Origin of the sequence: Escherichia sp. E.sYA108 (assembly GCF_011754335.1) — a bacterium.
GTDB classification, from domain to species: Bacteria; Pseudomonadota; Gammaproteobacteria; order Enterobacterales; family Enterobacteriaceae; genus Escherichia; species Escherichia coli.
Genome location: NZ_JAAQVZ010000001.1, coordinates 2,016,770 through 2,074,440 on the forward strand (window position 1 = coordinate 2,016,770; position 57,671 = coordinate 2,074,440).

27 protein-coding genes, 3 tRNA genes and 1 pseudogene (2 of these 31 running past the window's edge) are annotated in these 57,671 nt (G+C 53.9%); 14 read left to right on the plus strand and 17 right to left on the minus strand.

What is annotated here, in order from left to right; translation table 11 throughout:
• The 8 genes from clbK to clbS form a co-directional block, all read left to right on the plus strand.
• On the plus strand, positions 1–2,564 hold the final stretch of the coding sequence (gene clbK / locus HBM92_RS09375; protein WP_000222467.1) for a colibactin hybrid non-ribosomal peptide synthetase/type I polyketide synthase ClbK. It extends 3,901 nt beyond the left edge of the window; 2,564 of the gene's 6,465 nt are visible here — the last part of the coding sequence; its start codon lies beyond the left edge, outside the window; its stop codon occupies positions 2,562–2,564.
• Positions 2,557–4,020: a colibactin biosynthesis amidase ClbL gene (clbL, locus tag HBM92_RS09380; protein WP_001297937.1), complete on the plus strand. Its 1,464-nt coding sequence runs from the start codon at positions 2,557–2,559 to the stop codon at positions 4,018–4,020. The genes clbK and clbL overlap by 8 nt, the downstream gene beginning before the upstream one ends.
• Before the next feature lie 61 nt (positions 4,021–4,081).
• Entirely contained in the window at positions 4,082–5,521 is a 1,440-nt protein-coding gene (clbM, locus tag HBM92_RS09385) for a precolibactin export MATE transporter ClbM (RefSeq protein WP_000217768.1), read from the plus strand.
• Entirely contained in the window at positions 5,518–9,885 is a 4,368-nt protein-coding gene (gene clbN / locus HBM92_RS09390; protein ID WP_001327259.1) for a colibactin non-ribosomal peptide synthetase ClbN, read from the plus strand. The genes clbM and clbN overlap by 4 nt, the downstream gene beginning before the upstream one ends.
• A 30-nt stretch (positions 9,886–9,915) precedes the next feature.
• A complete protein-coding gene (gene clbO, locus HBM92_RS09395; RefSeq protein WP_001029878.1) occupies positions 9,916–12,375 on the plus strand; it encodes a colibactin polyketide synthase ClbO in 2,460 nt (819 codons plus the stop codon).
• 12 nt (positions 12,376–12,387) lie between these two features.
• Positions 12,388–13,902: a precolibactin peptidase ClbP gene (gene clbP, locus HBM92_RS09400; protein ID WP_002430641.1), complete on the plus strand. Its 1,515-nt coding sequence runs from the start codon at positions 12,388–12,390 to the stop codon at positions 13,900–13,902.
• A complete protein-coding gene (gene clbQ, locus HBM92_RS09405; RefSeq protein WP_000065646.1) occupies positions 13,895–14,617 on the plus strand; it encodes a colibactin biosynthesis thioesterase ClbQ in 723 nt (240 codons plus the stop codon). Before clbP ends, clbQ begins: the two co-directional genes overlap by 8 nt.
• A gap of 34 nt (positions 14,618–14,651) precedes the next feature.
• Positions 14,652–15,164 carry a colibactin self-protection protein ClbS gene (gene clbS / locus HBM92_RS09410; protein ID WP_000290498.1) on the plus strand — a complete coding sequence of 171 codons (513 nt, stop codon included), beginning with the start codon at positions 14,652–14,654 and terminating at the stop codon, positions 15,162–15,164.
• 279 nt (positions 15,165–15,443) lie between these two features.
• On the opposite strand, the gene HBM92_RS09415 is transcribed toward clbS, so the two are convergent.
• From HBM92_RS09415 to yeeO, 3 genes are all read right to left on the minus strand, one after another.
• Positions 15,444–16,715, minus strand: coding sequence for a tyrosine-type recombinase/integrase (locus HBM92_RS09415; protein WP_000055671.1), 1,272 nt, complete (start codon positions 16,713–16,715; stop codon positions 15,444–15,446).
• 161 nt (positions 16,716–16,876) lie between these two features.
• A tRNA-Asn gene (locus HBM92_RS09420) sits at positions 16,877–16,952 on the minus strand.
• A 100-nt stretch (positions 16,953–17,052) separates the two neighbouring features.
• On the minus strand, positions 17,053–18,540 hold the full coding sequence (yeeO, locus tag HBM92_RS09425) for a toxic metabolite efflux MATE transporter YeeO (RefSeq protein ID WP_017686620.1): 1,488 nt from the start codon (positions 18,538–18,540) through the stop codon (positions 17,053–17,055).
• Positions 18,541–18,700: 160 nt separating this feature from the next.
• Here yeeO and HBM92_RS09430 point away from each other — a divergent pair.
• Positions 18,701–18,776, plus strand: a tRNA-Asn gene (locus HBM92_RS09430).
• 37 nt (positions 18,777–18,813) lie between these two features.
• On the opposite strand, the gene cbl is transcribed toward HBM92_RS09430, so the two are convergent.
• Positions 18,814–19,764, minus strand: a complete 951-nt coding sequence (gene cbl, locus HBM92_RS09435) for an HTH-type transcriptional regulator Cbl (protein ID WP_001011024.1) — start codon at positions 19,762–19,764, stop codon at positions 18,814–18,816.
• Between the two features lie 101 nt (positions 19,765–19,865).
• Entirely contained in the window at positions 19,866–20,783 is a 918-nt protein-coding gene (nac, locus tag HBM92_RS09440; protein ID WP_001011492.1) for a nitrogen assimilation transcriptional regulator NAC, read from the minus strand.
• A gap of 326 nt (positions 20,784–21,109) precedes the next feature.
• On the opposite strand from nac, the gene HBM92_RS09445 reads away from it, so the two are divergent.
• Positions 21,110–21,185 (plus strand) — tRNA-Asn (locus HBM92_RS09445).
• Between the two features lie 453 nt (positions 21,186–21,638).
• Here HBM92_RS09445 and HBM92_RS09450 read toward each other — a convergent pair.
• The 3 genes from HBM92_RS09450 to shiA all read right to left on the minus strand — a co-directional run bounded on the left by HBM92_RS09450 (position 21,639) and on the right by shiA (position 25,570).
• Positions 21,639–22,355: a YebC/PmpR family DNA-binding transcriptional regulator gene (locus HBM92_RS09450; protein ID WP_000532923.1), complete on the minus strand. Its 717-nt coding sequence runs from the start codon at positions 22,353–22,355 to the stop codon at positions 21,639–21,641.
• 342 nt (positions 22,356–22,697) lie between these two features.
• Positions 22,698–24,152 carry an AMP nucleosidase gene (amn, locus tag HBM92_RS09455; protein ID WP_001060232.1) on the minus strand — a complete coding sequence of 485 codons (1,455 nt, stop codon included), beginning with the start codon at positions 24,150–24,152 and terminating at the stop codon, positions 22,698–22,700.
• A 101-nt stretch (positions 24,153–24,253) separates the two neighbouring features.
• Positions 24,254–25,570, minus strand: coding sequence for a shikimate transporter (gene shiA, locus HBM92_RS09460; RefSeq protein WP_000378562.1), 1,317 nt, complete (start codon positions 25,568–25,570; stop codon positions 24,254–24,256).
• Positions 25,571–25,884: 314 nt separating this feature from the next.
• Here shiA and HBM92_RS09465 point away from each other — a divergent pair, with 314 nt between their 5' ends.
• Positions 25,885–26,937, plus strand: coding sequence for a glycosyltransferase family 9 protein (locus HBM92_RS09465; protein ID WP_000480495.1), 1,053 nt, complete (start codon positions 25,885–25,887; stop codon positions 26,935–26,937).
• Between the two features lie 160 nt (positions 26,938–27,097).
• Here HBM92_RS09465 and HBM92_RS09475 read toward each other — a convergent pair.
• The 9 genes and pseudogenes from HBM92_RS09475 to ybtA form a co-directional block, all read right to left on the minus strand.
• Positions 27,098–29,229: pseudogene (locus HBM92_RS09475) on the minus strand (Ig-like domain-containing protein); the annotation flags it as partial.
• Positions 29,156–29,905, minus strand: a complete 750-nt coding sequence (locus HBM92_RS09480; protein WP_000039786.1) for an inverse autotransporter beta domain-containing protein — start codon at positions 29,903–29,905, stop codon at positions 29,156–29,158. The pseudogene HBM92_RS09475 and the gene HBM92_RS09480, both read right to left, overlap by 74 nt.
• A gap of 647 nt (positions 29,906–30,552) precedes the next feature.
• Positions 30,553–32,574 (minus strand): siderophore yersiniabactin receptor FyuA, encoded by a 2,022-nt coding sequence (gene fyuA, locus HBM92_RS09485; protein ID WP_000784548.1) that lies wholly within the window; start codon positions 32,572–32,574, stop codon positions 30,553–30,555.
• Positions 32,575–32,704: 130 nt separating this feature from the next.
• Entirely contained in the window at positions 32,705–34,282 is a 1,578-nt protein-coding gene (ybtE, locus tag HBM92_RS09490; RefSeq protein WP_001088826.1) for a yersiniabactin biosynthesis salycil-AMP ligase YbtE, read from the minus strand.
• 3 nt (positions 34,283–34,285) lie between these two features.
• On the minus strand, positions 34,286–35,089 hold the full coding sequence (ybtT, locus tag HBM92_RS09495) for a yersiniabactin biosynthesis thioesterase YbtT (RefSeq protein WP_000194283.1): 804 nt from the start codon (positions 35,087–35,089) through the stop codon (positions 34,286–34,288).
• Positions 35,086–36,186, minus strand: a complete 1,101-nt coding sequence (ybtU, locus tag HBM92_RS09500) for a yersiniabactin biosynthesis oxidoreductase YbtU (RefSeq protein ID WP_000982864.1) — start codon at positions 36,184–36,186, stop codon at positions 35,086–35,088. Before ybtU ends, ybtT begins: the two co-directional genes overlap by 4 nt.
• Positions 36,183–45,674, minus strand: a complete 9,492-nt coding sequence (gene irp1 / locus HBM92_RS09505) for a yersiniabactin polyketide synthase HMWP1 (RefSeq protein ID WP_000369530.1) — start codon at positions 45,672–45,674, stop codon at positions 36,183–36,185. Before irp1 ends, ybtU begins: the two co-directional genes overlap by 4 nt.
• 87 nt (positions 45,675–45,761) lie before the next feature.
• The gene (irp2, locus tag HBM92_RS09510; protein WP_000623030.1) at positions 45,762–51,869 is read right to left on the minus strand and encodes a yersiniabactin non-ribosomal peptide synthetase HMWP2; all 6,108 of its coding nucleotides are present in this window, start codon (positions 51,867–51,869) and stop codon (positions 45,762–45,764) included.
• 190 nt (positions 51,870–52,059) lie between these two features.
• A complete protein-coding gene (gene ybtA, locus HBM92_RS09515) occupies positions 52,060–53,019 on the minus strand; it encodes a yersiniabactin transcriptional regulator YbtA (protein ID WP_000970688.1) in 960 nt (319 codons plus the stop codon).
• Between the two features lie 256 nt (positions 53,020–53,275).
• Between ybtA and ybtP the strand changes: the two genes are divergently transcribed.
• The 3 genes in view from ybtP to ybtX are tightly spaced (each overlapping or abutting the next) and all read left to right on the plus strand, a layout consistent with a single transcriptional unit that may run on beyond the window.
• Entirely contained in the window at positions 53,276–54,988 is a 1,713-nt protein-coding gene (gene ybtP, locus HBM92_RS09520; RefSeq protein ID WP_001327262.1) for a yersiniabactin ABC transporter ATP-binding/permease protein YbtP, read from the plus strand.
• A complete protein-coding gene (ybtQ, locus tag HBM92_RS09525; RefSeq protein WP_001327263.1) occupies positions 54,975–56,777 on the plus strand; it encodes a yersiniabactin ABC transporter ATP-binding/permease protein YbtQ in 1,803 nt (600 codons plus the stop codon). Before ybtP ends, ybtQ begins: the two co-directional genes overlap by 14 nt.
• On the plus strand, positions 56,770–57,671 hold the 5' portion of the coding sequence (gene ybtX / locus HBM92_RS09530; RefSeq protein WP_001286281.1) for a yersiniabactin-associated zinc MFS transporter YbtX. 379 nt of this gene lie beyond the right edge of the window; the window shows 902 of its 1,281 coding nt (coding positions 1–902); the start codon lies at positions 56,770–56,772; its stop codon lies off the right edge, out of view. Before ybtQ ends, ybtX begins: the two co-directional genes overlap by 8 nt.

Consider the following 57,671-nt stretch of genomic DNA (forward strand, 5'->3'; position numbering starts at 1 on the left):
CCCGCGCCCTGTTAGCGCTGGGCGTGCAGCATGGCGACCGCGTGGCGGTGGTGATGGAAAAAGGCTGGCAGCAGATTGCCGCCGTACACGGCATTTTACGACTGGGTGCGGTCTATCTGCCAGTGGATCCGGTGCTACCGCCACAGCGTCGCCAGCTTTTGCTGACGGTGGGCGAGGTGCGGGTACAAGTAACGCAGCCGGGTCTCACGCAATTGGAGCCGTCGCTGCCCGTGCTGATCATCGACGACGGAATGCTGGACACGCCTGCTGCGCCGTTGCCTGAAGTGGCTGGGGATGTCACGGATCTGGCCTATATCATTTTCACTTCCGGCTCCACCGGTACCCCGAAAGGAGTGATGATCGACCACCGTGCGGCCATGAACACGCTGGAAGACATCAACGAACGCTTTGGCCTCAATGCGCAGGATAGGGTGTTCGGGCTGTCATCATTGAGCTTTGACCTGTCGGTTTACGATGCCTTTGCGCCTTTTATGGTGGGTGCAGCGCTGGTACTGCCGGAAGCAGGACGGGAAAAAGATCCGCGTCATTGGCAGACAGTTATGGCACACGGTCATGTAAGCGTCTGGAATGCAGTGCCCGCACTGATGCAGATGCTGTGCGAATACCACAGCGGCGATCGGATGAGTTATCCGACGTTGCGTCTGGCACTGTTGAGCGGCGACTGGATCCCGCTAACGTTACCGGAGCAGATGCGCGAGCGGCTCAATGAAACGATGGACATCATCAGTCTGGGTGGAGCGACCGAGTGCGCCATCTGGTCGGTCTACTACCCGATAGGTGAGGTGGAATCGACGTGGACCAGTATTCCCTACGGTCGGGGCCTGCGCAACCAGCCAGTATACGTGCTAAATGCGCAACTGGAGGAATGTCCGGTCGGGGTGGAAGGAGAGATTTGCATTGGCGGGATGGGGCTGGCACAAGGCTACCTGAACGACGCAGAGAAAACGGCGGCGAGCTTTGTCTGGCGCGAAGCGAGTGGTGAGCGAATTTACCGCACTGGGGATCGCGGGCGCTACTTTGCTGACGGGCAAGTCGCCTTTTTGGGGCGCAACGATACCCAAGTGAAGGTGAATGGTTACCGTATCGAACTGGGGGAAATCGAGCGCTGCATTGCGCGACATCCCGATGTGGAGCAGTCAGTGGTGGTGGCAGTGGGTAATTCTCAACATCGTCGGCTGGTCGCTTTTGCCAAACTGCACGATCGCCACCAGGCGCAGGCATTGCAAGCTAAGGAAGCGGAGGCGGCGGCACTGGCGCAGGGTATTATTGTGAATCCGGCACAGCGTCTAGCGTTCAAACTCAAGGAGCCACATATTCGCGCGCTGGATGGTCTGGGCATTGCACTGACGGCACCGGCGGATAGCACACGTTACATCAAACGCCGCAGCTATCGTCATTTCAGCGCGCAAAAAACCACGCTGGCACAGTTGGGGCAATTGCTGTCGGGCTTGGGGCAGATGCGTCTACCCGGTCTACCTTTTGCCAAGTATGCCTATGCGTCCGCCGGGGGGCTATACCCGGTGCAAACCTACGTGTACCTGCATCCAGACAAGATCGAAGAGGGAGTATCCGGTATTTACTACTTCGACCCGCGACAGAGCTGTCTTATGCCGGTAGCACCAGAAGTCGAGCTGAACAGTGGTTTTCATGCCGGACCTAATCAGTCTATTGCCGATCGGGCGGCATTCACGCTGTTTATGGTGGCTGATATGGCGGTGATCTCGCCATTCTATGGGCAAGAGGCAGCTTGGCACTTCTCGGTGATGGAAGCAGGTACTCTCTGCCATTTACTGGAAGAAGATGCGCCGCGCTACGGATTGGGGCTGTGCCAACTTGGGATGGCAGACTTTTCCGCTGTGGCATCGCATTTTCAATTGTCGCCACATCATCGCTATGTCCATTGCACCGTGGGGGGCGCGATAGGGCAAGAGGCGGCAAGTGCTGCAGCATTGCTGCGCGATTTCTCCACCTATGAGAAACCGAAGGAAACCGCTGCGCCGCTGGACATGCAGAGCTACAAAGATGCCATGCTGCGCGGCCTGCGTCAGCAACTGCCTGACTATATGGTGCCGAGTGATCTGATGTTAGCGACCGATTTTCCGTTAACCGCTAACGGCAAGCTAGATCGGCAAAAATTACAGCTGCAGGGCGAACAAATTGCCCACCAGCGTGACGGCGTGGGTCCAATCCAGGTGGACAGTGCGTTACAACAGCGGCTGGTGGCGCTCTGGCAGGAGGTACTCGGCGTGAGCCACGTGTCGGCCGAAGACGATTTCTTCTCGCTGGGGGGCAGTTCTATAGAATTGGTGCGTATTCAGCAGGCACTTGAGGCGATTATCGGGCAGGAGATTCCCATTGTCGATCTGTTCCGTCTGCCAACCATCGCGGATGTGGCGCGTTACCTTGATGAGCAACTGCACAATCTACCCGCCGCCCACGATATCGTATTAGCGCAGGCTGAGGTTTCGCAGGTCAGCGCTGCGCGCGAGAATCTGGCGTTGCGGCGTAAACGTGCCCAACAGGGAGAAAAGGGCGATGAGTGAGCAGAGCTATCGTAGCGCAGGGACACTGTTGGCACAGTTGGCGTCCGGAGAAACCACCTCAGTGGCGTTGGTGAATCACTATTTTTCACGTATGGCGCAGTTTAACAAGCCGTTGAATGCGGTGGTGCAGCAGCACTATGCGTTGGCGTTGGAGGCCGCCGCGCGCGCCGATCGTGAGCGACTGGAGGGGCGCGCAAGGGGCGTGTTGCACGGATTACCTTGTACTGTTAAGGAGTCGTTTGACGTGCAAGGGTGGTTAACCACGTCCGGTGCCCATTATCTGAAAGATAACCGGGCGACGCAGGATGCTCCTTCCATCGCACGCTTACGCGCTGCCGGGGCGATCCTGATGGGAAAAACCAATGTGCCGATGATGACTGCCGATTGGCAAACCTATAACGATCTGTATGGCACCACCCATAACCTGTGGGATAGGCAACGTTCACCCGGCGGATCGTCCGGAGGAGCGGCGGTGGCGGTGGCGGCGGATTTCACCCCCGTGGAATTTGGCAGCGATTTGTTTGGCTCACTGCGCATTCCCGCACACTACACAGGTGTCTATGCCCATCGTTGTAGCTTGGGGTTGATGTCGGTCAGAGGACATGTGCCCGGTGGTGGTCCGCAAGCGACTGATGAGCCGGATCTCTCGACGGCGGGCCCCATGGCGCGCAGCGCGGCGGATCTGCGTCTGATGATGCGCGCATTGAGCACATTCTGGGTGGAACCGCCGCGTATTCCCGATTTTAGCCGTTATCAGGCCAAAGCAAACTACCGCGTGTGCACGTGGTTTAGTGCGCCCCACCATGAGATAGATCAACAGATCGCACAGCGTTTTCAATCGTTTATCGACAAGTTACGCGCACAGCCTGGCGTGGAGGTTGATGATGCTATGCCCGCCGATATCGATCCCGACGCACTGTTTGATATAGCAGTCAAACTCAGTGGTCGGCTGGTAAGTACGGCGCTCAATGGACGCCAGCGTCTTACAGCCGGGCTGGCTGCGCTGGGCTTCAGGCTTGTGGGCAAGCTGGCGGATGTGCCTGAGGGGATAACGAGCTATTACCAGGGCATGCTGAAAGACAGTGGCGAACAGCGGAATACAGACAAACTCCGCCACGAATACAGCCGGGTGATAGAAACCCTTTTCGCGCGTTATGACGTGTTGTTGACACCTGTCAGCCCGGTGCTGGCGTTTGCGCACATGCAGCAGCCGGTGCGTAAGCGCAAGCTTATCGTCAATGGCGAACCGCAAGATTACAACGAACATTTGTTCTGGAACATGTTAGCAACGGTTTTTGGTTTGCCTGCCACCGTTTACCCATTGGCGAAAACGATGGATGAGCTTCCGTGCGGCATACAGATCATTTCCGGGCATTTTCACGATGATGTGACGATTAACTTTGCTGAGTTCTGCGAAAGCATCAGTGGCGGATTCACGGTACCGGAAGGGTACTAGAGGCGGATATCGGTGACAGCGCCAATAAAGGTGCGGCGCATTTAATGAATAAGGAGCAGGTATGACGGTGAATAAGCTTGAGCCAGACAACGGCACGCCGAACGATGAGCTGTTCACGGTGGCGGGTATGTTTGACGGCTCGCTGTATAAATTACTCCTGCGCATGGCGTTGCCGATGTTTGTCGGTATGTTAACGCAGGTGACCTATGCCATCGCCGATATTTTTTGGCTGAGCCACATTGATGTCACCAACAGCGGCATCATTGCCGGTGTGGGGCTGGTTTTCCCCGTTGGAATGGGGTTATTTGCCATCGCCAACGGCATTCAAATCGGTATGGGATCTTTGCTGTCCCGCGCCATCGGCATGCAGCGGTTGGATCGTGCACAGCGGATTTTGTCGGTCGGTATCATCATCGCGCTATTCTTTGCGATCGTGATCACCGTACTTGGCTATGTTTATGCCCAGCCGCTATTGCGCTCACTGGGGGCCACGAAGAGCATCATCGGCTACGCAACGGAGTTCTATTATTATTCGCTGCTGACCGTGTTCAGCATCATGTTGATTGGCGTCATGATGGGGCTGTTTCAAGGCGCGGGTAAGATCATGGTCATCATGAAGGCCTCATTGTTGGGGGCGTTGGTAAATATTATGCTCGATCCAATCATGATCTTTGTATTCGATTTTGGTGTGAAAGGGGTGGCATTGGCGTCGTTTCTGGCGCAACTGAGTATGGTCGCCTATTTCATCTACACATTGATGGGATTACATATCGGGTTGAGTATACGCATCGCGTTACGCCCATTCTCCTGGAAAATCTACCGAGAGTTTCTCTCCGTCGGCATGGCGCAGATGCTGATGCAACTGATCATTGCGGTCGGCATAGTGATTTATAATTTTTTTATCGTCAGGCTGGACGTAAACGCGATGGCAGCGTTTACGCTCACTGGTCGCATCGACTATTTCATCATCACGCCGATGCTGGCTATCGCGACCGCGTTGCTGACTGTGGTGGGGCAAAACTGGGGACACGGAAATGTCACCCGCACGCTGAATGCCTATTGGGCCGCCGTCGCGCTGGCCTTCTCTATTGTGCTGGTGTTAGCCGTTATGCATATTGTACTGGCACCCTGGATGTATCCCCTGTTTACTCGTGTTGTTGCCGTGAGTGACTATGCGGTACTGCAAACCCGTATCATGGCACTGGCACTACCCTTTGTCGCTATCAGCCTGTTAGCAAGTGAATATTATCAGGCCATTGGTAAGCCTTGGTATTCGGTGTTGTTGACGCTGATGCGTCACGTGTTTATATCTGTCCCTGTCGTATACCTGCTGGCGATTGTGTTAGAGATGCGTATTACCGGCGTCTATTTTGGGGCGATGAGCGGCACTTTTGTGGCTGCGTTGTTGGCGTGGCGTCTGCTGCGTCTTTCACCTCGTCTGCTGCGATGGAATCAGGAGGCGGTGCGCTCCCAACACTTGGATATGGAGGTGGCACCATGATGTCGGGCAATCCGTTGTCGTGGCCACAGGAACAGTGCCACATCATTGATCAACTGTATCCTTACAGTGCCGTAAACATCATTGGTGGTGTGGTCACCATTGAGGGAATTGTCGATCTGCCCCGACTACACGCGGCCATCCAGTCCGCCATTCGGCAATTTGATGCGTTGCGTATGTGGTTTGTGATGGGAGAGGAGAGTGAAGTGGTCAGCCAAGTGCAGCCTTATCACTGGCGCGATATCCGCCATTTGACTTTTTCCCCAGATTATGACAAGGAGAACCTACGCCCAGCGGCGATCGAAACATTTGTTGATGAGTGGTTCCGGCAGCCCTTTACCCTGCTGGCGCACGATTTGTTCGAGTTTGTCACCTTTACGTGCGGTGAACAATACAGCGGTTATTTATTTAAAGCCCATCACGGCATTGCTGATGGTTGGTCAATGGCGTTGTTGTCAAACCATGTCAAGCGAGCATACGAACAGCAGGACGTACCAGATGATGCGTCACCAGCCTATAGCGCATTTCTGGCGCAGCAGCAATCTTATCAGGCGTCAACGCGCTTTGCCGTTGATCGTGGCTGGTGGCGTGACTATATCGACGAATACCGCGACTGCTTTCCAGACAGTTCCCCCATCGTTACTACTGAGGGCATCAGTTGTTCCACTTGGCTTGAGCCAGCCATGATTAACCGTCTCTACAGGTTGTGTAATCGTTATGGCTGTACGCTTAATACGCTGTTTATTGCACTCTTCGCTCTCTATCGCGCCAGAGTATGGGGGGAGGAAAAAGGCGTAATAGGCGTGCCGTTAGCCAATCGGCATACTCGCGAGGCGCGGCGTTGCTTTGGCATGTTTACTAATCAATTGCCGCTGGCCTATCGACTGGTGCGCACGGAACGATTCTGTGAACGGGTGGCCTTTTTCCAGCGCGAACTGAAACGCGGTTTTAAACACAGCAAATATCCCATTACCTTATTCAACCAGGATTTGGCGGAACAGGGGGGAGGGAAGTTGCGGGCGTTCGATTATTGCGTTAATTATTATAACTTTACCTATGAACGCCACATTGCAGGTGCCGCGCAACGCGTGGAGAGTTACTACAGCGGCGAGCAGTCCTATAAGCTACAGATTGTTTTGCAAACTGTTAATAATCATAAAGAAAGCCTTAGGTTGAGTCTGGAGGCGCTGCGTAGCGCTTTCACTCCGCACCAACTGACAGCGATGAAAAATGGGCTGTTGGATTTAGTCACTGCATTGGATCGGCAACCTGACGCTCGTCTAGGCGATCTCGAAGTCTATCCTGCGCCGCACGTCGCATTGGCATGTGGCTCACTCAAACCCTCATTTACTTCCCGATTTGCAGCGCAAGTTGTGGAGCATGGTGATCGCACAGCACTAATTGATAATGAACAGTCTTTGACTTATCGGCAGTTGGATGACGCTGTTGAGCGGGTTGCGCGTTATCTGCGCCAACAGGGGATCGGACGCGGTCAAGTGGTTGGGATTATCGCTGAGCATAGCGCTCAAACGGTGATGGTTATTTATGGTATTTTGCGCTGCGGCGCGGCATTTCTGCCGCTAAATCCCGCGTTGCCAACGACCCGCCTTTACGCCATGTGTCGTAAAGCGCAGGTAGCGCATATCCTTTACGATCCGGCGATGCATGAATTGACGCAGGCGCTGGCGTTTCCCGCGTCCAGCTTGCTCCAGGCCTTAGCCACTTCGGCGCTTGCTAGAGAACCTTGGCCAGCTATTGAACCGCAGGATCTGGCATATGTGCTGTTTACCTCCGGATCGACCGGCGAGCCTAAGGGCGTGCAAGTCTCTCATGGCAATCTGGCTAACTATCTCCATTTCGCCGCCGAACGTTACTTTACAGCGCAGGACCGGGCTGCGCTCTACTCTTCGCTGTCCTTCGATTTGACCATCACTACGCTGTTCGCCCCCTTATGTGTGGGCGCTAGCATCAGCGTTTGTCGGCACGCCGAGAGCGAAACATTGCTGCGCATGGCCGTGGTTGATCAGCCCAACACAGTGATCAAACTGACGCCTGCACACCTGCGGTTGTTGTGTGCGGCTGGCATAAGCAGTGAGCAGATTCGTACCTTGGTGGTTGGCGGGGAGGATTTCAAGCGGGATCTGGCGCGTAAGGCGGCTGCTCTCTTTCCTCAGGCCGTGATCTATAACGAATATGGGCCGACAGAGGCCACCGTTGGTTGCATGATCTATCGCTACACCGGGCAAGAAACGCTGCCTTCATTGCCCATCGGTATGGCGATCGACGGTTGCCAGGTAGCAATTTGCTCCCCTTGGGGCTGTCCGGTACCGGAAGGCGAAACTGGTGAATTGGTGATTTATGGCGCGTCAGTGACGCAGGGCTATATCGATGCGCCGCAACAAACGGCCGCCGCCTACCTTAAAGATACCAATGGGGTGATGATTGGCTATCGCAGCGGTGATATTGGCTACGCCATCGCTCCTAATACGCTGGTTTATCAGGGACGTAAAGACGATCAGGTCAAAATTAATGGCTATCGTATTGAGCTGTGCGAAATCGAACAAGCGTTGTTGAGCGCACCTCAGGTAGAAAGTGCGGCGGTGGCGGTGATTGATGATGTGCAGGGGCAGCACAGCGGGTTGCTAGCCTGCGTGACACCGTCATCTGTTGATGTAGCTACCGTAATGCAACATCTGCGTCAGCAATTACCCACCTACATGCAACCCAAGCAGTGCTGTGCTATCGCCCAACTGCCGCTGTCGCACAATGGCAAGGTGGACGTGCGTCAGATGGTCGCAACGGTCCGAAACACCGCGCCTGCATCGGGTAGCGAGCGGCTGGGAGATGCGGCGATAAGGCATTCAGTTCGGGTATGTGTGGAAGGGGCGCTGGAGCAAACTGAGTTTGATGATAACGAAAATCTTTATGTCTTGGGGTTGGACTCCATCAAGAGTATCCAGATTGCAGCGCAGCTCAGGCACCACGGCTGGACGATGTCAGCGGTGCAGGTGATGGAGTGTGGAACAGTGAACGCCATCTGTGAGTTTCTCGCTAGTCATACAACGGTGTCACAGCTCGCGCAGTATGCTCATAACACCCGTATCGATCTACCCGCATTGCGTTGGTTTACGCAGTTGGCGTTGCCAGTGCCCAATGTTTATAACCATGTCATTGTGCTGAAAGTGTTGCCGGGCTGCCCGCTCGAGCAGTTACACAACAGGCTGCATACATTAATCCAGCAGCAGCCAGCTTTGCACAGTGCGCTGGACGCTGAGGGGCGGTTGCTAGTATGCGACCCTAATGTGTGTTATCCCAACGAGGTGCTCACGGAATATTCGACGGCGCAGTGGACGTTGGCAGAGGTGATCGCTCAGTGCAATAGCATGCTTGACGTGACAAATGGTCGAGTCTTTACGGCAGCTCTGTTACACGCCCCGCAGCCTGCGTCTAGCACGCTGGTACTCTGTGCCCATCACTTGTGCGTCGATATGCACTCTTGGTATTTAATCCTCAGCACGCTGGACGCCGTCAGCACTGTCAATGGCACCAGCAACAGCGGACTGCATCGCTGGAATGACTATCTGGCGAGCAAAACGGTAGATTCCGCCACACACGAAAGCTGGCGCACAGTATGTCAAACGCTACCGCTGCATTTCCCACCCGTGTCATTGCCAGATGACTCATTACCTCGTACGCGCGCTTGGCGTGAAGACTTTCGCCATCCTTGCGTCAGGAGGTTGTTTGAATCCAGTGGTAATACCGCGTACAGCGCCGAAACCTATGTGCTAACGGCATTGGCGCTGGTGCTGCGTTACTACAGCGAAGAGCCTTGGTGTCGCATCGAGATGGAAGGCATGGGACGCGGCTGCTGGCCCGATGAGCCTGACGTTGCGGATACGGTCGGGTGGTTTACTCTATTTTATCCTTGGGCGATCCCTCTGCATGGCGATATGGCGACACTGTTATCTGCGATCGCTTCCGATTTGGCAAAACGCACGCATGGTGGGGGAGATTACGGTCTGCTGCAAATGCGGCATGCACCGGAAGACTCTCTTGCGCAAGGGATCCGAATGAATTACATCGGTGTGCAGGCGCAACCTTCACTCCGCTATTTTCATATTGATCACTTTAATAGTGATATCTATACCGCGCCTGAAAACGCGCTCGGCTGCGTGCTGGAGTTTAATATTGCGCGCTCGGCAGCTGATGGTCTCTCCTTCCACTGCCGTTTCGATCCCACGCGCATTGCGCTGAATGATGTGCAACTCCTGCTGGCGCGCTACAAGAACAGCCTCACTGATCTGGATGCCTGGCTGTGCCAACACAGCGCCACGCTGACGGGCGCGCCGACTTTGTGGACACTATAAACACGATGCCAACCCTTAAGGAATACAACAATGGCAAAGGATGATTTTACCTGTGGCTCACTGGATATTGCCATTATTGGCATGAGCGGGCGTTTTTCCGGTGCGGAATCGGTGCCCGAGTGGTGGGATAAGTTGCTGGCGGGTGAGGAGTTCACTCAACCGACATGCACAGAAGACGATAATGGGAACCCTTGGATTAGGCTGCGCAATATAATCACCGCTCCCTATGACTTCGATGCTGCATTTTTCAATATTCCGCCTGGCGAAGCCCTGTTGATGGATCCGCAACAACGAATATTTCTTGAATGCTGCTACAACGCTCTTGAGCATGCGGGCTATATTCCCACGCAACTTAAGCGAGTCGGCGTCTATGGGGCGACCTACGCCAATAACTATTTTATCGATCGCGTCTATCCATACCTGAAGATGAGCGGCGATCACCATTATCTTCAGGCGCAGATTGGTAACGAAAAGGATTACTTGTGTGCTCAGGTTGCCTACAAGTTGGGGTTTACCGGACCCGCTGTGAGTGTACAGACCGCCTGTTCCAGTTCGTTGGTGGCAGCATATTTAGCATGCGAGGGGTTATTGACTTTTCAAGCCGATGTTGCGTTGGCAGGTGGGGTCACCTTGGGTTTTTTACAGGCGCACGGCTACAGTCCGCAAGGTGATAAGCTGGTATCGCAAGACGGACACTGCGCCCCGTTTAGCGCTGAGGCGACCGGCACGGTATACAGCAGCGGTGCGGGAGTTGTGGTGCTAAAACGTCTTGAGGATGCACTACGCGACCAAGACAGAGTGTATGCGGTGATTAAAGGAGGTGCGGTAAATAACGACGGCGGGCGTCGGCTGGGGTTTGTCGCCCCCAGCGTAGAAGGACAGGTAGAAGCGATCAATACGGCGCTTGCCGCCGCAGAAGTCGTACCGACTGATATCGCACTGATCGAAACGCACGGTACCGGTACCCCGTTGGGTGATGAGATTGAGCTTGAAGCTCTGCACCGGGTTTTCGCACCGGCATGTGCGCCGCACAGCATTCAATTGGGTGCGGTAAAAGCCAACTTGGGTCACCTGGGAGTCGCTTCCGGTATCGTCAGCTTAATGAAAACCGCACTGACGCTATATACTGGTTTAGTTCCCCCGCAGATCAACCTAGTAAATAAACATAAAAAACTGTTGCAGCCAGCCTCGCCATTTTATCTCAGTGATGTAGTGACTTCTGTCCCACAAACGAAAAGGATCCATGCCACCGTTAGTTCGTTTGGGCTGGGAGGGACCAATGCTCATTTGGTTCTGCAAAACTGGTGCGAGACGCCTGCGCAAGCGGTGCAAGAAAATGAGCGCCGCCTGTTTTTCTTCAGCGCCAAAACGCCATTAGCCCTTAGACAACAGTTGGATGCTCATTATCACGCTCTGGCGACCTATGCGGAAGCAGATAAAGATCGTATCGCCTATACTCTCGCGCAACGCCGGGCACATTTCCCGTATCGCTGTGCGCTGGCGGCAGACAGTGTGGTAGCGTTGCGTGCAAGTTTGGCGAAACTGCGGGATGCTGACATGTCTTTTACCCCTATCAATATGGAAACTACCTTGGTGTTCCTATATCCGGACCGGGACGATAAGCTGGAGAGTGCCCTGACGCATTTGCTGGCTTGTCAACCTAACTTGCGCCAGCGGCACCAGCGCCTGTCTCAGGATGTTGCACAAATCTGCGAACCAGCCGATTGGACGCCAGCATTGCGTCAGTTTATCCAGCAGGTGAGTCTTAGTGAATGGCTGATCGAACAAAGTATCTCGCCTGTGCAGCACATCGGTTACCTGACGGGGGCTGCAGCAGCGCAGTATGTTGCGCGCATCATCTCACTGGAAAACGCTGTTCAGCAGGTGATTGTGGCTGAAACGACACCGGAGCAGACGCTGGCCGGCAACAGTGAACTGAGCGAAATATTGGCTAATCTGGCGGTGACGGAGGGAACGCTGATGCTGGAAATCGGTCGCGCGGGGACGTTTTCCATATTGTATCACCAGCATGCGCAGTGGGTTGGGCAAACAGTATTTTCCCCCATGCTGAATACGGATACGCCTGAGGACATCCTGCCGCTGTTGGGCACTCTTTGGCAACGAGGAGTGACTATTTGTTTACCGGAAATGCCAGCCGTGCAGACTATAGGCTTACCCGGTTATTCGTTTGATCGCGTCCGGTATGAAATTCAGTCCAGTGATGCGAGAGAGAACGCTATGTTACCAGTGAGTTATTTGTCGGTCAGCGACTTTGTGGAGAAAACCTGGCGTTCATTGTTATGCATCGATCATTATGACGAACACGCGGTTATTTTCGAATACGGAGCGACCTCGATGCACGTTATCTCTTTCGTCGACAGCTGTAACCACATTTATAAAATCGGACTGACTGCCGCCGATATTTATGCCAGACCCGCTATCCGTGAGCACAGTGAATTTATCTCCGAATGTGTTGATGGTATTTTATGAGGTGTTCACAGGATGACAATAATGGAACACGTTAGCATTAAAACATTATATCATCTCCTGTGCTGTATGCTGCTCTTTATTTCCGCTATGTGCGCTTTGGCGCAAGAACATGAGCCTATCGGGGCGCAAGATGAGCGCCTGTCGACATTAATTCACCAACGGATGCAGGAGGCCAAGGTCCCAGCCCTTTCCGTAAGTGTGACCATTAAGGGGGTACGTCAGCGATTTGTCTACGGTGTTGCCGATGTGGCTAGTCAGAAAGCGAATACTCTAGACACAGTTTACGAGCTGGGATCGATGAGTAAGGCGTTTACCGGACTTGTGGTGCAAATACTGATTCAGGAAGGCAGACTCCGGCAAGGGGATGATATCATTACCTATCTGCCGGAAATGCGCTTGAATTATCAGGGAAAACCTGCTTCCCTGACCGTGGCTGATTTCCTTTATCATACATCAGGATTGCCTTTTTCAACACTGGCTCGGCTGGAAAACCCTATGCCTGGGAGCGCTGTGGCACAGCAACTGCGCAACGAGAATCTGCTGTTTGCGCCGGGTGCGAAGTTTAGCTATGCCTCCGCCAATTATGATGTGTTGGGCGCGGTGATTGAAAATGTGACGGGAAAAACCTTTACAGAGGTCATTGCGGAACGACTCACGCAGCCGCTGGGCATGTCGGCGACTGTGGCAGTTAAGGGGGATGAGATTATTGTCAACAAGGCAAGCGGCTATAAACTGGGATTCGGCAAACCCGTTCTGTTTCATGCGCCTCTGGCCCGGAACCATGTTCCTGCCGCCTATATCCATAGCACTCTGCCTGATATGGAAATATGGATAGACGCCTGGTTGCACAGAAAGGCTTTGCCGGCAACGCTGCGTGAGGCGATGAGTAACAGTTGGCGTGGTAATAGTGATGTTCCGCTTGCCGCAGACAATCGTATCCTCTATGCCAGCGGTTGGTTTATCGACCAGAATCAAGGCCCTTACATCAGTCACGGTGGGCAGAATCCAAACTTTTCTTCTTGCATTGCGTTGCGACCGGATCAGCAGATTGGCATTGTTGCGCTGGCAAATATGAATTCGAATCTGATACTACAGCTTTGCGCGGATATCGATAATTATCTGCGCATTGGCAAATATGCTGACGGCGCTGGTGATGCAATTACAGCCACCGATACCCTTTTCGTCTACCTCACGTTGTTGCTGTGTTTTTGGGGGGCGGTGGTTGTAGTGCGCGGTGCTTTCCGTGTTTATCGCGCAACGGCGCATGGCCCTGGAAAACAGCAGAGGTTACGTTTACGCGTACGTGACTATATCATCGCCTTGGCGGTTCCTGGGCTCGTGGCCGCCATGCTCTATGTCGCACCGGGTATACTATCTCCAGGACTTGACTGGCGTTTTATCTTGGTATGGGGTCCATCGAGCGTGTTGGCGATACCGTTCGGAATTATCCTGTTAGCTTTCGTTCTGACATTAAATCATCAAATTAAACGAATTCTATTACACAACAAGGAGTGGGACGATGAGTAATATCAGTTTGTATTGTTTGCCATATTCAGGTGGTTCTGCCGCCATGTATTATAAATGGCGTAGCGTGCTGTCGGACAATATTACTTTGCGGCCTTTAGAACCTGCGGGGAGGGGAACTAGAATACGCCAGCCGCTGTGTCTTACGATGGTGGATGCCGTCGCTGACCTTTATCAACAATTTGTGAAACACTACACAGGTGGAGACTACGCCATTTTTGGGCATAGTCTCGGAGGGATCATGGCCTTCGAACTGGTGCATTATATTCTCGATCATGGACATGACATGCCATGCGCGCTGTTTTTTTCCGGCTGTCGCCCACCCGATCGGGCCTCTCATGAAGTAATACTGCATACCTTGCCCGATCAGGCGTTTATGGAAGAGATCGTCAAGCTGGGCGGAACTCCGGTTGATGTCTTTCGTAATAAAGAGTTAATGACAATTTTCACCCCCATCATTAAAAACGATTATCGGCTCTATGAGCAGTATGTATTTCAGGCCAAGGCGCGCACATTAACCTGTCCGATCGTGCTATTTCATGGCGATGCTGACAATCTGGTAATGCAGGATGAATTACTTGCATGGGAAAAATTCACCACACGAAAGACGCGGACTATTATATTTCCTGCTGCCGATCATTTTTTTGTCGATAAGCATTTTGAACAGGTGGTAGGTTATGTGAACCAGACGATTGAATCACTCGAAATAGTAGGGTAGAAATAGTTGTGTAACTATACAAGGAGCAATAGATATGGCTGTTCCATCATCAAAAGAAGAGTTAATTAAAGCTATTAATAGTAATTTTTCTTTATTAAATAAGAAGCTAGAATCTATTACGCCCCAACTCGCCTTTGAACCTCTATTGGAAGGGCACGCGAAGGGGACTACGATTAGCGTAGCGAATCTGGTTTCCTATCTGATTGGCTGGGGAGAGCTGGTGTTACACTGGCATGACCAAGAGGCAAAAGGAAAAACTATTATTTTTCCTGAGGAAGGATTTAAATGGAATGAATTGGGGCGTTTAGCACAGAAATTCTACCGTGACTATGAGGATATTACAGAGTACGAAGTTTTATTGGCACGGTTAAAGGAAAATAAGCAGCAACTCGTGGCTTTGATTGAACGATTCAGTAACGATGAGCTTTACGGTAAACCTTGGTATAATAAATGGACCCGAGGTCGTATGATTCAATTTAATACCGCCTCGCCTTATAAAAATGCTTCGGGGAGGTTAAATAAACTGCAGAAATGTCTTGCAGAATAGCGGGGTGCTTACCGTTTGCCTCCCCACTGATGATTTTTCCGGGCAGCGATGAGTGTGGACTGGCGGCACTATCACCCGCTGCTCCGGAACATATTCTGGTTAATGATACGGATAAAATGTGTAAGACAATAAGTCTACTTAACATAAGCACATGCGAACGCATGTGTATTAAGAACCATGATGTCCTGGACGACTTAGAAGATGAAAAACGGCCTGTGGATGAAAAGCCGTATCAGCGTTTGCTGATACGGCCTGGTTCTTTACAAGATTATTCATAAGTCAGGTTACTGCGAGATTAATGTTTTGCTGACTCCAGATGTACGGGGGCACCCAGATTTCACTGCACATATCCAGATAATCCGACCACCACTGCATCATGTCCATGCGGGCTTCCATATGTTCGGCCTTATGAATGTAAGCCAGACGCACAGTGTTGCGCTCTTGGTGACTCATCTGACGCTCCACTGCATCTTGCGACCATAAACCGGATTCCATCAGCGCGCTACACGCCATTGCCCGGAAACCATGACCGCAGATATCTTGTTTCGTGTTGTATCCCATCTGGCGAAGTGCCTTATTGATAGTATTTTCACTCATCGGCTTGTAGGGGTCATGATAGCCGGGGAACACCAGTTCATACCCGACAGATATTTCCTTAATCCTTTTCAGAATAGAGATAACCTGCTCAGAAAGGGGCACAATATGCGGTGTACGCATTTTGGCACCTCGACTGGAATAACGTACGCCTGCAATCGCTTCGCGTGTGGCAGGTATCGTCCAGATCCGATTTCTGAAGTTAATCTCTGTCCAACGAGCATAGCGCAGTTCACTTGAGCGAATGAACACATGCAACGTCAGCAGGACTGCAAGCCTGGTGAGTTCCCGTCCTTGGTGATAACTGTCAATCCGTTCAAGCAGCTCAGGAAGGCGCTCCAGTGGCAGGGTGGGATAATGTCGTCTGGCGGGAGAAGCCGTCACGCCGTCAAGATTTGCAGCTGGGTTGATTTCGATTAACCCCTGATGAACAGCATAACGCATAATGTTGCTGAGGTGTTGCCGCGAGCGGGACGCAACTTCAAGCAAGCCCTTTTCCTCAATGCCTTTCAGTAATTCAATGAAATGACGTGATTTAAGCTCGGTAACTGGTAGATGCCCGATGGTCGGAAAGACATGTCTGTTCAGACGGGCAAGCACGCGATCTGCGGTATTCTGCGACCATTTTTTCTTGCTACTGTGCCACTCCAGTGCCACGGATTTAAACATTTTCTCCTGCATGCGCGAGCCGCGTTCAGCGGCACGTTGCTGCGCCGGGTTGATGTTCAGCGCCAGCATCTTACGGATGCCTTCGCGCTGCTGGCGGGCGTCAGACAGGGAGACGGCAGGGTAGGCACCCAGTGCAATACGGGATTCTTTGCCATTAATACGGTATTTAAGATACCAGAGACGGGAACCGCCTGGTTTGACCAGCAGATACAGACCGTGGGAATCGGAGACTTTAAAGGGTTTATCAGTGGGCTTGAGACTACGGATTTTTGCGTCGTTAAGGGACATATGGGGGTCACTCCATTATCGAACTAACCTGACCCCAGATTTGACCACCAATTTTTCCCGATGCAGAGGGTAAAATCAAAATGCACCGGGAAGAGTTTTCACGCTAACCTGTTGAATAAAAATAACATAAGGATTCGCAAGGATGCATGAAAGCAGGAAATTGGCTCCTCTGACTGGACTCGAACCAGTGACATACGGATTAACAGTCCGCCGTTCTACCGACTGAACTACAGAGGAATCGTGAGAACGAGGCGAATATTAGCGATGCCCACCCACAATGTCAAAGCCTGTTTTTTAAATTTGAAATCGTTTGCTGAAATAATCTGCATTTTGTCGTTTATTCCGATACAACTGGCTTTTTTTCACACTTTTGCGGCTCGGATCGAGGGTATTTCCATAGCCAACGTCCAGTAACCATTCGCCAGTAAAACAGCACGGCCCGCACAGCCCAGTCGGCAAACATTCCCATCCAGACGCCAACCACACCCCAGCCAAGCATGATTCCCAGCACATAACCGACTACAACCCGACAACTCCACATGCTCAACATCGAAACCCACATGGCGTAACGGGCATCACGAGCACCTTTAAATCCAGCGGGTAGCACCCATGAGGCGGACCAAATAGGCATAAATAAAGCATTTAGCCAAATCAGAATCACAACGACGTGTTTAACCTGTGGATCCTGGGTGTAAAACGATGCCATAACCCCGGCAAAGGGAGCCGTTAGCCAGGCGATGGCCGTTAATCCAAGAGTGGACAGCCAGAACACATGCCGCAACTGAATCTCTGCTTGCGCTATCTGCCCTACCCCCAACCTTCGGCCTGTAATGATCGTAGAAGCAGAACCGAGCGCACTTCCGGGTAAGTTGATAAGAGCCGCAATTGAGAACGCGATAAAATTTCCGGCAATAACGCTGGTCCCCATCCCGGCAACGAACATTTGGGTTAATAACCGACCACTGGTAAATAACACTGATTCGACACTCGCTGGAATACCAATCCCCATGACTTCCCAGATAATGCTAAAATTCAGCGGTTTAAAATAGCTCTTTAACGAAATCCTTAGCGCAGGATTAAAACCAATCGCCAGCACCCACAAAATTGCAACTGCGCCAATATAACGAGAAATGGTTAAACCCAACCCAGCCCCGACAAATCCCAGTCCCGGCCAGGAGAAAAGGCCGTAAATCAATATGCCGCTAATAATAATATTAAGAATATTCAGGCTACCGTTAATCAGTAGCGGTATTTTCGTATTCCCTGCACCACGAAGTGCCCCGCTACCAATAAGAGTGATGGCAGCTGCTGGATAACTGAGTACGGTCAGCTCCAGATAAGTCAACGCCAGTGCTTTAACGTCTGTCGTGGCATCACCCGCGACGAAATCAATAATTTGTTCGCCAAAATGATGAATTAGCGTTGCCAACAGTACGGCAAACAACGTCATGATCACCAATGACTGCCGCGTCGCCACCCTCGCTCGTCGTCGATCTCGCTTACCGAGACTAAATGCTACAACGACAGTAGTACCAAGATCGATAGCTGCAAAAAAAGCCATAATGACCATATTGAAGCTGTCCGCCAACCCCACGCCGGCCATCGCATCTTTTCCCAGCCAGCTGACCAGAAAAGTGCTCAGGACCCCCATCAACAGGACACAGGCGTTCTCCATGAAGATAGGAACAGCAAGCGGGGTTATCTCGCGCCAGAACAACACTTTGTAGCTCTTGCGTTTAGAGTGCCAGCGAGTGCCGTGAACAACCTGGCGTAAAGCAGAGGAGATATTCAAAGCCGACCTTAATTGCAGAAAGTGAAACCACATTTCAAATGATGAGGGAGAATCAGCAAAGCTGCAAAGATTTTCGCCAACAAATTGTCTGCAAATGCAACAAACTGTTGATAGAAACGGCAAACAGTTGGGAAATTTAAAAATCGGGTTTGACAAAATATTTTTCGCCGTTAAGATGTGCCTCAACAGCGATTCCTCTGTAGTTCAGTCGGTAGAACGGCGGACTGTTAATCCGTATGTCACTGGTTCGAGTCCAGTCAGAGGAGCCAAATTTCTGAAAAGCCCGCTTTTATAGCGGGCTTTTTGCTATATCTGATAATCAATTTCCTCTTCACTGTTTTCCATCACCTGGCGCTTGATATCCTCAACTGACAGTCCTGCATTACAAAGTTCCAGAAAGCGCCAGACATAGTTACGCTGAAGTTGCCCTCGCTTCAGTCCCAACCAGACAGTATTAGCATCGAAAAGATGCCGCGTATCCAGGCGGATTAAATTCTTTTCCTCTTGTTCGCCGCTGGATTGTTCGGCAACTAATCCGATCCCAAGCCCAAGAGCAACATAGGTTTTAATGACATCAGAATCCTGTGCACTTAATACAATATCTGCCGGCAAACCTTTGCGGGCAAATGCGTCATCAATGCGTGAGCGCCCCGTAATCCCCTGTCGGTAAGTAATTAACGGCCACTTCGCTATTGATTCCAGCGTCAACGGTGTAATTTGCGTCAAGGGATGATCGAGTGGAACAAGCAAACTATGGTGCCAACGAAACCACGGGAAGGCGACGAGCTGCGGGTCATTACTCAAACGCTCGCTGGCGATACCAATATCAGCTTCGCCATTTTGCAACAACGTCGCAATTTCCTGTGGTGTACCCTGGATTAGCTCCAGCCGAACCTCCGGGAAAAGTTCGCGAAAAGCTTTAATGACCTCAGGCAAGCTATAACGTGCCTGAGTATGCGTCGTTGCAATAGTGAGAACGCCAGACGTATCGTTGGTAAACAGGTCTGCGAGCCGACGAACATTACTGGCTTCATTCAGAATGCGTTCTGCAATGACCAGTAATGCTTTGCCCGGTTCAGTCATGCCCAGCAGTCGCTTACCTCGTCGAACAAATATTTCGATGCCAAGTTCATCCTCCAGTTCCCGAATATGACGGCTAACGCCTGACTGTGAGGTAAAAAGCATATTCGCAACCTCTGTCAGGTTGTAATCCTGACGTGCAGCCTCGCGGATTATCTTTAGTTGTTGGAAATTCACGGTAAACTCCGGGCAGTTCAGATATCCCGTTATTGTTAAAGTCTAATGCCCGGCATAACAAATAATAAAAACCCGCATCTTATTCCATCCCGATATAACGCTTAGCTCACCAATTGCCACTGCCTTTTTTCCATCACTGGAGAACTAATCACTGACATTAACAACTCTTTCACTGCCTGTGCCTGTGGTGACAAGTTTGCTCTGGCGGGTAAATTTAAGGACAAAGAGAGACTCATTGAAGGAGTGGTAATGCGTGACATCCACCCATTTACTGCGCCACATAACGAACGCGCAGCCGATTCAGGTAATATTGCAACGCCCATGCCGCTGGCAATCGCTGCGGTAAGCGTGGCAATAGACTCAATTTCACCAATGACTTTTGCCGTGAGCCGCCGTAGGGAAAAAGCCTCATCAACACGAAGTCTAACAGCGCTGTAATCACTGGGGAGAAAAAGGTTCATTTGCGCAATAGCATTAACATCAACGCTTTGCCCCGGGCAATCTTGAGTTCCTACCAGGAAAAGATCTTCTCTCAGCAAAGCCTGACTGGATACCCCAGCCACAGGGGAATGCTCATAAATCACCGCCATATCGAGTTGGTGATTTATCAGTTTTTCGTTAAGCACTGCACCACTATTTTCATGAAGATAGATAACGACCTCCGGGAATTCAGCGCGAACCGCCTGTAATAAGGGCATGGTGATGGATGACGCAGCGGTTCCTGGCGCAAAGCCAATCGAGACTTGCCCCGATAATGACTGACCAACGTTATGCACCGCCAGTTGGGCCTGCTCACACTGACGTAAAATGGCCCGTGCATGGGTATAGAGAATTTTTCCGGCGCCTGTTGGCGTAACGCCCCGTTTTGTGCGAATCAAAAGCTGTTGATTTAACTCACCTTCCAGTGTGGCAACCTGCTGGCTGAGCGCTGGTTGTGCAATATGCAATACTTCAGCAGCCTGGGTCAGGCTACCAATATCTACAATTTTTACGAAGTATTTCAGGCGTCTGAAGTTCATGTTGCCTCCGGTTTTTAAGAATCGGCCCAAGTGCCGCCATTACTTACAACCAGAATGCAAGATGCTTGCCAGTTCTATTTTAGCGTTGATGCGCAAGCTAACCAACTGTCAAATAAGAGATTATGATAGATTCGTCATTGGCCCTTTTTATCAGCAGTCGCATTCACCTGCCCTATAAAAGGGGGGTATGCACCACGATGGTTCATTACCCAATAAGATTGAAAGCTCACCACTTTGTTGAAATTGTCAGCAAACAAACAAAAAAATGCATTTCACCCTTTGACATCACCATGCACTGCCATTAATATGCGCCCCGTTCACACGATTCCTCTGTAGTTCAGTCGGTAGAACGGCGGACTGTTAATCCGTATGTCACTGGTTCGAGTCCAGTCAGAGGAGCCAAATTTTAGTTTTGAGACATCTCTATGAGTCTCAGGACAGTTAAAAAATAAAAATTATTTTTACCCGGTCACTTTGTAAAAAAGTGGTCGGGTTTTTGATTTCTGTGTTTCGTGCGCTTAATCGAGTCTCACGCTTCAGTGAGCAAATTGCCCCTCCCCAACAGACATCACGATTCACAAGGTCAAAAATTCTGTTCCATGAAGTACCGTACAAAGATAAAGAGAAAAATGCCTTATGCGGGATGTAGCTGTCGCGTCTTTATCGGGAAACTATACGTAATTGCCACTTTGTCTTCGGTAATCAGAAAAAGAAGACCTGCCATTTTAATAAATATTATTTCTCTGGGAACGGGGATTTTTTATAAGCAATATGACGAGTTAAACATTATATTTTTATAAGGATTATATGAGATTAAAGAAATCTGCCATAAAGACAGATTTCTTTAACATATAATTAGAGATTTGCGACGTTATGATAAACTTTTTGTACATCGTCGTCATCTTCAAGGGCATCAACAAGCCCTTCAAAGATTTCTAAATCTTCTGGGGAAAGCTCAACTTCAGATTGAGCAATCATTTCTAATTCTGTTGTTGAGAACTCAGTGATTCCAGCTGCTTTTAGCGCCGCGATTCCTTTATGAAGGTCAGTAGGTTCAGTATAAATAACAATATTACCTTCTTCTTCAGTTACATCACGAACATCAACTTCAGCTTCAAGCAAAATTTCAAAAATATGGTCAGGGTCTGTTCCTTTAAATACAATCACACCCGTATTGTCAAACATATAGCTGACAGAACCTGCCGCTCCGATATTGCCGCCTTTTTTATTGAAAATTGTGCGAACGTTAGCAATCGTACGGTTAACATTTGAAGTCAATGTCTCAGCAATAATCATTGAGCCATTAGGACCAAAGCCTTCATAACGTCCCTGTACGAACGTTTCATCTCCACCGCCTTTGGCTTTATCAATTGCTTTATCAATAACGTGCTTTGGAACTTGTGCCTGCTTTGCACGTTCAATAACGAATTTTAAAGATGTGTTTAATTCTGGATCGGGTTCACCTTGTTTGGCAGCAGCATAGATTTCTACACCGAATTTTGCATAAATTTTAGACGTTGCACCGTCTTTAGCCGTTTTTTTAGCAACAATATTGGCCCATTTACGTCCCACTGGAATGATCTCCTCGAAAATTTATTTACATTACTGGTAAATCGTTAACATGTGTTAATTCAGCATATTATATCATAACAGGAAAAATCTCGTCTATTAGAAATAAAAATATTCTAAAGCCATAATCTTATATTTAATTTTATAAAAACTAATGTTGTTGGCGGGATTTTTTATAATTGTGTTTTGAAAGCATACTTGCTTTTAATATGTGGAAATCATTAAGACGATAATAAAACTCGCATCTGCCCAAGGAAGCAAACAGCCCGCGTTTATTGCAGGCTATTTGCCAGATGTCTTACTTAATCCTTCACATCTATTTCTGATAAGAAGGTTCATAACTTATTATCGGAACGGCGGCTCATTAAAGGTTCGTAATTTACGTGAATGCAGTCGGTCGCCTTCTGCGCGCAGCAAATCGATCGCCCGAATGCCAATTTGCAGGTGTTCGGAAATAGCGCCTTCATAAAAACGGTTAGCCTGGCCGGGAAGCTTAATCTCACCATGTAACGGTTTATCTGAAACACACAGTAGTGTCCCGTATGGCACGCGGAAACGATATCCTTGCGCGGCAATGGTTGCACTTTCCATATCAATTGCTACGGCCCGGCTTAAGTTAAAACGAAGTGCAGAAGCTGAGTAACGTAACTCCCAGTTCCTGTCATCTGTGGTTACCACAGTACCTGTACGCAGCCGCTGTTTGACTTCCTCACCAGGCCTGCCGCTGACTAACTTGGTAGCGTCATAAAGCGCACGTTGCACTTCAGCAATGCTCGGAATAGGAATATCGGGCGGCAGAACCGCATCAAGAACGTGGTCATCGCGTAAATAAGCGTGTGCAAGGACATAATCTCCAATGGCCTGGCTTTCACGTAATCCGCCACAGTGACCAATCATCAACCAGACATCCGGGCGTAGCACTGCCAGATGATCGCAGATGGTTTTAGCATTGGACGGTCCCACGCCAATATTCACCAGAGTAATACCCCGACCATCAGCGGTAATTAAATGCCATGCTGGCATCTGGTGTTTTTTCCATGCAAGGTCGGAAATGGCTTCTTCTGGCGCTTCGGTTTCGGCAGTGATCCAGTTCCCGCCAGCACAAGAAAGGGCAATGTAGGGACTATCAGGATCGAGGATCTGGCTGCATCCCCAACGAACGAATTCATCCACATAACGTGTGTAGTTGGTAAACAAGACGAACGGTTGAAAATGTTCTACTGGCGTACCGGTATAATGGCGCAACCGTGCGAGGGAAAAATCAACCCGGCGAGCATCAAAATGCGATAACGGGGAGAATTCCGTTGGATGATAAATGCCGTCTGCAGTTTCATCGCCGATTTGCGCCAGTTCTGTTGTCGGGAAGTAGCGAGTTAAACCAGCGCTCATTGAGCGATCAAGTGTTAATTCAGAGCCATCGATGACATAAGGATAAGGGATTTCATGCTGCGAGGGTTGCACAGAGATATGCGCACCATAATCCTGATACAGCAACGTAAGTTGTTCATTGAGATACGAACGAAAGAGAGTAGGGCGAGTAATCGTGGTGGTGTAACTGCCTGCGTGAGTAAAACGACCAAATGCGCGCGTTTTGGGGGGATTAGTTGTGCTACCGTCCCAGGTTACGGTCAGTGATGGATAGACAAAAAGACCTTGTTTGCGGGCGTTTTCATCAGGTAATTCGCCACTTGTAATATATTTGCCAATGGCGTTGCGTAAAGCAACTACAGATTGCTCATACAGCGCGTCGAGTTTATCCAGTGCCTGAGCTGGGGTCAGACCGGAGCCCTTATTATTCATGTGTGTCTCCTGTTCCATACAATTACCGCACATCCGATAGTATGTCACAGGAATGTGAAACAAAAGTGTAAGGCGAAGATCGGATGATCTTCGCCAGGCTATTAAGCGCGTTGATTGTCTTTCATCAACAAAGCGGTCATTGCGGAAATCAGGCATCCAGCCAGCAAATAAATAGCGACGCTATGCCAGTTCCCGGCAAAGTAAGTGATGAGTGCAGCGGCAATAAAAGGCGTAAATCCACCGCCAACCACACTGGCAACCTGATAACCGACTCCAGCACCACTGTAGCGATAACTGGCACCAAACATTTCGGTAAACATCGGTTGTTGCACACACACCACCATGTCATGCGCAATGTTTGCCAGCATTATGGAGAAGAAAACTATCCAGAAAATAGATTGTGCTTCAAGCGCCATAAAGAAAGGAAATGCGCTCAACGTTCCGATCAACGCGCCTGTGATATAAACCCTGCGCCGACCAAAACGATCGGCAAGCCAGGCAAAACAGGGAATTGTCAGGCAGCTTAATCCACCGACCAGCAAACCAATATTAAGGAAAAGTTCGCGCGGTAACCCCATATTCTGGGTTGAATAATTAAGTGCAAAGGCAGTAACAATGTACATCGTCAGCAACTCGCACAGTCGTAGTGCAATAATCTTCAGAAAAGCACCGGGATGTCGTAACAGAGCTTCGATAACCGGGATGCGTTTTTTCGCGGCCGCTTGATTATGTTGCTGTTGTTCAAATTCCGCGGACTCCTCCATGCCATTGCGCACCCACAATGCTCCCAGTACCAGTACGATGCTAAACAGGAAAGGAATGCGCCAGCCCCAGCTTAAAAACTGTTCGTCAGTCGTCATCATACTGATCAATGAAACCAGTCCGGTTGAAAGCAGTAAACCTACTCCGTAGCCAACTTGTACACCGCTACTGTAAAAGGCTTTTTTATTTTTCGGCGCACTTTCAACGGAAAGCAACGCTGCGCCTCCCCATTCGCCGCCGACGGCAAATCCCTGAATGGCACGCAGTGTCACCAGCAAAATAGGTGCCCACCACCCAATGGTCGAGAATGAAGGAAGAATACCAATCAAGGCTGTCGCGATGCCCATCATCCAGACGGTCAGCATTAACATGCGCTTACGTCCCAGCCGGTCACCAAAGTGACCGAAAATGACACCGCCGAGCGGTCGGAAAAGGAAGCCGACACCAAAGGTGGCAAATGCGGCGAGCGTTCCCATCGCCGGGCTTACTTGCGGGAAAAACTCGCGATTAAACACCAGTGCGGCGGTAATGCCATAGAGTAAAAAATCATACCAGTCGACGACGGCACCAGCGAAACTGCCTAACGCAGCTCGTCGGGCGCGACTTAACGAAAGCGTCCCTTCATCGGGACGAGTGGAGATGAGCGTGGAGTCCATAATGATCCTGTTTGTACTGTCTTTTTATAATTAGTATGGAAAAGGTAACTCACATTGCCGTCGATCTATAAACGAACCTTATGAGACTACCTCGACAGAGCGCATCTGCAAATGATTTTATGGCTGATTAGCGGCAACATGAAAAATTCGATGGAAGATGAAAGCGCAGGAGTTGCTGGTGTTGTTTAAGGATTAAGCAGAGGGCCCACAGGTTCGAGATATGAAACATAAAAGTCCGCATATGCACAAAATTGCACCCTGATGATTCTGATAGACTGCATTGCATTATAACCAGTAGGGAGGCGAGGTTAGTTATGTTTTTAGTATCATTGTTGAGACGTATTGCATTTAGTTACTACGATTATAAAGCTTATAATTTTAATATTGAAAAAACAGACTTTGTTGTCATACATATTCCCGATCAGATTGGCGATGCTATGGCCATCTTTCCTGTTATTCGGGCGCTTGAATTGCATAAAATTAAGCATCTATTAATTGTTACGTCGACAATTAATTTAGAAGTCTTTAATGCGCTCAAACTTGAACAGACTAAATTAACATTAGTCACAATGACTATGCAGGATCACGCAACATTAAAAGAAATAAAAGATTTAGCGAAGAACATAACACTGCAATACGGTACGCCGGATCTTTGTATAGAGGCGATGCGTAAAAAGAACCTGAAAACGATGATATTTATCAGTCAGTTGAAAGCAAAAACGAATTTCCAGGTCGTCGGTTTAACCATGAAGTGCTATTCCCCTTTGTGTAAGAACGCGTCCCGGATGGATCAGAATCTCCGGACTCCTGTACCCATGACATGGGCATTTATGATGCGTGAGGCGGGTTTTCCGGCAGTCAGGTCAATATATGAATTGCCATTAAGCGATGATGTACTCGATGAGGTACGCGAGGAAATGCGATCGTTAGGATCTTACATTGCGCTCAATTTAGACGGTAGCTCGCAGGAACGTACATTTTCATTATCGATTGCAGAAAATCTAATAGCAAAAATTCAAAGTGAAACAGATATTCCAATAGTGATCGTTTATGGACCCAAAGGGGAAGATAAAGCCAGGGCATTAGTGGATTGTTATAATAATGTCTACCGTTTATCCTTATCACCCTCGATTAAACGTTCAGCAGCAATCATAAAAGATGCTTATATTGCAATAACTCCTGACACCTCAATATTACATATGGCAAGTGCCTATAATACCCCTGTTGTTGCAATTTATGCTGATTACAAAACGCGATGGCCCGCAATGGCCGATGTTTCGGAGTCAGTCGTCGTTGGGCAAAAAATTGACAATATAAGTCTGGATGAATTCGCAAAGGCATTAAAAAGTGTTTTGGCGAGAATTTGAGGCAGTACTTATGCATAGTAATGCCGATCTGTTATGAACGGTGGTGTCATCAATACTCTGAGGCTGGTCAATCATCACAGAAAACCAGCCTTTGGATCAAAGCAATACTCACCGAAAATGATCATAGTCACACCGAACGCGATTCAGGAGGAACTGTTTGGTAAATAGCACCACCGGATCTTGGGGGCGCTGTGATTATTACAGTATTGCTATCACCGTCATTTTTGAATGTCACTTTACCAGTAGCATCAACGCCTACCCAGGAGGCCGAGCTTGAAAACGAATAATCAGCCGCCGTTTTTCCTGGTGCAAAGTTGTCATTATTCAACTGATAATACGCCCCGGTAAATCCCTGCGAAGGGAATGAAGCTGTCGGTAGGTTTGCACTATTCACTGACACTGTACCCGTCATTGGTCTGGTTTCCGCGCTAATGAATTCTATCGTGGTACTCAGACCCGCCTGATGAACACCATTCAATACGGGGATCAGCGTTGCGATACCCTCTCCGCCTCCTGTAACAGTAGCTTTGTAATCACCGTTGATATTTTGACTGTAATCAATTGCGCTAATTTTCATATAGGGCACGTTTGTACCTGATTGCACAAATTCTATCCCTTAAGAAACTTTGATCGGATTGCCTGATATATCGTGCAGAACAAGATGTAGCTCAGCACTATCGGTAAAGTCCCCTTTCAGTGATGACTGGTTGTTCTTAAGGATGGACTGCGAGGCGTCTGCTGGGCCTGCCACTAGCGATATATCTACTGTTTGCATTCCACCTGCGCTTGTGACTGCGCTTACAGTGACGCTCCCCGTTATCTCACCTTTCACGCTTGTTGTCGCGATTCCGTTTTGATCGGTCACCGCTGTTAATGACGTTAATGTGGTGGAGCCGCTTTTTAAGGCGAAGTACACAGTGGGACCTTCGATCAGGTTACCACTGCCATCCTCAACCGTTGCCTTTAAGGTACTTAAATCACTGTTGGTGGCGGCGATAGTCGACGGATCAGCGATAAAGCTAGCAACATGTGCGGTGCTTGGGTTGCCAGTAACCTTCACGGTTGTCTGTGTCTGTATTGTGACGCCGTTATGGAACGATGCAGTCACCGTATATGTACCGACTTTATTGCTGGTCAGAACGACTGGAGCCTGACCTGAAGAGTTGGTTCTCACTTTTCCGCCACTTAACGTCGCACCTTCTAGCGTTACGCTAAAGTTGATGACCTGACCCTCCACTGGAGTGCCATTTGCAGAGGTTAGCGTTGCCGTCAGAGTAGCGCCTTTAGGAGCATTGACACCGATAAGCGGACTGGACGTGAGTGTCAGTTTTTCATCAATAGCCTCCAGTTGTTTCTCAAGTGAAGCTCCATTCGCTAGGGATGCTTTTACAGTATACGAGCCGTTTCTTTCAGGCGTCATGGTGACCTCGGCTACTCCCTGCGTATTAGTAGAGACCGTATTCTGGCTGATGATCATTTGCGAGGATGGCGCTGCACTGAATGTCGCGGGTTGATGCGTCACCGGGTTGCCAAACTGGTCGTTAACGTGAGCTTTAACTGCTATGTCTTGTGCGACCATGACCTGACCTTCAGGTATCTCCTGACTGGTAATCGTCGCAGAATTAACATCTACCTTGGCATTCAGTAATCGCGAGATGACTTCAGTAGGTTTATCTGCCAGAGAGGCTGAAACTGTTTTTAGTCCGACCTCGGTGCTTGTCACAAGAATTTCAGCGAAAACCTGATCATCCGTTTCAACGCTGGTGCTGCTTAGCGTGACGGAGGTTCCGCGGAAATTAACTTTTATACCTTCTACTGGGTTGCCGTTTCCATCAGTCACTGTTGCCTGTAGCCTGGTCATTCCAATGTTATTGGCGATGAAATTGTCCTCGGTAACGTTAAGATTAACCTGCGCAGTGAGCGTATCCGCAGTAAAGTTCACCACCAACTGCTCACTCTTACCGCCAACCATCGATGCTGTCACGGTATGAGCGCCTGCTTTTGTACCTTTCAGCGTGACTTTCGCTTTGCCATCGGCATCAGTAACCGCTTTGTCGCCATCGCTCAGCGTGAAGTTCGCCTTCACATCTTCCGGTAGAGTAAATGTTACCTCAGTGTTGGCTATCGCATTGCCCTCTGTATCAGCGACGGTGCTGTTAGTGTCGTGAGATCGTTATTGTCGGCAATCACCGGATCCTTCGAGGCTGCCAGCGTGATTTCAGCATTCGTGACGTTCGGCACATAGTTCACTGTTTGTTGCATCGAATCGCCATTTTCGAGGGTTGCCGTCACGGGAGTTCTTCAGGCTGAAATCTTCATCCACGCCCAGCGTGATTCTTGCGGTACCGAAGCGGCTTAACCAGTCTGTCATTACCCCTGAAGCCTGAGAAGAGGCCCATCCACGTGCTATGTTTGCCGCTTGCTCGCTGTTCATATCTTCGGCGAGCAGAGATCCAATTAGCTGTGAAGTACTGGCTATCTGTTGCTCAAGGTTGCCACTGCTGTTACCCGGCGGCGGGGTTAAATTTTTTTCACTAACTTGTGCCGGGACATCCAGTTCATCACCCGGGCGGACATTACGAACAAACGTACGAAACTGGTTGAGTTTGCGTAACAGGGGGGTATCTATAATTTGTTGCACAGGACAAATATATCTGGCTTCTGTACAGAGTCTTAAATTTTGACCATAAATAAAACCGTCCCTGTCAAGCATGCATAGTTTATCAAGTAGGTCTCCCACAAACTGCCTGAATTTTATTTTTCCATTAAAAGTTTGTATCTTCTTAAGTATCACAGGAGACTGGAAATAGACCGATAGTAGGATGTTGCCACTCAAGGCATGACGATAAATATCGCTAGGAGTAATTTTTTGTTTTATGGCTTTGGTAGTGATCTCAACTGCTTCCGTTATAGTGACCCATGTTGACATATAATGAGTTATAAGCAAAGGCTGATATTTTTTTGACATAATATTATCTCCTTCTACACAACAATTCGTTCCTTTAAGGAAAAAGATTGGTGTCACAAGTATTTATCTATGATTAATCAGAGGGTTTATGACAGAGAAAAGGATGTATATTTCTGAGTAAACATGTACAGGCCTATGGGGTGACTATTTAATGAGTAAATGCCGAATGATTTTCGGGGTGATGATTATAACTTGAGGAAAAATCCCAGCGTGGTTTGAGTAGTGTACCTGAGTGATATTTGTGTTATGTATGCATTGATTGCAGCAGAATAAATATAGTTCAGGCTAGTATAGTTTGTGGTAGCTATGAGAATATATAATCTATTTTACCTATAAAATAATTTATATGTATGGTTTTTTTTTAGGTTGTTTGTCTGTGCTTTTATATTCTGGAGATGTGCCTTGTATATAGGATTGTTTGTTGGTTGTATTTTTTAATGTTGCACTGTTGTGAATTTTTATTTTGATATGATTATTTCTTTAGTATAAGGAGAGAAAGGAACGAGAAAGTTAAATCTATTTATCCTAATCGCAATTTCATTGTTTAAATAATCACTATGGATTAATATTTTTTGCGACTTTGCTGAGTTACTGGTTTTAACTAGTGGTGTAAAAGGGATACCTTTTCGGTATCCCTTTTACAATAATCAGAAGAAATCAATTCGCGTATTGATACCGACGGTGCGACCCATATTGACCTGCGCGACGGCGCTGCTGCCGTTCATGTAGCCATAGGTACGGTAACGACGGTCGAACAGGTTATCGACATAGACGGAAATGTTCATCCGTTCAGTCGCCTGCCAGCCCAGGCTGCTGTCCAGGGTGGCATAGGTGCCTTGCCGCAACTGGTTGTCGCCATCGAAATAATGCGGCCCGACCAGATTAACCGCCAGTCGGGGCATCAGTGCGCCATAGCGCGTATCAATCACGCCGTTCACGCTGCTTCCCGCGCCATAAAGTGGTACGAACGGCACCCGGTTACCGTGATACAACTCACTGTCATTGGTGAATTCGGAACGGATCACGTTGCCATTGATATCCCATGACCAGCCTGGCGCAAACCGCCACTTCGCTTCAAGCTCAACGCCGGTGGCGTCGGCTTTACCCGCATTGCTTAATGTCTGCATCCCGACCGGGCCAGAGTAAAGCTGCATGTCTTTGGTGTGGGTATAAAACGTCGCGGCTTGCAGCGTGACGTCAGCGGTTTCGTAGCGGGTGCCAAGTTCATAGTTGATGGATTTCTCGGCGACGAACGGTTTGGCATCAAGACCCGCAGTAGGCACGATGTTGTACCCGGAAGGTTTATATCCCTGGGCTACACGGGTATACACTCTCCAGTCATCGGTCAGCATATAGCCTGCGGATAGCTGCCCGAGCACCTGATCGTCATTGCTCTTACCCTGGTCGCCAAACGGGTTGCCGAGCATGCTGCCGTGATATTGTGTACTGGATTTATCATGCGAGAAGCGCACGCCGCCGCCGATATCAAAACGATCGGTTAAATGCCAGGTCAGGTCACTGTATGCGGCCAGCGTTTCAGCGGTGGTATAGCCGGTACTGCTTAAATAAGGCATTGTCGGCATGTCGTAGGCTGAATTTAACTTCTCGCGGGTGTTCTGCCGGTACAGCCCAAACACCATATCAACGGTACGCGCATCGCCCAGGGTTGCGGCGCGCAGCTCCTGCACATCCTGATTCCAGCGCTGAGGCATATTGACGATTAACGAACCGGAAGGGAAGGTGCGCGAATAATGCTGCTGCTGCCAGGCGCTGATCAGGTTGAAAACCCAGTCATCGGTGGTGTATTTCCCACTCAGGGTCTGGCTGTCAGTGCAGCGCCGCATGTACGGGTCTGGTGAACCATCGCTGATCGACAGCTTACGGCCCTTAATATCATTCCATCCCACATAGGCATCCTGGGTGGCGCGGGTACATTCGCGTGAGGCGGCAAAGCCCATTTCCCAGGGCTGATCGTCCGGCGCCAGACGCAGTTTCACATTCCCTATGCTGGCGCGGGTGCCGCCTAAGTCATCGCTTCCCGTCGCGGGGTTAATCATGTCGCCGTCATCAACCTGGCGTAACAGGGTGACGCTGCCGTACAGCAGGCCATCCTGAATGGGGCCGCTCAGGTTGAACTTACTTCGATAACTGTCGCGGCTACTGACGCCGCCTTCAATATAGCCGCGCGGCGTGCTGTCCGGCTGCTGGGTGACGATGTTGATGATCCCGCCCTGAGCGCTTTTGCCATATAACGTTCCCTGTGGGCCTCGCAGCAACTCCACGCTTTGCACATCGGTAAGCGCCTGGATGGTGTTGGTGGAAAGCTGAGGGACGCCATCGACATACAGGGTGACGGCGGGGTTATAGAAGTCCTGCGCTGAAGAGACGCCGCGTAGCGAGATCGTCGAAAAAAGCATGTTGCCGCTATTTTCAATATTGAGCCCGGGCAAGACTCTGGGGAGTTTGTCGCTGGCGGTGACGCCGGCGTCGCTTAATTCCGGCGCGCTGACAACAGTAGATGAGACGTTGTTGGCTGATGCCGAGCGGGAAGATTGTTTACTGGCGGTAACCACCAGCGTGCTTTCGTCTTGCTGTGAAGTCTGGGCATTAGCAATGGCGGGGAGCAATAATCCCCCCAAGGCCAGAGGATAAAGCCGTGTCATTTTCATTGTTGTGAGTCCCTGTAAGACGGCGAAACGCCAAAAATACCGACAATGGTGAATTGAAAATGATAACTATTTCTAATAGTGGTGCTACCCGAAACGGGTTTATTTCAACCTGTTTCGGGTCGGTTTGCGCTTATTGGGCAGAATGGCGATAACGGTCGACGGCGAGAGCCGTCAGGCGTTTTTTGTCTATCTTGCCGACGGCGGTGAGCGGCCAGTGGTCCAGAAACTCGATTTGGTCAGGAATTTTCCACGCGCTGAGCCCCATACGGGTCAGTTGTTGACGCAACTGCTGATAGTCAGTTGGCACCTGCTGCGCGATGATAAACGCGCAAATCCGCTCGCCAAGCAGCGTGTCCGGCGCGGCGACCACCGCGCAATCTTGCACTTCCGCTAAACGCAGCAGTGCCGATTCCACTTCAGCCGCGGCTATTTTTTCTCCGGCGCGGTTGATCTGCTCTTTTATGCGTCCCTCAACGTGCAGGTTCCCCACCTCATCCAGCCTGACATTGTCGCCTGTGCGGTAAAACCCTTGCGCGGTAAAGGCCTGCGCATTGTGGGCAGGGGCGCGGTAATAGCCCGAAATGGTATAAGGGCCGCGCGTTAACAATTGCCCGGTTTCGCCCGGCGCGACGTCGTTCTCGTCTTGATCAACGATGCGGATTTCATCCAGAGGGGACAACGGGCGCCCCTGGCTGTGGAGAATGGTGGCATGCGGATCGTCCAGCCGGGTAAAACAGAGCAGGCCTTCCGCCATACCGAAAACCTGTTGCAGGGTACAGTCAAAGGTGGCGATAACCTGCTCAGCAAGCGTCGGGTCGAGCCGGGCGCCGCCTGCCTGAATGACGCGCAGCGACGAAAGGTCGCTGTCTTCCCACTCCCTGGCCTGCACCCATAATTGCGCCAGCGCCGGAACCAGGGCGACGTGAGTCACTCTTTCCTGCGCGATTAAAGGCATCACCTCATCACAGCTGGCGCTGTCGGTCAGCACCACTTTTCCGCCGCAGGCAAGCGTTCCCAGAATACCGGGGCAGGCCAGCGGAAAGTTATGCGCCACCGGGAGGACGGCGAGATACACGCTCTGTTGGCTGATGCCGCACAGTTCAGCAGAAGCGCTGAAGTTATAGCTATAGTCGGCATGTCGGCGCGGGATGAGTTTGGGCGTGCCGGTTGTGCCGCCTGAGAGCAACAACAACGCGGTGGCGGAAACATCAGGCTGCGGCCATGCCTGTCGCTCACCGTGAAGGGAGAAGAGCGGCGTAAAATCGTCGCTCACGGTCTCTCCAGCGACCAGAACATGACGCAAGCAGGCGTGTTTGTGCGCCATCTGTCGGGCCAGCTCTGCGTGGTTTTCCCCGTGAATAACGTAAGCGACGGGTTGCGCCAGCTCAATCAGCGCGTCGATATCCAGCGCCCGTTGCGAGGGCATCGCCAGCACGGGGATAACGCCCAGTCTTAACAAGGCGAACAGCAGGGTAACAAACGCGTTGTCGTTGGGAAGCTGCACAATTACATGCTCCCCCGAACGCAAACCCAGTGATGACAGACCTGCGGCAAGTTCGTCAACTTGTGCATCAAGCGCGCTGTAGGTTAACGACCCCTTTGCATCAACGACGGCAATTCGCGAGGCATAACGGGCCGCCCAGTGGCGCAACTGTTCGGCAATGGGTAAGGGATACTGTTCAATCAGAGATTCAAAGGAAGAATTCATGCGTCACCTTTCTGAAGTACTGGGCTGTTTTTGCCACGCGGTCATTGCAGAAAATGCGTGGGGAAAATGGCGGACAATCTGCGTAAAAAAGGACCGGGCTTGTTGAATGGGATAGAAATGATCGCCGTCAATCACCACCGGGCCTGTAACGTGGCTCAGCCACTGACGCCAGGCATCGACCTGCTGCCAGGAGGCTTCGCGATCGTGGCTGCCGCACAATAACAGCGCAGGCGTGCGCAGCGGCGGACAGACGTCGGGCGAGTCGTAGTGATAGCTCTCGGTGGCGTAAAAATCAGCGCGCAGAAGAGGAAGAAACAGCGACATTAATTCCTGGTTTTCCCGCAGTTCAGGAGAACATCCGCCAATGTCTATCAGCTCAGCGATAAAGTCGGCATCATCGCGATGGCTGAGCTGGCGTTCAGAATGCAGATGCGGGGCATGGCACCCGGAAATAATCAGTCCTTGTGGCGCAAGCCCCCGTTGCTCCAGAAGTCGGCAGGTTTCAAACGCCACCTGCGCCCCCATGCTGTGCCCGGCGAGTAAAAGCGGCGTGTCAGGCGATACGGATGCTTCCAGCTCGTTCGCCAGCAGTGCCGCCAGTTGTGTAATGCTTCTGAGCGGTTCCAGATGGCGAAGGCGATCGCGCCCCGGCCAGGTCACCAGAGAAAGCGCGCAATCAGCCAGTTGCTCAGCTTGCCAGTGGCGAAACGCGCTACTGCTGCCGCCAGCGAAAGGGCACATGACCAGATGCGCAGTATTGCCGTTCCGGGCGGGCCACAGCGGGATGCACATTGCAGATTGCGTCACAGCGCCTCCTTATCATCATCGTTGTAGAAACCGGCTAACCGGTCGTGGTGCGGCGGCGTCAGGCGTCTGATCTCCGCATTGCCGGTCTTACGTAAAATCTGCTGCCATAAACGTGATAACGCGATCTGATGTACGCTTTGGCAGGCCGCTGGTGGATGTTCGCCCGCCAGATGGCTGCGCAACTGGTGTAGCAACCAGCTGACGCCCTCCGGCCCGGCGGTTTCGCAGCAGTCGCGCCAGCTCAGGGGCGCCGCGCTGCGCGTCAGACCCGGCAGATCGCGCAGGATCTCCGGTCTGCGGTAGAGGCTGTGGGCGTTCTCCTGATGGTCTGCGACAAACAGGCTGGATGACCAGATGACGGGGCCGTAGCTCGCCTCCAGCGAAAGATGACCTTCCGGCCAGCCCAGCAGCAGGCGGTGCATGATAAGGCTATGCATATCTGGATCGTCAGGATCGAGATAGCGCTGAAGCAGCAGGCAGGCTTCTCCCTCCGGCCAGAAGAGTCTCAGACAGTGAAAATCGCTAAAGCTGCCAACCACGTCGCACTCCACGGCGGCGGCATCAACGCCCAGAGCCAGCAACAACAAATCCAGAGTGGAGTAGAGCAACTGTCGGCTGGTGGTGGCGTGGACTACCGGCGGCGTCTTAGCCAGGCAGCGACGCAGCTGCTGCGCATCGCGAAGCCATGTGCGTCCCGCGCGCGTATGCGGATAAAACGTGTTTACCCAATAGCAGCAGCCCTGTTCCTGCGCCAGCGTTTGTAAGGAACTGATGTCATCCGGGTGGAGGGGATGCTCCTGAATGACGTGTACGCCGCGCGTCAGAAAGTGTCTGGCAAGCTGCGTACCGGTTCCTCCGGCGACGGTCGAACGCACGACAATACAGGCGATATCCGGCATCCTGGTTATCTGTTCCGGCGAGGTATACAGCGGAATGCCAAACGCATGAGCCAGCTCTCTTGAACGGGCGCTTCCCTGCGCCAGCAGGCCGACCAGTTCCAGCCCCTCCGGGGGCTGCATAAAGGCATTCAGGTACATTTCGCCAAATTTGGCGCCCACAATCAGTACGCGTTGTTTTGGGGAGGCGGACGGCATCATAACGTGTTCTCCGGTTGCGTTGAGGTTGCGCAAAGCCAGCGCGTAATGTGTTGCGCACAAGCCTGAACGTGGGGGGCTTCCATCATGATTTGCCAGTGGCTGGCTTCAATCACAGCGTCGTCGGCGTTGTTTATCCAGCCCTGCCACTCGGTTTCTGCTGGCGTCCAGCGCGCGGGTCTCCCGGCGGCATACACCATGAGACAGGGGACCGGAACGCTTTCGCCCGGCGTATGCTCAGTCAGTAAACGCAGCAGATGCGCGATGTTGTCGAGCCACGTTTCTGCCGCTTGCAGCGTCAGGTTTTGCGACACCATACCGGCCGTTTTAGCGAGGCTGATAAAGTCGGCAAGCTGGCTGTCGGGCGTCTGCTGGTCGAAATGTTCGGGCAGTGCCAGAGGCGTTTGTCCTTCGGCTAACAGGCGCAGCAGGGCCGCCCGGTTTTCGCAACAGAAATCCTGTCGGCACACGGGATCGATTAACACCATCCGAACCTGCTCGCCTTTGGCGTACAGGCGCTGTGCGGCGCCCGCCGCAAGAAACGCGCCATACGACCAACCCGCCAGCACATAAGGGCCGTGAGGCTGCTGACGACGGATGCACCCGACATACTCATCGATCATCTGGTCGAGCGTGGCAAAGCGCTGCGGCGATTTTGCTTGCAGGCCGAAAACGCGCCTGTTCAACGCGCTAGCGAGCGGCAGCCAGGCGCTGATATCGCCGTCTGAAGCGTGGAAGACAAACAGGGTTTCCTCACCGTCGCCCTGGCAAAGGGGTATCGGGTTGTCCTCTCCTGACGTAGCCGCCTGTAGATGGGCGCAGAAGTCGCTCAGCGTCGAATGGCTGAACAGATCCTGAAGGTTAGCCCTGGCAATCCCTCTCCGGTTTAGCTGCGCGACCATCCTTGTCGCCATCAGGCTGTCGCCGCCCAGTTCGAAAAAGTCGTGATGCCTTGCCACGGGGCGAGACAGCAGCGATTGCCAGAGTTCAGCCACCTGTTTTTCCAGCGCCGGATTCCCCCCGGCAACTGGCGTGGGTTTGGCTGGCTCAGTCGGCGCATCAGACGGGGCATGCAGCGGCGTAAATAACGCTTCTCTTTGCCGGATCTGTAAAATGGGCAGACCGGTGCCAAAGCGCTGCTGTAAATAGCGGCTCACGGCTTTTTTATCCGGGCGATTTACGCCAGGCGAACGCGCTACCAGCAGATGCTGGCGCAGCGGCGACGATTCCTGCGCGGGCCACGCCAGCTCGTTTGCAAACCCGGCCTGAACGAGAACCTCCTGCCATGCGGAGCGGGTGAGCATCGGTTTCTCATCCCGGCGGCGGAAATCGCGGTATCCGCTTAATCCCTCAATAAAGCCCACGCTCGCCAGCTGGAATACGCTGTTTCGCTCCGTCGCTTCAACGATCAGCAAACGTCCGCCGGCTTTCAGCAACAGTTTTAATCTGCGCAACGTCTGGACGACATGGCTGGCGTCGTGGAGCACATTGACGGCAACGATCAGGTCGTAACCCGCCTCCGGGTGGGCGGTGAAATCCAGCGGCTGGTTGATGTCGAACAAGGCATAAGACACCTGCGATTCATCATGGAAACGGGCTCTGGCGTCATTGAGGAACTGCGCGGAGACGTCCGTGAAGTGGTACGACTGCCGCGTGTTCCGCGTGGCCTTCAGCACCGGCGCGGTAGTGGCTGCGGTTCCGGCGCCAACCTCCAGAATCCGTTCTGCGCTGCACAAGGCGGCAATCTGCGCGGTATAGCGATTCAGACAGGCGCTGGCGGGGTTGTCGCGATACAGCGCGTCGGTAACGCGATGCTGCTCGTTGAACAGCAATTCCAGCGGAGAACACTGCCCGGAGAAGAGGGCGTCGTGCCGGGCGATGCAGGTTTCCAGATACTGCGCCAGCGCCTGGCTCCATTGGCTTTGCGGGCACGCTTCCTGAGGCTCAGGAATCTCGCTGAGCGGAATGCGGCAGCGCCAGCTTTCACCTTCGCGGATTAACCACTCTCTTTCCGTCAGACACTGTAGCCACTGGCGCAGCAGACGCTGGTGAGACGCTTGCGCGGACAGCGCCTGTACTATTGCGCTAAAGCGATGGGCGATCTCCGGCGTGGTAAACAGGCCGTGACGATTTAGCGTAGCCGCGATCCCCTGTAGCGCACGCGCCTCCAGCCAGCGCCAGGTCGCCTCCAGCTCATCAAGCTGCGCCTGCTCAGGCAACGGCAGCGCCAGTTGGGTAAGTTCGTGCTCATCAGGCATCGCCGCTGATGGCGACGGATCGTCGGCCATCACGATATCCAGCGTCAACGCGCCCTGTTCGGTTATTTCCGCTCTGGCCTGCCGGATGCCGGGGTATTCGAGCGTCGCCTGCTCAATATCCCGCAGGTCGTAGTCCGCCTGCGCGTTCAGCGGCCAGCGTCGGCGGGGAATGTGCCCGGCGATGCCGCTGGCGAGAGTCTTCAGGCTTTCAGGGGCGGCGATGACGGCTTGCAGGATGGCGCAATAGTCATTAAACATCGCCTCGGCAGCGCCGGGTTCCAGCACGTTGTCCATGCAGTACCAGCTAAACATCAACTCGCCGTCGCTCTCCATGACCTGATGATCCAGCCAGACCTGCGGCGTTTGCGTGAATACATAGCAGGGTTCGCCGAACAGATGGCTCATCGCCTGATCGATAGTCATGCCTTCCAGCGTCATCCCCAGCATACTGGTAAACACTACCGGCATCAGCGGTTGACGTTGTGATCCGCGCAGGCGGCCCAGCTCACGGATCACCTCAACACCGTTCATTTCACTGTGCGCCATGTTTTGCCAGAGGCGCTGTTGGGTCTGTTGCATCTGCTCTTGCAACGTCACCGGCGCTGAGAAGTTAAAATCAACCAGCGTGACGGAGGTAAAATCACCAATCAACTGGTTGATTTGCGGATGGATCGGCTGGCGATTGAAGAACGTCAGGTTCAGCGTAAATGTTGTGGTACGGCTCCAGCGCTCAAGGGTGGCGGCAAACAGCGTGAGCAGCGCGGCAGACGGTGTGACGCCTTGCTGCTGCCAGCGCTGTTTCACGGCCTGCCATTCTGTCTTGCCGATCGTCGATTTGAAGGTGGTGAAGTGTGGCGTTTCCGGGGGCGTCTCAACCACCGGCAGCTCTGGCGCTAAGGGCAGTTGCGGCAGTTTTTCCTGCCAGTAATCCCAGGCATCGTGCCATGCCGATGTCTGTCGGCGCGCCTGTTCAGCCATCACATAATCACGGAAGGTAATAGCGAGCGGCGCCAGCGTTTCACCGCGCCAGACCTGCGCCAGGTCGTCCATCATGACTTTAAAACTCTGCACATCAAACTGCAAAAGGTCGAGGTTCATATGCAGACGGTAATGGCAATCGTCGATTTCGCTGACCACCAGCTCAAAAAGAGGCCACTGGTCGGCAGGCAAAACGCGATAGCTCAGTTCATGCCGCCGTTTTTCCAGCGCGATGCGCTGTTCTTCCGGGGAAAGCGCGCGCAGATCGTCACGCGGGATGTGATACTCCGGCGTTGTCGCCAGGATTCGCTGCTGCCCGTCGGCATCAACCACCATACGCAACATATCGTGGCGTGCGATGAGCTGGTTCCATGCTTTCTCCAGTATGGCGAGATCGAACTCATCGTGGCGTTTATCCCACTCAAACAGGACGTGACAGGCGACGCCGCCATAGCCAATGAGGTGGGTTCGCCCCAGCCAGTAGGCGTGCTGAATGGGCGTCAAAGGGAAGGGCGCATAACGCTCGTCGGCGTCGTGCCGCAACACTTCCGGCTGCGAAGCGGCAGGCGTCGCCTCTGGCTTAGAACAGATAAGCTGCGTGAGTCCATGAGGAGACAGATCCTGCCACGCCCGTTCCGCATTGATGCGTACGCCCAGGTAGTGCTGAATATCGCTACTGAGTTCAAGGAAGAGCAGCGAGTCCATGCCGAGTTGCAACAGATCCTGGTTTGGATGCAGTGACGCCGGATCGCTCAGCCTTAGCTGAACCGCAATCCGCTTTTTCAGCCATGCCATCACCGCTGTTTCATCGCTCAGGCTGCCGTTAAAGGCGTTGTCATCAGCAGGAGGAATGACCGGCGTTGCGGCTTTTTCTGTGGCGCTGATGTTAAACAGAGCCTGTTGTAACGGGGGCATTTTGTCGGTAAAAACGCGCATCGCCAGTCGCCACGGGGCACCGCGCATCACCGCCTGTTCCAGGTGCCAGCAGCCTTCGGCATCGCTTAACGCGCCCATACCTCGGCTGGCGAGCGTCGCCAGCATTTCCGGCGTGGCCGCCCGACCGCTTTCTCCCCATGCGCCCCAGGCGACAGAGAGCGTTTTCGGCGCATCAAGGGTGGAAAACTGCTGGGCCAGCCCGTCCAGGTAGCCGCAGGCCAGCGCATGGGCGCTCTGACCCGGCGCGCCGAGGGTGGCGGCAGCGGAAGAGTAGAGAATAAGATAGCGTCCGTCGTGGTTGCGCAGGGTTTGCAACAGCTGGCTTGCCGCCTGCGCTTTTACCGCGAAAACGGCAGCCAGCTGGTGGTCATCAAGCTCCTGCAAGGGCGCGTCAGCCAATACGCCAGCGGCATGAATCGCTCCGGCAATGCCGCCGTTGGCCGCCAGATCGTCAAGAACCGTGGCCAGTTGCCCGGCATCGCCCACATCACAACGGCAGACGCGCGTCTGCCCGCCCTCCACGTCGCGTAGCCATGACTCATCCACGCGCGGCGCTAGCAGGGCGATGCGTCGCGCCCCTTTTTCTCTGAGCCAGTTCACGGCAAGGCGGCCTAATCCGCCAAACGCTCCGGTCACCAGATGCCAGCGGCTATCGCCGGTAAACACGTTTGCCGGTAATTCAGCGGCGCATCCCGTATTGGGCGACAGTGAAGGAAGCCAAAGGGTGTCACCCCGTGCGGCGAGCCAGCGCTGTGATAGTGAGACTGCGCTCAACCCTTGATGCAGCGTTTCCCACGGGGTGTTTTCGGCGAGATCGATGGCGGCAAGCAACCGTTCCGGCTGTTCGTTGGCCGCGACGCGAAGCAAGGCCCATAGCGCGTGATGGGATGCAGAGAGTGCTTCATTTTCCTCGACTCGCCACGCGCGGCGAGTAACCACAATCAATCCGGCTGCGCTGGCGGTGAGCGCTGCTATCACTTTCTCCGCTAAGGCCAGCGTATCCTCGCTCTCCTCAACAATCATCAGTCGTGAAGAGGCGTGCGGATCGTGAATGATGCCGTATTGCGCCAGCTCGTCGCTGCGCGCAAGCGTACCGGCGCTGAAGCTAAAGGTAAGCGGATGGTCAATGCTGGCGACGTTGAGGGGCGTCCAGCGCCATTGATAATGCGTTTGCGGCGCAGGAAGAGGCTCGGCGGGCGATAGCGGCAGCCACTCGCCAGCAGGATGACGGGCTTCAACGCGCATCTGACCGCGGGAAAAGGCTTCGTTTTGCCAGCTTAAGCGAACCTTCCCTAGCCACTCCGGGGCGGCGACGGGGGGCGGTTCCACAGGCAGAGCGTCGCCATGACGCTGTGAAAGCAGACGCCAGGCCTCCTGCCAGCGGGCGTTAAACCGTTCGGGCTGACCTGCGCAATCAGACCAGTCGGCGAGATAATCACCGTTATCCGTCAGCGCCTGCCCCAACACGGGTTCTGATGGCGCGGTGAATGTTACGGCGCTAACCGCCTGACCGGGCAGCGTGGCGAGAATGATATGTTCGCTCATCCCGGCGGTCGGGCTGCCATCCTGCGGTAGCCACGCCACTTTGCTGAATCCGGCGTGGCGGCACTGTTGTTGCCACTGAGCGGTGGTGAGGAATAACTCACCTTCGCGGGCGTCGAGATCCTGTAGCGGAAGAACCAGCGGGCCGAAAACGAAGTCAAACAGACGCATTGGCTGGGTGATTTCGCGCATCAGCAGGCGCCCGCCCGGCTTGAGCAGGGGGCGCAGATTATCGAGCGTGCGGCCAATATGGCGGGTGGCGTGAATCACGTTCGCTGCCACGATAAGATCGTAAGACTGTGCCTGGAAACCCTGAGACTGCGCCTCTTTTTCGAGATCCAGCTCGCTATACTTCACAAAATCATAGTCGGCGAATTTCTGCTGGGCGCGACGGGTGAACAGCGCCGAGATATCGGTGAAATGGTACTCCAGTGCCGGAACGCCGTTGAGTTCCGGCAGCAGCCACGCGGTGGTGCCGCCGGTTCCGCCGCCAACTTCAAGAATACGCAACGGCTGGCGGGGCTGACGCGTCTGGACAATGCCACGTAATACCCCGGCGGCGATTTGGTTGAAATAGCGGCCAAAGCTGAATTCCTGATACAGCACTTCCACGCCGTCGGAGGCGCTTTGCGGGAAGATAATCGCCACCGGTTCTTCCGCGCCGCTCATCATTTCATATAACCGATCGCCGGCACGGGCGATGGTGTCGGGAATAGCCTGAAAACCTTCACAATAACCGGCAAGTTCCGTCAGCAGTGATTCCCGCTGTTGATGTTCAATGGGGCGGGCGCGGACGTATCGCCCGTCGGTGCAGCGGTAATCGCCGTCGACCACGCAGTTATTCAGCAGGCGCTGGAGTAGCTGCTGGTAGCGGGGCAGCAGACGTCCACGGCGCATGATGGTCATGGCGTCCACGCCGTTCTCAATGGCATCGCCGGTACAGCGTTGTACCAGTTGATCGACGTAGATGGCGTGCAGTCGCGTGGCGCACTGTTTAAGCGCTTCCAGGCGAGGGAGATCGAGCGCTGTCGCGGCGCGACTCGCCACCTCCAGCCCGGCAGACAGCGCTGCGTCGGCAGGCTCGCAGGCCGGGGAGACGCGCTCTTTCCAGTAACGCTCAGTATCAAACGGATAACATGGCGCAGCGATACGTTGTCCATCGCCCGCCAGTAGGTCGGCCCACGGTAGAGCGACGCCGGCAGCGTAAAGCTGGAGCAGGGCCTGATTGAGGACAACGCTCGCCTCTTTGTTACGCCGGGCGCTGGCTATCCAGTATGCGTTATCGCGGTATTCGCGCTGCCCGCAAGCAACCAACTGGGCATCGGGCCCCATCTCCAGAAAAACGCGGGTGCCGAGTTGATGCGCCACCTGAATACTCTGGATAAAACGCACCGGCTGGCGCATGTGTCGGCGCCAGTAATCCGCCTGGTTGAGCGTTGACTCATCAATGACGTCGGCGGTGAGCGTGGAAATAATCGGTATTTGCCCCGGCTCCGCGTGCAGTCCCGCGCAGGCGTCCTGGAACCGATCGAGTATCGGCTCCAGTAAAGCGGAGTGCGCCGCACCGGTTACGCTCAGGCGACGATAGTTAATGTCATGCTGCGAGAGCGTGGCGCAAAATACCGCGAGACGGGCTTCCGGCCCGGAAAATACCGTATGTTGCGTACCGTTGTTGGCGGCGAGATCCAGCTCAAACTGGCGAGCCAGCGGCATCAGCGTGTCTTCGTCTGCAAATACCGCCACCATCGCGCCGCTTGCGCACTGCTGCATTAGCGCGCCGCGCCGACAAACCAGTGGCATGACCTGTTCAATCGTATAGTGTCCGCAGACAACGGCAGCGGCAAATTCACCGACGGAATGCCCAATGGCGAAGTCTGGCTTCAGTCCTTCAGCACGCCAGTGCGCCGCCATCGCGATTTCAAACGCGACAATCGCCGGCTGCGCCCAGGCCATATTGTCCAGCTGCGCCGAATCGGGGTTAAACATCGCTTCGCGCAGTGACGGCGTGAGCATTTCGCTACAGGCGGAAAAACAGCGATCCAGCGTGTCGGCAAACGCCGTTGAGTGCTGGTACATCGTTTGACCCATAGTGCGCCAGTGCGAGCCCTGGCCGGTAAACAGCCACACCTGCTTGCCGCTGGCGCCGTGGCCGCTGTAAACCTGCGCCCCCGATTTCTCACCGGCCCAGGCGCTGAGCGCCTCGGCGGTTTCACGGTTTAATGGCGCCGCCAGGCGGAAGGGGAGATCGAGACGGCGCGCGTGCAGGGCTGTGAAGGCCAGAGAGCTGGCATCCGCATTCTCTCTCAGCGCCCCGGCATAATCCGTCGCCAGCCGCCGCAACGCGCTGTCGCTGGCGGCGCTGAGCAGCAGCGCGGTACTTTTTCTGCCGCTATCCGTATTGGGGAGGCGCGCGTTGAGCGCGTCGGGCAGCGAGGCGACGATCATATGGCAGTTGGTGCCGCCAATACCAAAGGAGGAGACGCCCGCATAGCGCATTTCGTCCTGCCATGCCTGTGCCGACACCGGTATGGTAAAGGGGCTCTCTTCAAGTTTCAGCGCCGGGTTGGGGGTGTGAAAATTCAGTAAGGGAGGAATTTGCCCGCGACTGACTGCCAGAACGGTTTTCAGCAGTCCGGCAATGCCCGCCGCGGTATCCAGATGGCCCATGTTACTTTTCACGGAACCGAGCGCACAGCGCTGATCCTGCGGGCGAGGCGCATAGACGTTGCGTAACGCTTCAATTTCAATCGCGTCGCCCAGCGGTGTGCCGGTGCCGTGGGTTTCAATGTAACCTACCTGCCTGTCGTCGATGGCCGCCAGCATTAACGCCTCTTCGATGACTGCCTGTTGCCCTGCGACGGAAGGGGCGGTATAGCCGACCTTTCTGTTGCCGTCGTTGTTGACCGCGCTGGAGAGGATCACCGAGATAATCGGATCGCCTGACAGCAGCGCGTCTCTCAGGCGACGCAGCACCACGCAGCCGAGACCGTTACCGGCCCAGGTGCCCTCAGCCGAGGCGTCAAAGGGACGACAGTGACCATCAGGAGAGAAAATCATTCCGGGCTGGTAGCGGTAGCCTGCCTGCTGGGGGAAAGAGAGCGCCACGCCGCCGGCAACCGCCATATCGGATTCGCCAGCGCGCAGGCTTTCACAGGCCAGATGCACGGCAACCAGCGAGCTGGAGCAGGCGGTCTGTACCGATAACGCCGGGCCGTGCAGGTTGAGTTTGTACGCGGCGCGGGTGGCAATATAGTCTTTATCATTGCCCATCAGAGATTGCAGACCTTTTACCTGCGCGACTTCTGTCACGTTCAATGCTTCGCGACCGGGGTAGGTACTCATCCGGGAAGAGGCGAAAACGCCGGTCTTATGGGGGACGGCGCCGGGGGCATAACCGGCATGTTCCAGCGCATGCCAGACCGCCTGCAAAAACAGGCGCTGCTGCGGGTCCATCGACTCCGCTTCCTGTCGCGAATAGCCAAACAGGGTGGCGTCGAAGCAGTCGGCGTTGTCTAACACCGTACCGATATTGACATAATGAGGATCGTCAATGATGGCGGCATCCAGACCGACGGCCAGAAGCTCTTCGCGCGTAAAGCGTCGGCTGCATTCACGACCTTCCAGCAGATTTTGCCAGAACGTTTCGCCATCCGGCGATTCAGGAAAATGGCAGGCGTAGCCGATAACCGCGACAGGTTCGCAGTCCGGGTAGTGTTGAACGATCGATGCATCAATGGAATCTGCTGTTGGCGCAGAAGAGAAGCGCAAGTTATCCATAATCGGTCCCATTTCCTAAGGTTCATAAAGTCAATGGAACGCCATGCGTTCGCGATGGCGTTCCGGGGAAAATCAGTTTGCTTCGCGCTATATCCGCCGCTGACGACGGCGAACAGGGCGAGAGCGTTTGGTTTTCTCCACCGTGGCGACACTGGTCAGATAAGCGGCCAGGGCTGCAGGAGAAGGGTGGGTAAAGAGGTCAAGTAACGTCAGAGTCGAAAATTCGTGACGTTGTAACAAAACGTGCAGTTGCACCAGATTCAGCGACGTTGCGCCCGCCTCAAAGAAGTTTTGTGCGGGCGTGACAGACTCGCCAACCACCTCGCGGAAGGCGTCGCAAATCAGGCTGACGGTGCTCTCGTCCGCCGCAATGTGTGACTGAGAGTGCTCAGGGCATACGCGCGATGTGCGCTCTGTACCTTGCTCCGCCTGCTTAACGGGAGGCACCAGCGCGGCGAGTGGCAAATGCCAGCTGTTTTCATCCTCGGTCATTCGGTTTAGCAAGGTGCAATACTGCTCAAACTGACGTTCCACCTGCCCGGCAGGAAACAGCGCGGCGACAAAATCCCAGTTAAAGCGCAGTTCGCCTTCGGATTCATAAACCTGGTGATCGAGCCAGACCTGCGGCGTCTGGGAGATGCCCCAGACCGGTTTGAGCAGATTACGCCGGGCGAGGAAGTTATCCTGCTCAAAGCCCAGCGCGCTGGTAAAGACGACGGGCATCGGAACGGCAGGCACGTTTTGCCGTTGCGCCAGTTGACGCATCACGCGGATGGCTGACACATCGCGGTGGTTGAGGTTCTGGCTCAGCCGCTGCTGTAGTGACTGCGCGCTGTGCAGCCAGCTTTCGCCGGGATGCCAGCTCAGCAGCATCAGCGAGGTGAAATCGCCCAGAATCTGGTTGATTTGCGGGTGCAGCGGTCGCCTGTCGAAAAGCGTAAGGTTAAGCGTGAACTCAGGCTGTGCACTCCATGCAGAGAGAACCGTTGACCACACCGACAACAGTACGGCCGACGGGGTGAGATGGGCGTCAGCCGCCCGTTTTTTCAGCCGATGCCAGCGCGTGCTGTCCAGCGCGCCGTTCAGGCGGGCGAAGCGCGGTGTTTCGACGTCCTGAGGCATGCAACGTAGCGGCAATGCAGGAGCCGGAGGAATATCATCAAGTTGCGCCTGCCACCATGCCAGAGAATCTGCGTTAAGCGACTGGATCGCGGGTTGTTGCAGGTAATCCCTGTAGGTGACGGGTAGCGGCGGAGGCAACTGTTGCGGATATTGGTAGCCATGTTCCAGCTCCGCCAACAGAATCTGCATGCTCAGCCCGTCAAGTAACAGGTTATCCAGACACAGCCACAGGCGGGCGGGCATCCCGTCAACGTAACCGACCTGGAGATCGAATACCGGCCAGACTTCGGGGTTGAGTACCTGATGGGCCAGTTTTTCGCGCACCTGCAACGCCTCTTCAGGCGTATGGAGGATGTGTGCGGGTATTACCCAGCGAGGCGTCTGTTCGAGCACCTGTTGCTGTCCATCACGCACGACGGCGCGTAGCATATCGTGGCGGGCGATTAATCGGTTCCAGACCGTCTCCAACCGGGTGAGATCCAGATCGGCAATTTCAAATTCAACAAAGAAATGTGAGCCGACGCCGCCCAGGGCAAAGCCCGGCTGACGCCCCACCAGGTAAGCCTGCTGCACGTCGGTAAGCGCAAAGGGCTGGTAGCGATCTTCAGGGGAGTGGACGAATGGTTGTTCGACCGGGACGTCGGTTTTCCGCAGCGTGGCGGCAAAATCCGCCAGCCGGGGATGATTAAACAGGTCGCTTAATTGCGCTTCATAACCTGCCTGATGAAGTTGCCCGGTCAGACGGGTCGCCAGCAGGCTATCGCCGCCTTGCTGGAAGAAGTCGGTTTCTCTGGTGACATTGCCAGTTGATAAGAGTTGCTGCCAGAGGGCGGCAACCTGTTTTTCAATGTCGCCCTGGGGTAAATCCGCTTCGGCCGGGTTTTCCGCTTCAGGGGTATGACGACGCTTCAGCGCCTGGTAGTCAATTTTCCCGTTAGCCGTCAGCGGTAAGGCGTCGAGGAAGACGATCCGTTGCGGCACCATCCACCCCGGCAGACGCCCGGCGAGGGCGGCCTGAAGTTGACGGGGATCGCGGCGCACCTGCCTGTCAGGACATTGTACGAGGAAGCGTTGTAACCCCGCGACCTCATCGCCATGCTGACAGTTGAAGCCGGCCGCGCTAAATAATGCCGCCCAGTCGGCGCTGTTATGCAGCAAGGCCTCCGGCTGCCCATTGGTTAACAGGAGCGTGCTGAGTAGGGCGGACGGCGTTAACTGGCGAAACTCCATCACGTAGAGCAGCGCGCCGGGAACGGCAAGCTGTTGTAATGTCGCAAGGAGCCCGGGATCTTCCGGCAGCAGACGATGCAGGGCGTTATTAAGCCAGATAATGTCCGCCGAGTGAGCGTGCGCCGCCAGCGTGTCTGCATTCCAGAGGGACAGACGGGCGCCAGGCCAGGGGGCGAGCCTCTGCCGGGCGCTCAGCAGCATCTCCTGGCTCTGCTCAAGCCCGACATACTCAATCTGTCCGGCGTTGAGCTGTGCTAACAGCGATTCTGCGGCGCGGCCAGTGCGGGTTCCCACCTCAAGCAGGCGTACCGGGCGCTGTAAGCGCTGTGCAAGCTGTTGGCAAATTGTCGCCAGTTCCTGAATATACGGGGCGCTGGCCGGATGGTTAAAGGCCAGGCTTTCCGGGGACCACTGCGCGTCGTTCAGTAACGACAGTTCGTTACGGGCACCGCGAAGAATTTGCGATAACGTTAAATCATGTCCGCTGAAGTGCGGGTGCTCATCCTCGCGTTCTTCACCAGCGCAGACCTGATAACCTTCAGCAGCGGGCTTCAGTCGCCGTTGTGTCACCAGAAATGCTAACCAGCGTTCCACCACGGCCTGCCAGCGCGGCTGGATAGCGAGTGAGTTCATCAGGGGGAGAGGATCGGCGCCAGCGGTGTGACCCGGCTTCAGTTTTAGCAGGCGATGCTGAAGGAAATCGGCTACCTGTTCTGCGGAGATCTCTGGCGAGATGGCGCAACAGGGCAACGTTCCCGCAAGCGTGTGCCACGCCTGCGGCAGTGCCGGGTTCCGATGATCGGTAACGCAAAAAGCCTCGCCCTGAGGAACAACGTATGCCGCCAGCGTTTTTTCTTTTTCGCCGATCGCCAGAACGGTTGCTTGTTTCACCCCCGCCAGCTGGCTGAGCGCGCTTTCGATTTCGCCCAGCTCGATGCGATATCCTCCGACTTTGACCTGCTTGTCGCGACGACCGAGGAACTCGATTGTGCCATCTGGCCAGTAGCAGCCGAGATCGCCGGTGCGATACCAGCGCTCGTCCGGGAGCGTCAAAAATTGCTGCTCGCTACGCAGGGGATCGTTGAAATAGCCTTCCGCGACCCCAATGCCGCCAATCCATAATTCACCCGGCACCCAGTCAGGGCAGTCCCGGCCCTGTTCATCCACCACCCGGTAGCGTTGGTTGGTTAGCGGAAAACCGTAAGGGATGGAGCGCCAGTGGGCGGGGACGTCGTGAATTTCGCAGGCGTTAGACCAGATAGACGCCTCGGTGGCGCCGCCCATCGCGATAAATTGTCCTTGTGGCCGGAAGGCCCGATAACGGGCGGGGAGGTCAAGCCCGATCCAGTCGCCGGAAAGCATCACTGCGCGCAGGTTTTCCGGCGTGGCGTCGGCGAAACCTTCACACCAGGTCAGCAGCATATCGAACAGCGCCGGGACGCTGTTCCAGAGCGTGACCTGATGGCGCTGGATCAGCTCACACCATGCGTGAGGATCGCGCCGTTGATTTTCCATCACCATCACCAGCGCGCCGCCCGCGCGCAGTACGCCAAAAATGTCGTAAACCGATAAATCAAAATGTAGGGCGGAGAGGGCCAGCACCCTGTCATGCGGGCCAACCTGATAGCGGGTATTGATATCGCAACAGGTGTTAAGCGCTCCCCGGTGAGAAATGACTACCCCTTTCGGCGTACCGGTAGAGCCGGAGGTGTAGATAATGTAGGCCGGTTGCGTGGGGGCGCGTACTACCGGGTTGGCGATCGGCTCCGCCTCAATGGCCTGCTGCCAGGCAAGGGCGGGAATATCGTCTGACCCGGCGCTGGCGTCGTGCTGACAAATGAGCACCAGCCGGACGCTGGCGTCAGCGTAGATTTTCTCGCGCCGTGCGGCAGGCTGATCCAGCGAAACCGGAACGTAAACCGCCCCGGCCAGCAGGACGGCCAGAACCGCAACAAGTTGTCCTGCGCCTTTCGACATCGTGATAGCCACATTATCGCCGGGCTGAACCCCGCACTCGATTAACCTGCCCGCGCAACGGCGGGCATAGTCTGTCAGCTCATGATAATTCCACTGATAACGCATGTCCGTTACCGCCAGCGCCTGCGGCTGTTGCAGAGCGATACGGAAAATGCCTTCATGCAGCAAGCCTTCGGGAATGGGGGCACCGGTGGCGTTGACCCGTTCGCGTATCGCGCGCTGGCTGGCGGGCATCATATCTGCGAACGGCTTTTGCCAGGCGCTTTCGTCATCGCAGAGTTGGTTAATCAACTGGCAGTAGGCGTCGAACAATGTTTCGACTAACGCCGGAGGGAACAGCGCGTCGTTGCTGTCCCATTGTAGCCAGACCTCGCCGTGATGCTCGAACGCCAGATGATCTATCCAGACCTGCGGCGTTTGCGAGATGCCCCATTCCGGCTCGCCCAACGGCGATTCTGCGCGGCTGCTGTAGAGGGAACGCCCCAGATTGCTGGTAAATACCACCGGGGCGCCGTGGGGGTAGCGCTGCTGGCGTTTGAGTTCACGGAGTAATTCGACGCCGGACCAGTGGCGATGCTCCCAGTCCTCCGTAAACGTGAGCTGGTTTTTACGCGCCAGGTTGCTGACGGTATCGCCATCGCAGGCGGTGTCCAGCAGAAGAATATTGGTGAAGTCGGCAAGCATCGCGCCAACCGCCGGGTGCAGCGGCTGGCGGTCGAATAAGGTGATGTTAAGCAGCAGACGCGTCAGGCCGCCCCAGCGAGCCAGCACGGCAGAAAAACAGGTCGCCAGCGCCATTGTCGGCGTCACGCCATACTCGCCGGCCCGGTTGCTAAAGGCGTGCCAGCGTGTTGCCGGAACAATCATGCGGCGTCGGGTATTACGGACTTCACATAGCGTGGCGGGTTCGCAGGCCAGCGGCAAGACGGGCGCGGGGGGAAGCGTCGATGCTTTCGCCAGCCAGTAAGCGCGCGCGTCGTCTCTCAGTGGTTGATTGATCTTCTGTTGGTGCAGCAAATACGAGCGGAAATCATAGCGGGTGTCGATAGCCGGCAGCGATTCTCCGGCCAGCAGGGCGTTAAGCTCATCGAAGAAAAGCGTAAAGCTGGAGGCATCCATAATCAGCAGGTCAATATTGACATGGAGGCGGTGGCGATTGTCCGGCAAGAGCGTCAGCTGAAAATCAAACGTTTCGCCGATTTCCACGCGTAAAAGACGGTGGCTCAGGCGCTGGCGCAGTGCGTCCAGATAGGCCTGGCGGCTTTCAGCGTCGTTATGGCGTAAATCATGAACGGTGACGCCGTTCCAGTAAGGTTGCGGTAGCCAGACCTGCTGCCCGTCGGGGCGAAAGGCGATATGCAGCATTGGGTGGCGTTGCAGCAAGGTCGTGATGGCCTGCTCCAGCTGCGACGCCGTCAGACAATGGCCTTCAAACTCCTGATACAGGTGGCAACCCACGCCGCCAAGCGTCTGCCCCGGCATGCGGCCCGTCAGGTAGGCGTGCTGTACTGGCGTCAATGGGAAGGGGGTACTTTCGGTCATGTTCGGCCAGGATGATTCGTCGGGCGGCGTTTCTTCTTCCGCGTTCTCCGGCGACCGGCTGAGCATTAACTGGTTCCATGCCGCCAGCGTGGGGGCGGCATACAGCTCGCGAAGGGTAAGGCGGTAGCCATTTTTACGAAACCAGTGTAACCATCTCATCAATCTTATGGAATCCAGGCCGGCCTGGATCAGGTTGCTCTCTTCATGTAACTGCTGCGGCGTTAAATTCAGTTCCTGTATGAGCCGCTCGCGTAATTGTTGGTAATCAGCCGCGTGGCGGTTGTCCGGTAACAGCGAATCCTGAGATGGTGCGCCAGAAATCATTCTTCCTCCTGATGGCACGTCTTACCGAAAAGCATTACTCATATGAGAATAATAATTATTAACAATTGGATGCTACCCGAAACGGGTTTATTTATGCCCGTTTCGGGTTGGTAACAGGCGGAAAGAACAGAGGCCCGGATGGGGTATCCGGGCCTCTGTCAGGGAGGAGTTTAGGGGGGCGCGACCCCGGTTACATCCCGCGTTTAAAGGTCGAAGGAGTTACGCCAAACTGTTTCTGGAAGGCGGCAGAGAAATGGCTGGCGTTGGCATAGCCCAGATCGGCCGCCACCGTCATGACGGAGGTATTGCCGTTGGCCAGGCGTCTTCTGGCTTCCTGCATTCGTTCAGCCTGAAACAGGCCATAGACGCTGTTGTTGAACAGAACGCGGAAGCCTCGCTTAATTTTGAGAACGCTCAGACCGGACTCTCTGGCCAACTCCGCGACGCCCGGCGCTTGCGTCAGATCAGCCAGCAGCAGATCCTTCGCCCGCAGCAGTTTCTGGCGTTCCATCGGGTTGAAGTGGCAGGAGAGGCAACTGGCGTCTTCGCGATGTTCATCCAGCACCAGACTGAGCATGACCAGACTTTGCCCCTGCAACCATAGCGTCGACGGCTTTTGTTCATGACTGAAGCCGCCGTGCATGCGCATCAGCGCGTGACGCAAGGCCTGAGCCGTTAAGTGGGTTTCAGCATTACAACGCTGCTGCTGGCAACAGCAGTGGGAGTCGATCTTATTCTTAATGACCGCGCTAATATCCGGCACCCACAGCGCGAGGGTTTCAGGGCTGAAGGAGAGGGTAATGCTCTCGAATCGGCCACAATAGGAGGCGCTGCCGCGACAGTCTGGCGTATGGGTAATGTAATGGCGATTGCGCGCAAGCTCCCAGTCGGTGTGGCGCCGGAGTCCCTGAATCGCAAAGCGCGATGTGCCTTCCAGGATGCACGAGAAGTTAATCCTGCCCAGATCGTCGTGTAGCTGCAACGTCTCAGGCCGCGCAAAATGGCCCCTCCAGAGCAAAATATCCATACCTTCCTGCAACGAACAGCGCAGCAGTTCACACTGAGCAGGAATATTGCCATCGTTTGCAGGTTTCCCGACCACCAACTGGTGAATAGAGATTTCAGATTGCGTTTGCGGTGACTCCATCATGACCTGGTTATCTCCCTGTGGCTTAGACCAATGCGGGTATAAATAGAACCGAATGGGGTAGATGAGTTATTGATAATGGTTATTATTCACATTAATTCTCAGAACGCCACCCTGAATTGTCGTTTTTGGCGTCCGTAAAAATTCATCAGGAAATTCAGTTACTCCCATGTCATCTCAATCATCCAATACTGAATCGCTGTCCCGATTTCCTCTCTGGCAGGTGATTACACCGGTTCGCAGGAAGGTTATTTTAGCTATGGCGCTGGCGGGGCTGGCGGCATTAACCAGCCTGGGGGCGCTCCTTTTTCTGGCGTGGAGCCTGCGTGACATTCGCGCGACGCCTGACGCTATTCCGGCCTGGCCGCTGGGCGGCGTGATCGGCTGCGTGGTCTTAACTTTTGTTCTGCGCTTACAGGCGTTCAACACCTCTCATTACGCGGCTTTTCATCTGGAGAACATTCTGCGCAGCAGGTTAGCCCGTAAAGCATTGCAGCTTCCGCCTGGCGTGTTACAGCAAATGGGCAGCGGGTCAGTGGCGAAAGTGATGCTGGATGACGTGAAGTCGTTACATATTTTTGTGGCCGACAGCACGCCGCTCTATGCCCGCGCGATCATCATGCCGCTGGCGACAATCGTTATCTTGTTCTGGCTGGACTGGCGGCTGGCAATCGCGACGCTGGGGGTACTGGCGTTTGGATCGGTTGTTCTCGTGCTCGCCCGCCAGCGTTCGGAAGATATGGCTCAGCGTTATCATAAGGCGCGCGAGCAGGTTAGCGCGGCGGTTATTGAGTTCGTGCAGGCCATGCCCGTGGTGAGAACGTTTGATAGCGGCAGCACCAGTTTTTTGCGCTATCAACGCGCCCTTGAAGAGTGGGTCGATGTGCTCAAAACCTGGTATCGCAAAGCCGGTTTTTCAGCGCGTTTTTCCTTCTCGATTCTGAATCCTCTCCCGACCCTGTTTGTCCTGATCTGGTCGGGATACGGCCTGTTGCACTATGGCAGTTTCGATTTTATCGCGTGGGTGGCCGTTTTACTGCTGGGCAGCGGAATGGCCGAAGCCGTAATGCCAATGATGATGCTCAATAACCTGGTCGCGCAAACGCGTTTAAGCATTCAGCGTATTTATCAGGTTCTCGCGATGCCGGAGTTATCGCTGCCGCAGTCTGACCAGCAGCCGCAAGAGGCGAGCATTACCTTTGAGCAGGTGAGCTTTCATTATCCGCAAGCGCGTACTGGCGCCGCGTTGCAGGAGGTGAGCTTTCATGTGCCTGCCGGGCAAATTGTGGCGCTGGTCGGGCCAAGCGGCGCCGGAAAAAGCACCGTGGCGCGCTTGCTGCTGCGTTACGCCGACCCGGACAAAGGCCATATCCGTATTGGCGGCGTGGATCTGCGTGATATGCAGACGGACACCCTGATGAAGCAACTCTCGTTTGTGTTTCAGGACAACTTCCTTTTTGCCGACACGATAGCCAATAACATTCGTCTGGGCGCGCCGGATACGCCGCTGGAGGCGGTTATAGCGGCGGCCAGAGTGGCGCAGGCCCATGATTTTATTAGCGCTCTGCCAGAAGGTTACAACACTCGAGTCGGGGAACGTGGGGTATTTCTCTCCGGCGGCCAGCGGCAGCGCATTACTATCGCCCGGGCGCTTTTGCAGGATCGCCCCATCCTGGTGCTCGATGAGGCGACGGCGTTTGCTGACCCGGAAAACGAAGCGGCGCTTATCAAGGCGCTCGCGGCGGCCATGCGTGGCCGGACGGTCATCATGGTCGCGCATCGTCTCTCAATGGTGACTCAGGCCGATGTGATATTGCTGTTTTCCGACGGACAGCTCAGGGAAATGGGGAACCATACGCAACTGTTGGCGCAGGGCGGCCTGTATCAACGGCTCTGGCAACACTATCAGCAGGCGCAGCATTGGGTGCCGGGTGGAACACAGGAAGAGGTGGTGGAAAATGAAAGACAATAATCCTGCGGATAACCTGGCCTGGCGCGTCATCTGGCGCCAGCTTATCTCCAGCGTTGGCAGTCAGGCCAGGATGCTGCGACGCAGTATGCTGGCGCTGTTGCTGGCGGCATTCATGCAGGGGATCGCCTTTGCCTGTCTTTATCCGATCATTGATGCGCTGTTACGGGGAGACGCGCCGCAACTTCTTAACTGGGCTATGGCCTTCAGCGTCGCCGCAATTGTGACGCTGGTGCTACGCTGGTATGGCCTGGGCTTTGAATACCGTGGTCATCTGGCGCAGGCTACCCATGAGTTGCGCCTGCGACTTGGCGAGCAGTTACGCCGCGTGCCGCTGGAGAAGCTCCAGCGCGGCAGGGCGGGTGAAATGAACGCCTTGCTGCTGGGCAGCGTGGATGAAAACCTCAATTATGTTATTGCGATAGCCAATATTTTGCTGCTCACCATTGTCACGCCGCTGACGGCGTCGCTGGCGACATTGTGGATAGACTGGCGGCTGGGGCTGGTGATGTTGCTGATCTTCCCTCTGCTGGTGCCGTTTTATTACTGGCGCCGCCCGGCGATGCGGCGACAAATGCAGACGCTGGGGGAAGCGCACCAGCGTCTGAGCGGCGATATCGTTGAATTTGCTCAGGGGATGATGGTATTGCGCACCTGCGGCAGCGATGCCGATAAAAGCCGGGCGCTGCTGGCGCATTTCAATGCGCTGGAAAACTTACAGACCCGCACTCACCGTCAGGGCGCTGGCGCGACGATGCTGATCGCCAGCGTCGTGGAGTTGGGCCTACAGGTGGTGGTGTTATCCGGGATCGTCTGGGTAGTGACGGGCACTCTGAACCTCGCCTTTTTGATTGCCGCCGTCGCGATGATTATGCGCTTCGCAGAACCGATGGCGATGTTTATCAGCTACACCTCGGTTGTGGAACTGATCGCCAGCGCCCTGCAACGGATTGAGCAGTTTATGGCGATAGCACCGCTTCCCGTCGCAGAGCAAAGCGAGATGCCGGAACGTTACGATATCCGCTTTGACAACGTCAGCTATCGCTACGAAGAAGGTGACGGCCACGCGCTTAATCATGTTTCTTTGACGTTCCCGGCAGCCAGTATGAGCGCGCTGGTGGGTGCCTCCGGCGCAGGCAAAACTACGGTCACCAAACTGTTAATGCGCTATGCCGATCCGCAGCAAGGGCAGATTTCTATTGGCGGCGTCGATATTCGCCGCCTGACGCCGGAACAGCTCAATAGCCTGATTTCTGTTGTTTTCCAGGATGTCTGGCTGTTTGATGACACGCTGCTGGCGAATATCCGTATCGCGCGCCCACAGGCGACGCGGCAGGAGGTAGAAGAGGCCGCCCGCGCGGCGCAGTGCCTTGAGTTTATTTCCCGTCTTCCGCAAGGCTGGCTGACGCCAATGGGAGAGATGGGCGGCCAGCTATCGGGCGGCGAGCGCCAGCGGATTTCCATTGCCAGAGCGTTATTGAAAAACGCGCCGGTCGTCATTCTCGATGAACCGACTGCCGCGCTGGATATTGAAAGCGAGCTGGCGGTGCAAAAAGCGATCGATAACCTGGTTTACAACCGGACGGTGATTATCATCGCTCACCGTTTATCCACCATCGCCGGGGCCGGAAACATTCTGGTGATGGAAGAGGGACAGGTGGTTGAGCAGGGTACTCATGCGCAATTGCTCTCACATCATGGGCGTTATCAGGCGCTGTGGCAGGCGCAAATGGCCGCGCGCGTGTGGCGCGACGACGGGGGTTCCGCGTCTGGAGAGTGGGTGCATGAGTGATGTTCAGTCGAATGTGAAACCGCTGACGTTGACGACCGGGCGGGTGATTTTTGCTATTGCCGGCGTCTATGTGACGCAGAGTCTGGTATCGGCGCTGTCTATGCAGTCCTTACCCGCGCTGGTGCGCGCTGCTGGCGGTTCGCTGGCGCTTGCCGGTGCGACAACCCTGTTTATGCTGCCCTGGGCGCTGAAGTTTATTTGGGCGCCGTGGATCGAGCGCTGGCGGCTTCCGCCCGGTAGCCAGGAACGCCGTTCCCGCATGTTAATCCTGCGTGGTCAGGTCGCGCTAGCGGCGATCCTGACTATTGCCGCAGCGATTGGCTGGTTTGGGCGAGAAGGGGGATTCCCCGATACGCAAATCGTCGCGTTATTTGTTCTGTTTATGGTGGCAGGCACGGTCGCCTCCACCATTGATATCGCCAGCGACGGCTTTTGTGTCGATCAACTGACCCGCACGGGTTACGGCTGGGGAAACAGCGTGCAGGTCGGCGGCAGCTATCTGGGAATGATGTGCGGCGGCGGGGTGTTCCTGATGCTGTCGGCGGCATCCGGCTGGCCTGTCGCCATGCTGATGATGGCGGTGCTGATTATGGCGCTGTCACTCCCGCTGTGGCGCATTACGGAGCCGACGCGAACAGCGACTATCCCGCATGTTCCGGCGTTAGGTTATGCGCTAAGGAGGAAGCAGGCGCGCCTGGGCTTACTGCTGGTATTGATGCTGAATTCAGGCATGCGGTTTGTGCTGCCTCTTCTGGCACCGCTGTTGTTGGATCATGGGTTGAGCATGTCCGCATTGGGCGCGCTGTTCAGCGGCGGCAATATTGCAGCGGGCATAGCAGGAACGCTGGCTGGCGGATTGCTGATGAAATACACCTCACCCGGCAGAGCGCTGTT

What these genes read in the sequence shown, in the direction of transcription:
- clbL (WP_001297937.1), top strand. Translation starts at nt 2,557, where the DNA reads ATGAGTGAGCAGAGCTATCGTAGCGCAGGGACACTGTTGGCACAGTTG.
- clbM (WP_000217768.1), top strand. Translation starts at nt 4,082, where the DNA reads ATGACGGTGAATAAGCTTGAGCCAGACAACGGCACGCCGAACGATGAG.
- clbN (WP_001327259.1), top strand. Translation starts at nt 5,518, where the DNA reads ATGATGTCGGGCAATCCGTTGTCGTGGCCACAGGAACAGTGCCACATC.
- clbO (WP_001029878.1), top strand. Translation starts at nt 9,916, where the DNA reads ATGGCAAAGGATGATTTTACCTGTGGCTCACTGGATATTGCCATTATT.
- clbP (WP_002430641.1), top strand. Translation starts at nt 12,388, where the DNA reads ATGACAATAATGGAACACGTTAGCATTAAAACATTATATCATCTCCTG.
- clbQ (WP_000065646.1), top strand. Translation starts at nt 13,895, where the DNA reads ATGAGTAATATCAGTTTGTATTGTTTGCCATATTCAGGTGGTTCTGCC.
- clbS (WP_000290498.1), top strand. Translation starts at nt 14,652, where the DNA reads ATGGCTGTTCCATCATCAAAAGAAGAGTTAATTAAAGCTATTAATAGT.
- HBM92_RS09415 (WP_000055671.1), bottom strand. Translation starts at nt 16,715, where the DNA reads ATGTCCCTTAACGACGCAAAAATCCGTAGTCTCAAGCCCACTGATAAA.
- yeeO (WP_017686620.1), bottom strand. Translation starts at nt 18,540, where the DNA reads ATGTGGTTTCACTTTCTGCAATTAAGGTCGGCTTTGAATATCTCCTCT.
- nac (WP_001011492.1), bottom strand. Translation starts at nt 20,783, where the DNA reads ATGAACTTCAGACGCCTGAAATACTTCGTAAAAATTGTAGATATTGGT.
- amn (WP_001060232.1), bottom strand. Translation starts at nt 24,152, where the DNA reads ATGAATAATAAGGGCTCCGGTCTGACCCCAGCTCAGGCACTGGATAAA.
- shiA (WP_000378562.1), bottom strand. Translation starts at nt 25,570, where the DNA reads ATGGACTCCACGCTCATCTCCACTCGTCCCGATGAAGGGACGCTTTCG.
- HBM92_RS09465 (WP_000480495.1), top strand. Translation starts at nt 25,885, where the DNA reads ATGTTTTTAGTATCATTGTTGAGACGTATTGCATTTAGTTACTACGAT.
- HBM92_RS09480 (WP_000039786.1), bottom strand. Translation starts at nt 29,905, where the DNA reads ATGTCAAAAAAATATCAGCCTTTGCTTATAACTCATTATATGTCAACA.
- fyuA (WP_000784548.1), bottom strand. Translation starts at nt 32,574, where the DNA reads ATGAAAATGACACGGCTTTATCCTCTGGCCTTGGGGGGATTATTGCTC.
- ybtE (WP_001088826.1), bottom strand. Translation starts at nt 34,282, where the DNA reads ATGAATTCTTCCTTTGAATCTCTGATTGAACAGTATCCCTTACCCATT.
- ybtU (WP_000982864.1), bottom strand. Translation starts at nt 36,186, where the DNA reads ATGATGCCGTCCGCCTCCCCAAAACAACGCGTACTGATTGTGGGCGCC.
- irp1 (WP_000369530.1), bottom strand. Translation starts at nt 45,674, where the DNA reads ATGGATAACTTGCGCTTCTCTTCTGCGCCAACAGCAGATTCCATTGAT.
- irp2 (WP_000623030.1), bottom strand. Translation starts at nt 51,869, where the DNA reads ATGATTTCTGGCGCACCATCTCAGGATTCGCTGTTACCGGACAACCGC.
- ybtA (WP_000970688.1), bottom strand. Translation starts at nt 53,019, where the DNA reads ATGATGGAGTCACCGCAAACGCAATCTGAAATCTCTATTCACCAGTTG.
- ybtP (WP_001327262.1), top strand. Translation starts at nt 53,276, where the DNA reads ATGGCGCTGGCGGGGCTGGCGGCATTAACCAGCCTGGGGGCGCTCCTT.
- ybtQ (WP_001327263.1), top strand. Translation starts at nt 54,975, where the DNA reads ATGAAAGACAATAATCCTGCGGATAACCTGGCCTGGCGCGTCATCTGG.